The sequence below is a fragment of the Noviherbaspirillum sp. ST9 genome, assembly GCF_048799745.1.
Classification (GTDB): Bacteria; Pseudomonadota; Gammaproteobacteria; order Burkholderiales; family Burkholderiaceae_D; genus Noviherbaspirillum.
The window spans coordinates 55726-113396 of sequence record NZ_JBLWFR010000002.1 but is presented as its reverse complement, the minus strand read 5'-3'; the positions used below and the strand labels follow the sequence as shown (position 1 = coordinate 113396).

Sequence of the window (57671 nt, the reverse complement as noted above, 5' to 3'; positions counted from 1 at the left end):
AACCGGCGCGTCGACATCGGTCAGGGGAACAGGCTGACGTTCCAGGGCAACCTCAAGCACTTTTTCGATCCAGCGGACCGGAACGATTTCGAGCTTGTTCTTGACGTTGTCCGGGATCTCGGCCAAGTCCTTCACGTTCTGCTCCGGAATCAAGACGGTCTTGATGCCACCGCGATGCGCCGCCAACAGCTTTTCCTTCAGCCCGCCGATCGGAAGCACCTCACCACGCAGCGTGATTTCGCCCGTCATCGCGACGTCTGCGCGGACCGGGATACCGGTCAGTACGGATACCAGGGCAGTCGTCATTGCGATACCTGCAGACGGACCATCCTTCGGCGTCGCACCTTCCGGCACGTGGATGTGAATATCACTCTTGCCGAACAACTCGTTCTTGATACCCAATCGCTTGGCGCGGCTGCGCACGACGGTACGCGCCGCCTCGATCGATTCCTTCATCACGTCGCCCAGCGTACCGGTACGAATGATGTCGCCCTTGCCCGGCATCGTCATCGCTTCGATCGTCAGCAGGTCGCCGCCCACTTCCGTCCATGCGAGGCCGACCACCTGGCCGATCTGATTCTCTTTCTCGGCAATACCGAAGTCGTAGCGGCGTACGCCGAGGAACTTGTCGAGATTCTTGGACGAGACGACCACCTTGCGATCCTGCTTCTTCAGCAGCAGCATCTTCACAACCTTGCGGCAGATCTTCGACACCTCGCGCTCGAGCGAACGCACACCTGCTTCGCGGGTGTAGTAGCGAATGATGTCGCGAATGGCCGACTCCGATACCGTGATCTCGTCTTCCTTCAGGCCGTTGTTCGTAATTTGCTTCGGCAGCAAGTAACGCAGGGCGATGTTTGTCTTTTCATCTTCGGTGTACCCCGAGAGGCGAATGACTTCCATGCGATCCAGCAGTGCAGGCGGAATGTTGAACGAGTTCGACGTCGCAACGAACATTACGTCTGACAGGTCGAAGTCCACTTCAACATAGTGATCCGAGAACGTGTGGTTCTGCTCCGGGTCCAGCACTTCGAGAAGCGCGGACGACGGGTCGCCGCGGAAGTCCTGACCAAGCTTGTCCACCTCATCGAGCAGGAACAACGGATTGCGCACACCGACCTTCGAGAGGCTCTGAAGGATCTTGCCCGGCATGGAGCCGATATACGTACGACGGTGGCCGCGGATTTCAGCTTCGTCACGCACGCCGCCGAGCGCCATGCGCACAAACTTGCGGTTGGTAGCACGTGCGATCGACTGGCCGAGCGAGGTCTTGCCGACGCCCGGAGGGCCAACCAGGCACAGGATCGGTGCCTTCAGCTTGTCGACGCGCTGTTGCACCGCGAGGTATTCAAGGATACGTTCCTTGACCTTCTCGAGGCCGTAGTGCTCGCTTTCCAGCACCTTCTCGGCATTGGACAGCTCGTTGTTGACCTTGGACTTCTTCCGCCACGGCAGGCCGATCAGCGTGTCGATGTAGTTGCGCACAACGGTCGCTTCAGCGGACATCGGCGACATCAGCTTGAGCTTCTTCAGTTCTGACTGCGCCTTCTCGCGTGCCTCTTTCGGCATGCGGGCGGCGATAATCTTCTTCTCGAGTTCTTCGAGATCCGCTCCCTCCTCGCCTTCGCCGAGCTCCTTCTGGATCGCCTTGACCTGCTCGTTCAGGTAGTACTCGCGCTGCGACTTTTCCATCTGGCGCTTTACGCGGCCGCGAATGCGCTTCTCGACTTGCAGGATGTCGAGCTCTGCCTCGAGTTGGCCGAGCAGATGCTCGTGGCGCTTCGCGACGTTGAAGATCTCGAGAATGATCTGTTTTTGCTCAAGCTTAAGCGGCAGGTGCGCTGCTATGGTGTCAGCTAGGCGGCCTGCATCGTCTATTCCAGCTAAAGAAGTAAGAATCTCAGGCGGAATCTTCTTGTTCAGTTTGACGTACTGGTCGAACTGCTGGACGATCGCGCGGCGCATCGCTTCCACTTCAGACTCATCGCCAGGCTCGGATTCGACCGGGGTGAGTTCAGCAACGAAGTGGGTATCAAGCTCGCTGATGTGATGAATGCGTGCGCGCTGTGCGCCTTCGACAAGCACCTTTACGGTGCCGTCAGGCAACTTCAGCATCTGGAGGATATTGGCAACGCAGCCGATTTCATAAATATCGGACGCAGAAGGTTCGTCCTTGGCAGCAGCTTTCTGTGCGGCAAGCATGATGCTCTTGCCTTGTTCCATCGCAGCTTCAAGAGCCTTGATCGACTTGGGCCGGCCAACGAAGAGCGGGATCACCATATGCGGGAAGACAACAACGTCCCGCAGCGGCAAAAGCGGCAGTTGGGTGTGTTCAGTTAGTGTTGTAGAAGTCGTCATGGCGAACCTTATTTAATAGCTTGTTAATGATGTAGGCACTAGCAGCCAAAACTCAAGTCCAAGCGGCAATAAAAAACACTCTGTTTCAACCCTTTCTTTCAATGCTTGCAATAAAAAAAGCCACACACGAAGTCGCCCTCGGGTGGCTTTGCGATGGAAGCCTGTAGTGATTCCTGTATCTCAAATTTTACTGCTTCTGGAAAAAAACGGGCTTGAGTCCATAGTGTTTTAACGGGTCTGGTCTACTACTACTTTGCCCCGGAAACCTTGGGCTGCTCGTGGTAAATCAACAAGGGTTTCGCTCCGTTGATGATGCAATTTTCATCGATCACCACCTTGGCGACATTCTGCTGGCTCGGCAATTCAAACATCACCTCCAGCAACGCATGCTCCAGGATAGAGCGCAACCCGCGTGCACCAGTCTTGCGTTCAAGCGCTTTTCTAGCAATTGCGTGCAATGCTGCTGGCCGAACTTCCAGTTCCGCGCCTTCCATCTGCAGCAGCTTCGCATACTGCTTGATCAGGGCATTCTTGGGTTCAAGCAATATTTGGATTAGAGCTTCCTCGTTTAGTTCACTCAGCGTCGCAACAACCGGAAGACGGCCGACGAGCTCCGGAATCAAGCCAAATTTGATCAGATCTTCAGGTTCCACACCAAGCAGCACATCGCTCGCATTGCGCTCCTGCTGGCTCTTCACGGATGCCGAGAAACCAATGCCGCTCTTTTCAGAACGGTTGGAGATGATCTTGGCCAGGCCATCAAATGCCCCACCACAGATGAACATGATGTTCGTCGTGTCGATCTGCACGAAGTCTTGGTTCGGATGCTTGCGGCCACCTTGTGGCGGGACCGAAGCCATCGTCCCTTCGATCAGTTTCAGCAGTGCCTGTTGCACGCCTTCGCCCGACACGTCGCGGGTGATCGAGGGGTTGTCGGACTTGCGGGAGATCTTGTCGATCTCATCGATGTACACGATGCCCTTTTGTGCCTTGTCGACTTCGTAATTGCAATTTTGCAACAACTTCTGGATGATGTTTTCGACATCCTCGCCGACATAACCGGCCTCGGTCAGTGTCGTCGCATCCGCAATGACAAAAGGCACATTCAGCATGCGCGCGAGCGTCTGCGCCAGCAAGGTCTTGCCGGAACCGGTTGGGCCGATGAGCAGGATATTGCTCTTCGCCAACTCGACGTCATCCTTCTTGCCGAGGTGCTTCAGGCGTTTGTAGTGGTTATATACAGCCACTGACAGAATGCGTTTTGCCGTCTCCTGGCCGATCACGTATTGGCCCAGCAACTCGTAGATTTCCTGCGGCGTCGGCAGATCGGACTTGGGTCCAGCGACAGATTCGATGCTGGAGGCCTCGTCACGGATGATGTCATTGCACAGGTCAATGCATTCGTCGCAGATAAATACCGACGGGCCGGCAATGAGCTTCTTTACCTCGTGTTGGCTCTTACCGCAGAAGGAGCAGTAAAGCAATTTTTCGCCGCTGGAGGATTTTTTGTCAGACATAAAGCAAATTTTGGGTGGAGATTGAACTGATATTACCTGCGAAATCCAAATTCGTCACGACGGTGCGCAATAAATTGAACAAATCGGCGCGATACGTCGCCGCAAAACAAAAACGCCCGGACGGTGCTCCCGCCCGGGCGTTTTTCGCTTGAACAGACGCGTCAGACGCGGGACGTCAGCACCTTATCAATCATGCCATACTCGGCAGCCTCTGCAGCAGACATGAAATTATCTCTGTCTGTATCTTTGCTGATTTGTTCCACGCTCCGGCCGGTTTTTTCGGCCAGGATATGGTTCAGACGGTCACGGAGGTACAGGATCTCGCGAGCCTGGATCTCGATGTCCGCTGCCTGTCCTTGCGCACCGCCCAAGGGCTGGTGAATCATGATGCGCGAGTTCGGCAGAGAAAAACGCTTGCCCTTGGCACCGGCAGCCAGCAGGAAGGCGCCCATGGACGCCGCCAAGCCGGTGCACAGCGTGGACACGTCCGGCTTGATGAACTGCATGGTGTCATAGATCGCCATGCCGGCCGATACCGAGCCACCGGGCGAGTTGATGTACAGCGAAATGTCCTTGTCCGGATTTTCGCTTTCCAGGAACAGCAGCTGCGCGACAATCAGGTTGGCGCTGTGGTCGTTGACCGGGCCAACCAGGAAGATCACGCGTTCCTTAAGCAGGCGCGAATAAATATCGTATGCGCGCTCGCCTCGGCCGCTCTGTTCAATCACCATCGGCACCATACCGAGCATTTCGGTATCGAGTGCGGAATTTCTCATCATGCCTGACATGTGCTTTCCTTATGGAGTTCGCACCGGCCGGATCAGCCTTGTGCGGTGTTGCCCATCAATTCGTCGAATGCGACCGGCTTCTCGGTCACCTTGGCCTTGCCAAGCACATAGTTAACGACATTATCCTCCAATACAAGGGCTTCCACTTCGGCGAGACGGCGACGGTCGCTGAAATAGAACTTGATCACTTGCTGCGGATCTTCGTAGCTCTGTGCGAATTCCTCGACTTGGGTCTTGACCTGCTCCGGGGTTGCTTCCAGCTTGTTGGCCTTGACGACTTCGGCGAGGATCAAACCGAGGCGGACGCGGCGCTCAGCCTGTGCGGTGAACAGTTCGGGCGGAAACGGCATATCCTTGACGTTCATGCCGCGCTGGGCCATGTCCTGACGCGCCATTTCGATCAGGCGTTCGACGTCCTGGTCGACCAGTGCCTTCGGCACATCAAGCTCCGCGACCTTGATCAGGGCATTCATCACGCTGTCCTTGGTCTTGGCTTTGACACGACCATTGACTTCACGTTCGAGGTTGACCTTGATGTCTTCGCGCATCTTGGCGAGGTCGCCGTCGGCGATGCCGAGCGACTTGGCGAATTCGGCATCGACTTCCGGCAGATGCGCCCATTCGATCTTCTTCATCGTAATGGTGAATTCCGCCGTCTTGCCCGCGACGTCCTTGCCGTGGTAATCCTCCGGGAAGGTCAGCGGGAAGGTCTTGGCTTCGCCAACCTTCAAGCCGAGGGCTGCGTCTTCGAATTCCTTGAGCATACGGCCTTCGCCGAGGACGAAGACGAAGTCTTCTGCCTTGCCACCCTGGAATTCGACGCCGTCGATCTTGCCAACGAAATCGATGGTGACGCGATCACCGTTCTGCGCGGAAGCATCTGCGCCGCCGTCGCCATGGGCGCTGTGCTCGCCCTTGGTGTGATAGTGCACGCGCTGCTTGCGGAGGATGTCGACGGTCTTGTCGATCTCGGCGTCAGTAACTTCACTCTTGATCTTTTCGACTTCGGCTGCGGCCAGATCGCCCATCTTCACTTCCGGATAGACCTCGAAAGTGGCGTCGAATGCAACGACGTCTTCAGCAGTGCCGGTCTTCGGCTCGAGCTTCGGGTAGCCGGCGACGCGCAGGTTGTTCTCGCTAGCGGCTTCGCTGAACGCACGACCCACTTTGTCGTTCAACACTTCGGTCTCAACCTGGTAACCATACTGCTGAGCGACCATCTTCATCGGGACCTTGCCCGGGCGGAAGCCGGGAGCCTTCGCGGTGCGGGCGCGGATCTTCAGGCGCTTCTCAACTTCCGCCTTGACGTCCGACAGCGGCACGGTGATGGTCATCCGACGCTCGAGTTTTTCCAAAGTTTCGACTGCAGTTGCCATGTGAATCATCCAAAAAATTGTTTGTGCTGTGGTGCGAGGAGGGGGACTCGAACCCCCACACCATTGCTGGCGTCAGGACCTAAACCTGGTGCGTCTACCAATTTCGCCATCCTCGCGGGAATGTGTCTTGATCATGCACAAAAGCAAAGGGCGACCCTGAAGTGAATACCCGGTCGCCCTACCAGACTTCCCAAGCCGTCAATCATTGACCATGCCCAAGCCGCCCGCCTTTGTTATTAGCTCTTCAACTTCAACCCGGCATTTTACTGGATTTTTATATCCGCTGTCCCGATTTTTCATCCAGCGGAAACGAAGGGGCTTTGCCATATAAGCCCCTCCTCCTTGCGCCGTTATGGAATAACCGCGACGTCAGGCACTGGCTTCCTGACACGGAACCAGGCTGCATACAGCGCGGGCAAGAACAACAGCGTGAGCGCCGTGGCAATGATCAGGCCGCCCATGATTGCCACCGCCATCGGCCCCCAGAAGACGGAACGAGACAGCGGGATCATCGCAAGCACCGCCGCTGCCGCGGTCAGGATGATCGGACGGAAACGCCGGACGGCTGCTTCCACGATCGCGTTCCAGGGAGCGACGCCCTCAGCAATGTCGTGTTCGATCTGATCGACCAGGATCACGGAGTTCCGGATGATCATGCCGAACAGCGCAATCACGCCGAGTTGGGCGACGAAGCCAAAAGGCCTTTGCAGGATCAGCAAGGCCATGGCAGCACCAGCCACGCCGAGCGGTCCCGTCAGAAACACCATCACCGACCGCGAGAAGCTGTGCAATTGCAGCATCAGCAAGGTGAAAATAATGAAGATCACCAGCGGGACATTCGCCGCGATAGAGTCCTGTGCCTTTCCGCTATCGGCAGCCGCACCGGCCAGTTCAATGCGGTAGCCGGCAGGCAGCGACGCGCGCAGTTGCTGAAGCTGCGGATCGATCTGTTTGGATACCGTCGGCCCCTGAATGCCGTCGACGACATCGGATTGCACCGTAATCGCCCATTCGCGACCCTCGCGCCATACGACGCCGGGCTCCCAGACGAACTGGGCGCGAGCGACCTGCGCCATGGGCACGGTGCGCCCGCTGGCGGTCTGGATATTGGCTTCGTTCAAGGCTGCAATTGTCGAACGCTCTTCGACGGGCTGGCGCATCACGATATCGATCAGCCTGTTGCCTTCGCGGAACTGGCCGACGGTACTGCCGGACAGGATCGTGTTGGCTGCCCGCATGACCGTCTGAGAACTGACGCCAAGCGCACGCAATCTGTCCTGGTCGAGATCAAGACGCAGGACCTTGACCGACTCGTTCCAGTTGTCGTTGACGCCCATCGTGTTGGGATTGGCACGCATGACCTCCTTCACCTGATCGGCAATCTCCCGCACTTTCGGCACCTCGAAGCCCGAGACGCGGAACTGAACAGGGTAAGGCACCGGCGGCCCGTTCGGCAGCAGCTTGACGCGGCCGCGCACTTCCGGGAAATCATTCTTGAAAGCGTCAATGATCTTGAGACGCAGGATTTCTCGCGACTTCAGGTCCTTGGGCAATACGACCACCTGCGAGACATTGGTCTGCGGGAAAATCTGGTCGAGGGGGAGATAGAAGCGCGGGCTGCCAGTGCCGACGTAGGTCGTCACGCTTTCCACGCCCTCCTGCTTGCTGATGAAGGCTTCGAATTTCTTGGCCTGCGCCTCGGTCGCAGTAAAGGAACTGCCTTCCGGCATCCACAGTTCGACCATCAATTCCGGCCTGCTGGAATCGGGGAAGAATTGCTGCTCGATGAACCGGAAGCCGAACACGCCCAGCGCAAACGAGGCCAGCGTCAGCAGGATGGTGGTCTTGCGCCACTCCACGCACCAGTTCACGACAGCGCGGAAGCGCTTGTAGAACGGGCCGTCAAACAGTTCGTGATGGCCGTCCGCATTCGCCGCTGGCTTCACCTTGAGCAGTACGTAGCCGATATATGGCGTGAAAAGCACGGCGACGAACCAGGAGATCACGAGGGCGAGTGCGTTGACCGAAAACATCGAAAACGTATATTCGCCGGCAGCGGACTTGGCCAGGCCGATGGGCAGGAAACCCGCCGCGGTAATCAGTGTGCCGGTCAGCATCGGCATCGCGGTCGATGTATAGGCGAACGTCGCCGCATCGAAACGCGAGAAGCCCTCCTCCATCTTTCGCACCATCATCTCGACGGCGATGATCGCGTCGTCGACGAGCAGGCCGAGCGCGATGATGAGAGCGCCCAACGAAATCTTGTGCAGATCGATACTGAACACGCGCATGAACAGAAAGGTCACCGCGAGCACCAACGGAATGGTGAATGCGACAACAAGTCCAGGCCGAACGTCGAGCCGGAAGGGTTTGGTGTGCAGGCCAAGCGACAGGAAGCTGACCGCAAGGACGATCAATACGGCTTCCGCCAGCGTGCGAAGGAATTCATTGACCGACGACGCCACTGCCTTGGGCTGGTCGGCCACGCGTTCGAGCTCGATGCCGACCGGGAGCTTGTCCTTGATTCCCGTTACCGTGGCGTCCAGGTCTCGTCCCATCTGGATGATGTCGCCGCCCTTCTCCATCGAGATGCCAAGGCCGATCACCTCCTTGCCGTTGAAGCGCATCTTGTCCTGCGGAGGATCCTTGTACTCGCGCTTGATCGTGGCGAAGTCGCCGAGGCGGAACATGGCATTGCCCGCCCGCAGCTCAAGGTCTTCCAGGTCCTTGACGGTATACATTGCCCCGCTCACGCGAACCTGCAAGTTATCCGTTGGCGTGACCAGAACACCCGTTGCCTCCAGTGCGTTCTGCGTGTTCAGCTGCTGCACCACGGATTCGAACGGGATACCAAGCTGGGCGAACTTTTTGTGCGAGAACTCGATGTTGATCTTCTCGTCCTGCACGCCGAAGAGTTCGACCTTGGAGACCGAGGGCACCTTCAGCAATTGCTGGCGCACGAAATCCGCATAGTCCTTTACGTCGGCATAGCTGAAACCGTCTCCCGACAGCGCAATGATCGAGCCATAGGTATCGCCAAACTCGTCGTTGAAGAACGGACCGACGACACCGGCCGGCAGGGTGCCGCGCATGTCGCCGATCTTCTTTCGGACCTGGTACCAGGCGCCCGGCGTTTCCTTTGGTGGTGTCGACTCGCGCAGTTGCAGGATGATGAGCGTCTCGCCCGGCTTCGAGTAGCTGCGGATCTTGTCGATGTAGGGGGTTTCCTGCAGCTTCTTTTCCAGCTTGTCGGTGACCTGCTCCGCCATCTGCAATGAGGTCGCGCCGGGCCAGAACGCGCGGACCACCATGCCGCGAAAAGTGAACGGCGGGTCCTCGTCCTGGCCAAGGCGGCCATAACTGAGGACGCCACCAATGAGCAGCGCAACAATCAGGTAACGCGTGAGGGGAATGTGTTCGAGCGCCCAGCGGGATAGGTTGAATCCCGACCTCATTTGGCATCTCCGGCGGAGGCAGCGACCGCGCTCGCCTTCGTTGTGTCGGCGGCAACCCGGTTATCCATCCTGGCCGACGGCTCCGACGCGAGTATCTTTACCTTTTGCCCAGGCTTGAGCTGGTTGACGCCGGCGGTAACGACGGTTTGGCCCGGGGTCACGCCACCGGCAACCAGGATTTCGTTACCCGAGGAGCCCGCAACCTGTACCGGCACCAGTTTTACGCCGCCGTTTTCCACGACCCACACCGAGGTTGCGCCCTTATCGTTGAATAGCGCGGCGAGGGGCAGCTTGAGCATGGCATTTTGCGATTTGGCCGAGAAGGTCACGTATCCGGTCATGCCGAGCTTGATGCGCTCTGCGGAAGCATCGGGAATGGAGACCTTCGCTGCATAGGTCCGGGTCGCGGGATCGGCAACAGGTGAGAGCTCGCGCAGGATGCCGGGAATGACGTCGGTCGGGTTCGCCCAGGTACGTACTTTCACGTCGGTTACCTTCCGCAGGACGTCGACCTTGTCTTCCGGTATGGCGATCACAATTTCTTTTTCGCCGGCTTGCGCAACCCGCAATACCGGCGTTCCAGCCCCCACTACCTGGCCGACCTCGGCATCGACCCCAGTGACGACCCCGTCAACATCCGATACCAGGCTGGCGTAACCGGCCTGGTTGGACTGGTTCCTGTAGCCCGCCAGCGCCTGGTCATAACTCGCCTGCGCTGCCTTGAAAGTCGTTTCCTTGCTATCGAGGATGGCCTGGCTGACGAAGTTCTTTTCGCGCAGGTCCTGGTAGCGCTTCAGCTCCGCCTTCGCGAGGTCGCGATTGCTTTCAGCGGCCTTCAGGCCGGCACTGGCCTGCGCCTGCGCCAGCTTCAGGTCCTGGGGATCGAGCTGCATCAAGAGCTGGCCGCGCTTGACCTCCGTGCCCGCATCGACCTTGCGACCGACGATCTTTCCCGCAATTCTGAAGCCAAGCCGCGACTCCACACGGGCCCGTACTTCCCCGGGAAACTCTGCCACAACGTCGATGTTGTCGGCAGCCAGGACAACGGCACGGACCGGACGTATGTCCGCCTGCTTTTCAACCGGTTTCGAACATCCAGCCAACGCGAGAACAGCAGCGGCCGACACGACGGCGGTGACACGAAGGCGGGACAAGGGTTTGCGGGGACGGCGGATGATCGGAGCCACGTTTTTTCCTTTACTATTCGGGCTGAAAAAAGCACACCATGGGGCATTTCTGAAATGCCAACCATTTAATGACTGACCGGTTAGTAATTATAATCACGCCGTACGTCGTTTGCCTACGGCTTTCTTTTCATTAACAACATAACCATGCCGGTCGAACATTACGAGAACTTTCCGGTTGCATCGCTCCTGATGCCCGCGCGATTGCGCCCTGCCGTAGAAGCAATCTATGCCTTCGCCCGCAGCGCCGACGACCTTGCCGACGAAGGCAATGCGGAGCCGGAAGCACGGCTGGCGTCACTTTCCCGCTATGAGGACGCGCTCGACCGGATCGAAGCGGGCTCCCCTGTCGACGGCGACATATTCACCAACATCGCATCGGTCACGAAACAGTACGGCTTGCCATTGCGTCCGCTGCGCGACCTGATTTCCGCCTTCAAGCAGGACGTCGTAACGACGCGGTACGCGAAATTAGAGGACTTGCTCGATTACTGCCGCAGGTCGGCGAATCCTGTAGGACACTTAATGCTCTTTTTATACGGTACGGCCTCCCCCCGCAACCTCGAAGATTCGGATGCGGTCTGTTCCGCCCTTCAACTCATCAATTTCTGGCAGGACGTCGCGATCGACTGGAAGAAGGAGCGCATCTACCTTCCGCTCTCCGACATGGCGCAATTTGGTGTGACGGAAGCGCACATCGCGGAAGGCCGTGTCGACGATGCCTGGCGCGGCCTGATGCGATTTGAAGTGAACCGGGCGCGCGCAATGATGCTGTCCGGAGCACCGCTGGCCACGCGCCTCCCAGGGCGCATTGGCTGGGAACTGCGACTCGTTGTCCAGGGCGGCTTGCGCATTCTCGATCGCATCGAGGCCGCCGGTTATGATGTTTTCCGACACAGGCCGACACTCGGGCCAATCGACTGGCTTTGCATGGCATGGCGCGCTGCGATCATGAAAATCCGTTTGTCGCGCATGGCGCATGTCGGCTAGCATTACGGCTTCCCATCGATCCCACGCCCAAGATTTCATGTCTCCGGACGAATACTGCCAACAAAAAGCCGTCCAGAGCGGCTCCAGCTTCTACTACAGCTTCCTGTTCCTTCCCGCGGAAAGGCGGCGAGCGATCACCGCCCTGTATGCCTTTTGCCGGGAAGTCGACGACACAGTGGATGAATGCACCGATCCGACAATCGCCCGCAACAAGCTGATGTGGTGGCGCAAGGAGATCAAGGCGATGCTCGACGGCTCTCCCTCGCATCCGGTGACCCAAGCCTTGCTTCCGCATGTGCCGGCCTATTCCCTGGAGGGCAAGCACCTGCAGGCCATCATCGACGGCATGGAAATGGACCTCGACCAGACGCGTTATCTGGACTTCAAGGGTTTGCAGCGCTACTGCTGGCATGTGGCGAGCGTGGTCGGCATCCTATCCGCGAGCATCTTCGGGGCCACGCGGCCGGAAACGCTGCAGTACGCCGAAAAGCTAGGCCTTGCGTTCCAACTCACCAATATCATCCGCGACGTCGGTGAAGATGCACGCAAGGGCCGGATCTACCTTCCGGTCAACGAGCTGCAGCAGTTCAATGTGACGGCGGCCGATATCCTGAAAGCCCAGCACAGCGAAAATTTCGAAAAGCTCATGCGCTTCCAGGCGGAACGTGCCCGAACAGCTTATGCAGAAGCTTTCGCGCTGCTGCCGAAGGAAGATCGTCGTGCACAACGCCCCGGCCTGATCATGGCGTCGATCTATAGCGCGCTGCTGGAAGAGATCGAACGCGAGCGATTCCAGGTACTCAACCAGAAAATCTCCCTGACGCCAATCCGCAAGCTCTGGTTGGCGTGGAAGACCTACATCCGCGGATGATGCAAAGGGTCGCGGTCATCGGCGGGGGATGGGCCGGATGCGCGGCCGGCGTCGAACTCGCACGGTCGGGCACCCAAGTCACGCTATTTGAGGCGTCACGCACGCTCGGCGGCCGCGCACGCGCCGTGGATATGGATGGCCGCCTGCTCGATAACGGACAGCATATCCTGCTCGGCGCCTATTCCGAATCCATGCGCCTCATGCGGTCGACGGGCATTGCGCTTGACGACGTGCTGATGCGGCTGCCGCTGCAGATGCGCTACCCTGCCGGAAGCGGTATGCAATTCGTCGCGCCGCGCTTGCCGGCGCCGCTGCACGTGCTGGCCGGACTGCTGAGGACAACTGGACTTGATCGCGCGGACAAGCTGGCGCTCGCCCGATTCTCGACGACCGCGCGATGGATGGACTGGAAACTGAATGACGATTGCAGCGTCGCCGAACTTCTCGATCGCTTCGACCAGACCGACCGGCTGACGCAGTTGATGTGGCGGCCGCTCTGCATCGCGGCATTGAATACGCCGCCCGAACGCGCCTCCGCGCAAGTATTCCTCAACGTGCTGCGGGACAGTCTGGGGGCGCGGCGTTCCGCCTCCGACATGCTCATTCCCAAGGTCGACCTCACCGCTCTCTTCCCGCGACGCGCCGGCGCCTTTGTCGAGGAGCACGGCGGTGTTGTGCAATGCGGCGCGATGGTGAAGCGGATAGTACGTGCCGGGGAAGGCTGGCGTGTAGAACGACAGGGAACTGCCGATCCGGCTGACCTCTTCGATGCCATCGTCGTGGCGACAGCACCTGCGGCAGCCGCCACCTTGCTGGAGGGACTGGCGGACATCCCTGCCCTGTCTGCGTTCGAGTATGAGCCGATCACGACGTGCTATCTGCAATACGGCCGGGAGCTTCGGCTGGACAGCCCTCTCTTCGCGCTGGAAGAGCAGCCGGACCTGGGTGGATGGGGCCAGTTCGTCTTTGACCGCGGCCTGCTCGATCCGGAACGCGCCGGATTGCTGGCGGTCGTCGTGAGCGCGTCGCGAGAGGCGATCGCACCGGGTCATGATGTCCTTGCCGCAGCAGTTGCAACACAGCTGGCGAATGTCTTCCGAAGGCCGGAAATGAAGAATCCGCTGTGGAGCAAGGTGATCACTGAAAAACGTGCGACCTTTTCCTGCCGGCCCGCACTTGTGCGTCCCTCGAACGACATCGGGGTGGCAGGGCTGGCGCTGGCCGGCGATTACACGGCCTGCGATTATCCCGCCACGCTGGAATCGGCGACAAGAAGCGGCGTGCTGGCCGCACGCCTTATTTCAGACACCCTCAGTCGAGCTCGCGCAGCCGGTTAAGCGCTTCGTCGATGCGCTCGACGCCGATCACGTTCAAGCCTTCGACCTTTTGCTTCGGCGCATTCGATTTCGGAATCAATGCAATCGAGAAACCAAGCTTTGCCGCTTCGCGCAGGCGTTCCTGTCCGCGCGGCGCAGGACGGATTTCGCCCGCCAGGCCCACCTCACCGAATACCACGAGTCCGCGTGGCAAAGGCTTGTTGCGCATTGATGAATGAATGGCCAGCAGCACGGCGAGGTCAGCGGCGGGCTCGGTGATCTTCACCCCGCCGACCGCGTTGATGAACACGTCCTGGTCGAACACGGCGATGGAGGCATGACGGTGCAGGACGGCAAGCAGCATGGCCAGGCGGTTCTGCTCCAGGCCAACCGAGAGTCGCCGGGCATTGGGGACATGCGAGGTATCGACCAGGGCCTGGATTTCGACCAGCAAGGGACGCGTGCCTTCCTGGGTCACCATCACGCAGGAACCCGGCACCTGGCTGTCATGTTGCGACAGGAACAGCGCCGACGGATTGGACACGCCCTTGAGCCCCTTCTCCGTCATTGCAAACACGCCTAGCTCGTTGACTGCGCCAAAGCGGTTCTTGAAGGCGCGCACGAGGCGGAAACTGGAGTGCGTGTCGCCCTCGAAATACAGCACGGTGTCGACAATGTGTTCCAGCACCCGCGGCCCGGCCAGCGCACCTTCTTTTGTGACGTGACCTACCATGATGATGGTGATGCCCGACTGCTTTGCGACGCGCGTCAGTTGCGCCGCGCATTCCCTCACTTGAGCGACAGAGCCGGGTGCGGACGTGAGCGCGTCGGAATAGATCGTCTGAATGGAGTCGATGACGGCGACCTGCGGCTTGTGTTCGGCCAGGGTGTTGAGGATCTTTTCGAGCTGGATCTCTGCCTGCAACTGCAGCTCCCCGGCGTCAATCGCCAGCCGCTTCGCGCGCAGGGCAATTTGTGCGCCTGACTCTTCGCCGCTGACGTACAAGACTTTTTTCAGCTTCGACATATTGGCAAGCGCCTGCAGCAGCAGGGTCGACTTTCCGATGCCCGGGTCGCCGCCAATCAATACGACGCCGCCTGCCACGAGGCCGCCGCCGAGTACCCGGTCGAATTCGTCGATGCCAGTGCCGAAGCGTGGAACGTCGATGGCTTCGATATCGGCAAGGCTGAGGACCGGTGCCGTCTGCGCCAGTCCCTGATATTGACCGGAGAAGCGATTACCGCCGGACTCGACGACGGTTTCGACAAGGGTATTCCACTGTCCGCAGGACGGACATTGGCCGGCCCATTTATTGACCACGCCGCCGCACTCGGTGCACGTGTAATTGGTTTTCTCTTTTTTTGCCATGGAAAGAATGAAATGGTGCGTGCCGGTTACTCTTCAATTACCCGTACGCGCGGCGCCACGGCGCACATGAGCTCGTATCCAATGGTGCCTGCGGCGTTGGCGACTTCATCAATGGGAAGTGCGTTGCCCCACAGCTCCACCCTGCTGCCGACGTGCGCATCCGGGATGCCGGTCAGGTCGACAGTGATCATGTCCATGGAGACGCGACCGGCTAGAACTGTCCTGTGTCCGTCCACGAGGATCGGCGTACCGCCAGGCGCGTGGCGCGGATAGCCGTCTGCGTACCCGCAGGCCACGACACCGATCGTCATTGGCTGCTGGGCAATAAAGCGGCTGCCGTAGCCGACCGACTCGCCTTGATCAATATGCTGGATGCCGATGATCTCGCTTGCGAGCGTCATTGCCGGCTTCAGCCCAAAATCGTGTGCGCTTCGACCACCTGGCGTTCCGCCGTAAAGCATGATGCCCGGACGGACCCAGTCAAAGGCCAGATCCGGATGACTCAGCACGGCTGCCGAATTGGCAAGGCTGCGCGGACCAGACAGGCCATCGGCGGCATGCTCGAAGCGACGCACCTGCTCGGAAAGCGACAACCCGGCATTGGACGGATCATCCGCGTTGGCGAAGTGGGTCATGAGAGTGATGCTGCGCACCGCGCCGACGCGACTTAGTCTCGCATGGGCGTCCTTGTAGGCTTCCGGCGTAAATCCCAGGCGGTTCATGCCGCTGTTGAGTTTCAGATGGACATCGACCGGAGCCTGCAAGTTTGCCTTTTTTAGCATGTCGATTTGTTCACGGCAATGGACAGCGAATTGAATGCCGTGTGCCGCACAAACCGGCAGATCGGCCGGTTCGAAAAAACCTTCGAGCAATAGAATGGGCTTCGTCCATCCGGCCTCGCGCAGGCGCACGGCGGCATCGACTTCGATCAGCGCAAGTCCGTCGGCATCGGCAAAGGCCCGCATTGCCCGGGACAGTCCATGACCATACGCGTTGGCCTTGACAACAGCCCATGTTTTCGCGCGCGGCGCACGTGATTTTGCGACGGAAAGGTTGTGCCGCAAGGCAGCGAGGTGAATGGTGGCGACGAGTGGTCTTGGCATGAAACGAATCGAAAAGACGAAGAAGCATGGAGATCCCGCATTTTACCGGAGGCTTATATTCCGATGCGGAACAAATCCCCAGTGGCCCTATATTTTCATGGTATAAAGCAAGCCGGAGACACTAGAGAGTTACTGGTATACCCCAATATGCGGATGAATCGCGGTTTCTACACCATCATGGCGGCGCAGTTTTTTTCGTCGCTTGCGGATAACGCACTTCTGATCGCGGCCATCGCGCTGTTAACCACCATGCAAGCCCCGGCGTGGATGACGCCGCTGCTCAAGCTGTTCTTTGTCCTCTCCTACGTCCTGCTCGCCGCCTTCGTCGGCGCCTTCGCGGACTCCATGCCCAAGGGTCGCGTCATGTTCGTGACGAACATGATCAAGATCGTCGGCTGCGCAATGATGTTTTTCGATGTCCATCCGTTGCTGGCCTATGCGGTCGTCGGTTTCGGCGCCGCGGCCTACTCGCCAGCGAAGTACGGCATCCTCACCGAACTGCTGCCACCGGAAAAACTTGTCGCCGCCAATGGCTGGATCGAAGGACTCACCGTGATTTCGATCATCCTCGGGACCGTGATGGGCGGTGCACTGGTCAATTCGAAGATCTCCGCCATGCTGCTGAACATTGACTTCCCGGGCATTGATGTCGGCATTGATACCTCGGCCGAAGCTGCCTTGTCGGTCATCATGGTGACCTATGTGCTCGCTGCGATATTCAATCTGAAGATTCCCGATACCGGCGCCCGTTATCCGCATCAGGAACGAAATCCCATCCGCCTCGTGGCGGATTTCGCTGGCTGTTTCACGACCTTGTGGAAGGACAAGCTCGGCCAGATTTCGCTGGCGGTCACGACGCTCTTCTGGGGCGCCGGCGCGACGCTGCAATTCATTGTGCTGAAATGGGCGGAGAAGTCGCTCAACATGCCGCTCGACAAGGCGGCAATCCTGCAAGGCGTCTTTGCCGTGGGCGTCGCGGTTGGCGCAACGACGGCGGCGCGTTTCGTCCCATTGAAGAAGGCGTTGACCGTCATGCCGCTCGGCGTCGGCATGGGCCTGATTGTGACCACCATGACAATGGTTCACACGGTCTGGATTGCGTATGTGCTCCTCGTGCTGATCGGTGCGCTGGCCGGCTATTTCGTCGTGCCGATGAATGCCCTGCTCCAGCATCGCGGTCACGTCCTGCTCAGTGCGGGTCACTCGATTGCCGTGCAGAATTTCAACGAGAACCTCTCCGTGCTTACCATGTTGATGCTCTACGCCCTCATGGTGAAGCTGAACCTGGATATCAATTTCGTGATCGTCCTGTTCGGCCTGTTCGTGGCGGGCACCATGCTGCTGGCGATGAAGAAGCACGCAGCCAACCAGCGTGAACACGACAACCTCGCGCTGATCGGCGAGCACAAGCATTAAGCCGGGTCAGGCCGAGCGCTTGATCCGGATTTCTGCGCGATTGCGCCAATCGTCGGGGACGACGAATCCGCGGTCGGCTTCCAGCAGCGCATCGCCTTTCCGCTCCAACAGCGCAACCAGTACCGGCGTCGAGCTTTCCTCAAAATGCCTTGCGAGCTGTTCGCGCAATGCCTCCCGGTCCATGCCTTCCTCCACCCGCAAGCGCGCAGGTGCAAGCCAGGACAGGCGCGGCAGTACCGCGTAGCCTTCAGCCTCGAGCACGCCCGACTCTTCCAGAGTGCACCAGAAACCTCTGCAATGCACGGTTGAAATCCCTTGCGGCCGCTCGCTTGCGGGCGTCTTGCCGTGATAAAAAAGCCAGCCCTTTACCAGAGCCTGTGCCGCAATGACCGGCAGGGGCAGCTGTTGCATGGCGGCGGGATGACGGGACAGCGTGAGTTGCTGGTCCATGATCTTGCGTACTTTCGCGCCCAGCGTGTCAGCGAGATTCGGTCCGACGAAGTAATCGGCATGCCGACCGTGGCCGCTGGATTCGAGCAGGTAAAGCTTGGTGGCGAACTCCCAGTGCACCAGTCCGTCGCCGCGTTTCAGGAGGAAGTCGAATTCGCCGATCGTTTCGCTTTTGTCTGATCGAATCTGTACGCCGTGCGCGTACAGGCACCCGCTCTGCTGCAGGTACCAGGCCATCAGCTTTTCCGCGTACCTCCCAAGCCGGGTGAACGGCTGGATGTCCAGCCAGGCATGCAGTGTCTCGGGAGCCGCGTCGAGGTCGCCAAGCCACGCGCGCACCGCCTCGTCCGGCGGCTCGATGCTCGCAATCCTGCCCTGCCATTCCTCCGCTTGCGCATCGAGCAAGTCTGGCGCATCGAGCAGCCACGCAAGCGTGCGTACATGCGGGTCGTTCAGGTAATTCCAGCGTTCGTGGAAATAGGTTTGGTAACTCTCGGAGTCGCTTCGTCTATGCGTTTGCATAGGTCGTCATGGCCAGGCACAGGTCGGTCCACGCCTTCCGCTTTTCCGGCAGACTGCGCAGCAGGTAAGCGGGATGGTAGGTGACGACCAGCGGCAGGCCGGCGTAACGGTGAACCGTGCCACGGAGTTTCGAAACCGGGGTTTCCGGATCGAGTCCGAGCAGCGACAGTGCAGCAGTCTTGCCGAGGGCGACCAGTACGGTCGGCTGGATGAGGGCAATCTGGCGCTCGAGGTAAGGCATGCAGGCAGCTGTCTCTTCCTGCGTCGGAGGACGATCACGTCCATTGCCATCGGTCGGACGGCATTTGACGATGTTCGCGATATAGGCGTTCTCGCCACGCTTGACGCCGATGGCACGCAGCATGTTGTCGAGCAGCTTGCCGGCCGGACCGACGAACGGTTCGCCGGTCTGATCCTCGTTGCGTCCAGGACCTTCGCCGATGAACAGCCATTTCGCCTTCTCGTCGCCGACGCCGAATACCGTCTTCGTCCGGCCATTGCACAGGCCGCACTTCACGCAACCAGCCACGCTCTCCTTGAGCTGCATCCAATTCATGCCAGCGACCGCGCTGCTTGGCGGCGCTTCCGGCGCTCGCGGAACCGCCGCGATTACCGAAGCTTGCTCTGCAACGGTGCGTTCTTCGGCAAGCGCGACCGCCGGCATCGGCTCAAGAGCGGCCGGCGTTTCAGTGGCGACGGGCATGTCGCGCCGCTGCCAGAGCGGGCCAATACCCATTTCATCGAGGAAGACTGCGCGGCGTTCCAGTGTCATACGTGAAACCTCATTACGATCGCGTCCTCGCGCCCATTGTCGCCAGCCGGGTAATAGCCCTTGCGTACGCCGATCTGTTCGAATCCATACTGCTTGTATACTGCAAGTGCGCGCAGGTTTGACGGGCGGACTTCGAGCAGGATGGATGTCATGCCCTTTTCCTTCACCACTTCGACCACCTTGTCGAGCTGCATGCGTCCGATGCCCTTGCCGTGCAGGTCGCGGCGCACGCTGATGTTGAGCAGGTGCGCCTCGTCGACGGCGAGCATGACAAGGAAATACCCTGCGAGCATCCGTGCGGGATCGCGCAACGTCCATGCTTCATATCCGCTATAGAGCGAGTCGAGGAAATTGCCGCGGCTCCAGGGATGGGGGTAAACATCATTTTCTATCGCGAGCACTTCGGGGAGGTCGCCCACCTGCATGCGTGCGAACAGCAAGGACGACGATGCCGGCGATTCGGCAACGACCTTGTGGATGGCGCTCATGCGGCCACCTTCGCCATGCGCTCCGCGGTTGTCAATGCGACCTTGTTGCGAAGGTAGATCGGCTGTGCCTCATGTGCCTTCACGGTGCGGCCGGCCAAGAATTCGGATTCTGCGAGTCGGGCAATCTGCGCAGCATGCGGTGCAATTTCCGGCATTGCGCCAGTCCATCCCGCAAACGCGGAAGCATAAGCGGACAGGCCGTTGCCACACACTACGGGTGCGCCCGTCATCTTCACGTCTGCGGCTGCGGACAAAGCGGGCGCCGTAACGACCTGCCATCCCTCCGCGTAGCGATACTGCGCCCAGTACACCTCTTCCATGCGCGCATCCAGCACGACCAGTACGTCGTCGGCATTGCTTGCGTCGCGGCAGGCGGCTGCCATGGAGAGCAGGGTCACGACAGGGACGACCGGCAAGTCGGCACCGAACGCCAGACCTTGCGCAACACCGCAGGCGGTGCGCACCCCGGTAAACGAACCGGGACCGGCCCCATAGGCGATGGCGTCGCAATCCGAGAGCGGCATGCCGGCTTGGGCGAGCAAGGCTTGCACCATCGGCAACACGGTCTGCGAATGGGTTTGCACACCCGCGGCTTCCTGGGAAATCAGTTGTCCGTGATGCAACAGAGCGACCGAGGCGAGCTCGGACGACGTTTCGATGGCAAGAATGTTAGGCATGGCGGTATTTTACCGTGACCACCACCCTAAATTGCGGCCCGTTGCTGCCGTTAACAACAGAACAGCAGCGGAGGAATTCATGGAAGTCAATCAAATTGCCCAACTGGCTACGTCACTTGCGACGACGACAACGAACCAGGCCATCGGCATCGCCGTCATGAAGAAGGCAATGGATGTGCAAGCCAGCACCGCCACGGCTATGCTGGAAGCATTGCCGCCCGCGACCGGCGCCAACCTCCCGCCCCACCTTGGCCAGAACGTCAACACGACCGCCTGAGCTGTCCTCCCACGTCTTTGCTGCAAGCGTTGCGGCGTGCCTTCCCTTACAATAGGCACCCATTCCCACCCGCGACCGATCCATGTCCGCCAACTGCATCACCCTCGACAACGACAACCGTCACCAGCTCGCCGCATGGCTAGACCAGGACGAATGGCTGGTCGCGTGCCTTTGCGCTGCGTGGTGCGATACCTGCCGCGGTTATCGTAGCGGTTTCGAGCAACTGGCCACGCAGCATCCGGACAAGCGTTTCGTCTGGATCGACATCGAGGACCAGGCGGATTTCATCGGCGACATTGATGTGGAGAATTTCCCGACGCTGCTTATCCAGCGTCGGGACGCGGTTGCCTTCTTCGGCACCGTCCTTCCCGATCTCAAAATCGCTGACCGGCTGATCCAGGCACAGGCCGAGAAAAGCCGGGACGACCTGCGCGCCGAAGCGAGCGGATCGTCCGAACGCGCCGAATGGCAGCGCATCTGCAACCTGCATACAAGGCTGCAGGAAGCCGCCGGCTGAATTACGACAGCCGCAGCGGCAGGCTGCGCAGGCGCTTGCCCGTCAATGCAAATACCGCGTTGGCGACGGCCGGCGCGATCGGCGGCGTTCCCGGCTCGCCCACGCCTTCCGGCGGCTCAGCATTCCTGATCACAATCGTCTCCACGTGCGGCGCCTGATTCATTCGCAGGACCGGATAGTCGTGGAAATTCTGCTGCTCGACCTTGCCGTCCTTGATCGTAACCTCGCCGAACAGCGCGGCGCTCAGGCCAAAGACCACTGCGGATTCCGTCTGCTGCGCGATGATGTTCGGATTGACTGCGATGCCGCAATCAATGGCGCAAGTCACCTTGTGTACCGTGATCTCCGCGCCTTGGACCGACACCTCGGCCACTTCGGCCACGATGGAGCCGAAGGACTGGTGCAAAGCGATGCCGTGCGCGCGTCCGTCGGCGGGTTTGCCTGCCTTGGCAACAGCAGCGTCGAGGACCGCGAGATGGCGCGGATGCTGTTTCAACAGACTGCGCCGGAATTCGACCGGATTCTTGCCGGCTTCGTGCGCAAGCTCGTCGATGAAGCTTTCCTTGAAAAACGCATTGTGCGAATGCCCGACCGAGCGCCAGTAGCCGATCGGCACCGGCGTCGGCACGGTGACGTGCGCAATCTTCTGGTGGGTGAATTCGTAGGGCATGTCGAAGGCGCCTTCCGCCGTGGTCTTGTCGGGACCCGCACCAAGGAGGCCGAAAGTGCGTTCCATCACCTGGTGGGTGATGGCGCCGGAAGCCAGCTTGTTCTCGTAGGAGACGACATTGCCGCTGCCGTCGAGCGACGCCGAGAAGCGTGCCAGCGCGGCCGGGCGGTAGAAGTCGTGGGTCGTGTCCTCTTCCCGGCTCCAGATCACCTGCACCGGCAGACCGTCGGCTTGGGCGGCAATGGCGACGCCCTGCGCGATCATGTCGACTTCGAGACGTCGTCCGAGACCGCAGCCAATATAGGTGACGTTGACCGTCACATCCTCGGGTTTGACCTTCGCCACGCGGACCGCCGTATCCGCCGCGATGCTCGGCACCTGGGTCGATGCCCATAGCGTGACCTTGCCGTCCTTGACCTGCGCAGTGCAATTGATTGGCTCCATGGTGGCGTGGGCAAGGAATGGCGCACGATACTCGGCCTTCAGGTGCTTGACCGCCGCCTTTCCTGGATCAGGCTCTCCTGCGCTGTGATAGGTAAAGCCCGAGTCGCTGTTCAGCCGGGCAGCCAGCTCCTGGAAGACGGAAGCCGACGACAGGGCTGCATTCGGCCCGGGATTCCATGTTACGGGCAAGGCCGCGACCGCCTGCTTCGCCTGCCAGTACGATCTGGCGATGACGGCAACGCCGACCATGCCGGGGGCGGCCCCGGTGAAGTCGACTACGCGGATCACGCCGGGCATGTGTTTCACCGCATCGGCGTCGATCTTCTGGATGCTTCCGCCGATGGTCGGACTCATCTTTACTGCTGCGTACACCAGCCCTTTCGGTCGCGGGTCCAGTCCATACACCGCCGTGCCGTTGACTTTTGATGCCGAGTCACGGCGAGGTTGCGGCGTGCCGATGAGCTTGAATTCCCCTGGCTCCTTGAGGCGAATCGCGCCGGGCGTGCTATGGACGGCCTTGGCAGCGAGTTCGCCATAAGTCGCCTTTTTCCCGCTTGCGTGGAGAACAGTACCGTCCTCAGTGCGGCACTGTTCAGGCGCGACGCCCCACTCCTTCGCAGCCGCTGCCACCAGCATCGCGCGCGCAGTCGCGCCAGCCTCACGCATGGGCCGCCACGCATCCTTGATGGAGGACGAACCTCCGGTAATCATCAGTCCGAACTCGCGGGCGGCCTTGCCAGTGAACCAGACGACGGCTTCCTTGAAGGTGCCGGCGCCGTCCGGATGGAACGGCAGACCGTCCTGGAGCACGGCGACATTGCCGAAGATCTTGTCGATCGGCGCGCGCTCCAGCCTGACCGATGACAGTGAAACATCAAGCTCCTCCGCCAGCAGCATCGGCAAGGCCGTATAAACGCCCTGGCCCATCTCGCACTGGGGCATGGCGACCGTGACGGTGCCATCGGGCGCGAGCTTGACCCAGCCGTTCAGGCGTACTTCACCTTCCGATGCAGGCAAGGGATTGGCGGGATGCAGGCGCTGGCGCGGGGGCATCATTCCCCAACCGACAATCAAGGCGCCGGTGACGCCGAGGCCGCCGAGCAAAAATCGGCGGCGGGAAGTGTTTTTGGGCTTGTTCTTCGATTCGGCAGGCTGCATCGAGTCTCCGTATTTTGTTTTGTGCGTCCTGTGGCATCCTAGCCGACCCGCGTTTTACTTGTCTCGGCGCAGTGTCGAGCGTTTACTCTATAAATTCCAGAAGAAAACATGACCGAGAATTTTTTCCAGTCCTTCATCATCCTCCTGCTCGTTACCGATCCGTTCGGCAACGTGCCACTATTCGCCGCCGCCCTCGCCGGCGTGCCGGCGGAACGCCGCGGCCGTGTCATCGTGCGCGAATGCTCGATTGCATTCGTGCTGCTGTTGCTGTTCATGTTTTTCGGGCGCCATTTTCTGGCCGCGCTTCAACTGAGCGATATCGCGCTACGTATCGGTGGCGGCGTCATTCTTTTCCTGATTGCCCTGCGCATGGTGTTTCCGCAACCCGGCGGCGTGTTTGGCGACGGTGAAGCGGACAGCGAACCATTCATCGTGCCGCTGGCCATCCCCGCACTCGCGGGCCCATCGGCCTTGGTGACAGTGCTCCTGTTCTCGTCCAACTCGGCAAAGGAAACGGCACTGCACGTCGGCGTGCTGTCGCTGGTGGCGGTCATCTGGCTGGTGGTGCTGCTCAGCGCGGAGCGGATGCAACGCGTCCTGGGGCCGCGTGTCATGACCGCGTTCGAACGGCTGATGGGATTGATCCTGACGGCGATGGCGGTGGAGATGCTGCTGGCCGGCATCCGCGCGTATGTCAAATCACTTTCCTGATACTTCTTTTATTTTCAGATAGTTAGAAGCATCATTAAATGTAATTGATGAGCTTTTCACAAATAGCCGCGCACCCAGTTTGCCAAGCCCGGCTCGTCGAGAACGGCCGCGCTGGCTTGCCAGATCACGTCGGCCGCCTCTTGCGGCGGCGCATCCAACCGCCAGTCGTTCAGGTACAGGAACAGGCCCATGGCAAGCAAAGCCACCCGTTCGTTGCCGACCGCGAACGGCCGGTAGCGGAGAATGCCGCAAGCATATGCCGCCGCAATGTCGGCAATGTCTACCGGGCGCGTGACCGCCTGGCTGAGCGGGTGCGACAAGGCGGCTTCCAGCAGTGCATCGTCACACAACCCTGCCTTGGCGCCTTGGTCACCAAGGCTTTCCTCGTGCAGCAGCAGCAAGGCGTCGGGTTCGATACAGAACAGGTTCATCCGGACAGCGCGCGCAGCGCCTCCTTGTAATCTTCGATGAATGCCCTCCCCGCATCCACCTGCTCCTGGATAACGGGGTGATTGGAGGACAGGATCAGTCCGTCGGCGGTTTCTGTCAGGTAGATCGTGCCGCCCGGACCGGCCTGAAGTTTGGCCAGCACCTCGCGCGGCAGGACCACCCCGCAGGCGTCGCCCAGGGGGATCAGTTTGAGTGCATGCATGACGTCCCTGGTCAAAAGGGTCTTCAGTACATGTTAGTCAACGCCCCCCGGATAGCAACTAGAGGGTCTTGTAGAAATAGAAGATCGTCAGCGTGAACCCGACCACGATGATGAAGCGACGCAACCAGGCCGCAGGGATCTTGCGGGCGATGCGGGCGCCCCAGTATCCGCCAAGCGTCGCCGTTGCAAGCATGATGAGCGTGTACGGCCAGTCGACGGCGCCGGCAACCACGAAGGTCAGCACCGTGACACTGTAGATGATGGCCGACAGCAGGTTCTTGATGGCGTTGATCTCATGCACATCATCGTGTCCTGCCATGGCAAGGCTGGCGAGCATGAGGATACCCATGCCGGCGCCAAAGAAGCCGCCGTAGATGGACACCACGGCCTGTCCCGCCAGGGCTGTCGGCGAGTTGCTTGGCTTGCCGGCATCCGCGCCGCGCAGCATCGCGGAGAGCCTGCCGGAAAACGCAAACAGCACCGTGGCGAACAAGAGCAGCCAGGGGATGAGCTTGGAGAACGTGGCGTCCTTTGTCGAGAGCAGCAGCAGGCCGCCGCCGATGCCCCCAATGAAGGAGATAATGCCCATCGGTATCAGGTAACGCTTGTAGCGCGCGAGTTCGGTGCGATAGGCCCAGGCGCCCGACAGGCTGGCCGGCCACAGGGCGACCGAATTGCTCGCATTGGCGGCGACAGGCGGCACGCCTGCGGCCAGCAAGGCCGGAAAAGAGAAGAAGGTGCCACCGCCCGCCACCGAATTCATGGCCCCGGCGCAGAAGGCCGCCATGCCGACCAGTGCAATCTGCCATGGCGTCATTTCGCGCTCCTCAGTTGCTGCACATAGGCCAGGAGCGCATTCATGTCCCTGCCGGTGGCGTCCAGCGTGACGCCGAGTTCTTCCAGCGGCGCGTTCGCACGGTTGACCCAGAAGGTGGTGTAGCCGAACCAGGTCGCGCCACAGGCATCCCAGCAGTTGCTGGACACGAACAGGATATTCCGTGCCGAGAGGCCGAACACGTCGGGCGCCAGCTGGTAGGCTTCGGGCGCCGTCTTGAATTTCTTCACCGTATCGACTGACAAGATGTGGTGGAAGATACCGCGCATGCCATTGGCCTCCACCACGGCTTCCAGCATCTGCGGATTGCCGTTGGAAAGGATGGCCAGCTTCAGCCCCATCTCCTGCAGCTCTTGCAACACGCCGAGGTTTTCCGGAAAGGCCTGCAGTTTCGCGTACTGCCCCATCAGGCTGTTCTGCGCATCCAGGGTCAGGTTGAGGCCAAGCTTCTTGCAGCTGAAGACCAGCGCGTCCTGCGTCACTTCCCAGAACGGCTTGTAGGTGGCGCAGAGCGTGCGCAGACGGGTGTACTCAATCTGCTTGTCGCGCCAGAGTTCCGCCAGGGCGGTCCCGCGTTTCGGAAACAGCTTTTCGGCGAGCTCGCCAATCGAATACACGTCGAAAAGCGTGCCGTAGGCGTCGAAAGCAATGGCTTGGATGGTCATGGATGCGGTTCGTGATTCTGTGGATTCCGAGTATATGCAATCTAAATAGACATAAACAAAACTAAAAATCACTTTATTATTGCGTTTAAGTATCAGATCAAATATTGTCGGGACATGGACCAGTTCAAGCAGATTTCCACTTTTGTTGAAGTGGCCGCCAAGGGCAGCCTGACGGCGGCCGCACGGGCGGAAGGCATCGCGCCGGCCATGATCGGACGGCGGCTGGATGCGCTTGAAGAGCGTCTGGGGGTCAAGCTGCTGCAGCGGACGACGCGCAAGATCGCGCTGACCAATGAGGGCGTTGCCTTCCTCGAAGATTGCCAGCGCATCCTGGCCGAACTGGAAGAAGCAGAGACTGCGGTCTCCGAGCGCAGCGCACGCGCCAGCGGCCACCTGTTGATTTCCGCGCCGGCCGGATTCGGCCGCCAGCACGTGGCGCCGCTCATCCCCTCCTTCCTTGCCCATCACGGCAACGTCAGCGTGACGCTGAACCTGAACGATCGGGTCGTCGACCTGATCGGCGAAGGCATCGACGTTGCAATCCGCATCGCAGCGCTCTCCGATTCCAGCCTGATCGGCGTGAAGCTGGCCGATAACAAGCGCGTCGTCGTGGCGTCACCCGCCTATATCAAGAAGCATGGTGCGCCGGGATCACTCGATGAACTGGCAAAGCACAACTGCCTCGCCATGAGCAGCGAAGGCAGCCAGCGTGGCTGGACGTTCAGGCAGAACGGCAAGAACGTGACGCTGAAAGTGACCGGCAACATGGTGTGCAACGATGGCGCGGTGCTGCATGACTGGGCGCTCTCCGGCAAGGGGCTCGCATGGCGTTCCATGTGGGAAGTCGGGAATGCGATCGAATCGGGCCAGCTGATCACCGTCCTGGATGAGTTCGCCGCGCCGGGAAATGATATCTACGCTGTCTTTGCGCAGCGCCGCCACCTGCCCTTGCGCATTCGCGCCTTTGTCGATTTCCTCCGGCATGCCTACGCCCAGCCGGGCTACTGGCGCAAGTCCTGAGCAGGCGCATGCAAGTCTTTCACGCTTCGCTTGCATGCTTTTCACCCACCCCCGCCGGCACGCGTGCCAGAATTCCCCACGCTATTTCCACCAAGAAAACTGTCTTGGGTCAATAAGAACGAAAAAAGAAATATCCGCGCAACAGACGCCGAATATTTCCAAATGGGAATAGTTAGAATCGACGGAACCGTCAGTATTGACGGCGTTCACGTCGAGCCACATCGACATTCAGCAAAATCGAAGGAGAGACCTATGAAAGCCTTGTTCAAGGGAGTTGCATTAGTGGCATTTGCCGGTTTTATGGCTTCATCCGCCGTTGCCGCGGATCGTGGCACGGCAGAGGAAGCGTCTGCCCTGGTCAAGAAGGCCGTTGCCTACATCAAGGCCAACGGCAAGGAAAAGGCAGTCGCGGCAATCAACGACCCGAAAGGTCCGTTCGTCGATCGCGACCTGTATATCTTCGTGTATGACATGAAGGGCAACAACGTGGCCATCGGCAATGGCAACGCATCGAAGATGAACGGCAAGAACATGCTCGAGATGCGCGATGCCGACGGCAAGTACATCATCAAGGGATTCATCGACATCCTCGGCACCAAGAACAGCGGCTGGTTCGACTACAAGTGGCCGAACCCGGTCACCAAGGCGGTCGAGGCGAAGTCGAGCTATGTGGAGAAGGTGGACGACCTGATCGTCGGATCCGGCATCTACAAGCAGTAAGCAGGGACAATAAAAAACGGCCACTTCGGTGGCCGTTTTTTTTGCGCTCAGAACTGGTAGCCGATGCGCAATGCGCCCCAGTGTTTGCCGTTGACGAAGAGCGGCACGGACAGGTCCTTCATCACGGCAAAATTCCCGCCGCCCATGTCCCGGCGATAGGTTTGCAGCAGGAAGGATTTTCGATTGTTGATCGCTGCCCATTCCGTGCGGCCGACGAAGAAACGCCGGTTGCGTGAATTGGCCTGGTTCCAGAGGGGATCACCGCCCTGGGGTTTCGAGAACTTCCGGTTGTGCGTGGGAATGTAGCCCTTGCGATCGGTCGCGACACTGAAGACCACCTTGGGCGAGAGCGTCAGAAGGTTCTCCAGCACATCGGGCAGGACCTTGTCGCAGTACGGTGTGCACTTCGCCATGAACTGCTCGGGGTTCGTTCCCGGGATCCGCTGGTAATGTTCATCGAACATATCCGCCATCGACAGCACTCCCTTGCGGACGCCATCTTCAAGCAGTCCTGCAATGCGCTTGCCGGCATCCAGCGCCGCTTCGATGAACGGCGTGTCTTCCGTCCTCACGCCGCTTTCCGCCGCCATTTCAATGAGGGATTCCGACAGGGACAGGAAACTCTCCGTGCGCTTGCGTGCGTTCTGCAGGGCCGTCGCCGTACTGGCAACCTGTTCCGAGAGTCCGCGAACGGAATCCAGCACGCCGGCGCAACTGTCCAGGTTGTGTTGCGCCGTGGTCGCGATGGCCGCGACGCCGCGCTCCACTTCGGAGACTGCGGCGTCGAAGGTGCCGCCTTTTCCATCGCCTGTGCCCTGCCGGTTTTCCTTCGACTGGATATCGTCGGCAAGCGCCTTGATGCGCGCATCGAGCTGGGTGACGGTGCTCATGATGAGCTTGGAGGATTGCTCGACCTTGGCAGCGAGATCGCGCACCGCGTCGGCCACGACGGCGAAACCGCGACCGGCCTCCCCCGCGCGCTTGGCCTCGACTGAAGCATTGAACGCGACCAGCCGGGTCTGCAGGGCAATCTGGGTAATTTCGTTGGCGGCGTCCGCAACCTCGGAGAGGTTATCCGTCACTGCGATCACGCCTTGCCCGATCTGCTCGACAGTCTTGCGCGCGCGCCGGACAGACTCGGTGCTGGCCTTGGTCACTGCCTCGATCTCGTGGTTGGCCTTGACCATGGCGCCGATTTCGTCGGCAAGCGCCTTGAAAGTATCGGCCTGCTTGCCGCTCATGGCGGCAAGGTCATCGATCAGGCCGTTGAGGTCGGCCGATTCCTTGCCGATGCCGGCCGCGCGATGCGCGATGCCACCGACAACACGCTCCAGGTCCACGGCCGGCGCTTCCTGGCGGATTTCCGGCTCGTGCATTGCTTTTCCGAACTTGAACATCATGCCCCCGATAGTTTTCTTGTATGTTTCTCAGGTGCATCGTACACCTTCGGCTGCAGTTGTCGAGGGGGAAGATGGCGTGAAAGCCTTAGCCGAGGTGGAGTGAGGCTCGTGTTTGCAACAGGAGTATGGGGGGTGCTCCGTGGCTGTCCGGCCCTAGGGTTGGCGAGTCGACTCGACGCGCGCAGCATATTCGCGGCTCTTGTTGGTGCGCCACCATTCGAGGAAACGGTCGAACTCGCTATCGAATTTCTCGGCCTTGAGGCGTTCGAACACGCTGCTGCAGACATGCGCATCGTCGAAGTCCAGCATGTGCCGGCTCCCCTTGAAATCGCAGTCCCAGAATACCTGCTCGACCTCCTTGAGCGGCAAGTCACCGAGGACGGTGGATGCCACAAAGGTCATCGCCGCTAGTGTGCTTGCCATCGCGCCTCCCGTTTGCAATGCACTCCATTCAGTGTAGACGCTACGCGGCAAGATTCGAATGCGGCAGCACAAACAAAAATGCCGTCCAGTGTTTCCACTGGACGGCATTCGATCAAACCTGGTTCAGCTTACAGCGGCTGGATTGCCGATGCTTGCTTGCCCTTCGGGCCGGTCGTGACTTCGAAGGAAACACGCTGGTTTTCCTTCAGCGACTTGAAGCCGCTGGACTGGATCGCGGAGAAGTGCGCGAACAGATCTTCGCCGCCTTCGTCCGGAGTAATGAAGCCAAAACCTTTAGCGTCGTTGAACCACTTGACAGTACCTGTTGCCATTACATTTCCTTTAAAACAGTTAAATGGGCTTTCGCCCGGTTGATTCCTTGAAGCTAGAAAGAAATGACAGACAAATACTGCACTACTAGTTCAAACTTCAATTGGAGGATCATTGTACTGCATATTCACGAAAGCGGTGAATTATCTTATTCACATGAATTCTCACTAATTCTCACTCTCATTTGCTGGCATGCTTGGTGCATGAAGGACAACAAAACCTGTTTCCCTTCATCGCACTCTCATCATGCACGCAACCTCACCTTACGCTGAATCTCCAGACGAAGATCACTCTCCGCCCACGCCCCGCCACCGCCCTTCCGAGCTGAAGGTGGTGCCTGGGGACAAGACGCTGCGAAAGACACTGCACGAAACCTTCGGCATCAGCCATTTGCGGCCGGGCCAGCATGAGGTGATCGAGAGTGTCCTCCAGGGAAACAATACGTTGGCAATCATGCCAACCGGTGCAGGCAAATCCTTGTGTTACCAGTTGCCGGCGCTGAAGTTGCCGGGCATGACGCTGGTGGTATCGCCCCTCATTTCGCTGATGAAGGACCAGGCGGGCAAGCTGGAAACCGCGGGCGTGCCTGCGGCAGAGGTGAATAGCACGCTCAGCACGCGCGAAGAAGAATCGGTGCTGGAAAGTATCAGGCAGGCCGATGCCGAATTCATCTTCGCCACACCGGAGCGCCTGTCCGATCCGGACTTCCTTGCCACCATCCGCGAAAACCGCGTGAGCCTGTTCGTGATCGACGAGGCGCACTGCATTTCTCATTGGGGACACGACTTCCGCCCCGCCTACCTGCACCTCGGCGCGGTCATCGAGGCGCTCGGCAATCCCACCGTGCTGGCGTTGACCGCGACGGCCACGGACAAGGTCATCGAAGACATCGGCAGGCAGCTCGCCCTGCCCGACATGCATGTCATAAATACCGGTATCTACCGGTCAAATCTGCATTACCGCGTCGTGACCGCAACCAGCGAACAGGAAAAACTTTCCCTCGCGCTGGCCCTTGCGCGCGAGTCGCAGGGTTCGGGCATCCTCTATACCGCGACCGTGAAGGCGGTCGAGGAAGTGCATGCCGCGCTGAAGGAAGCGGGTGAAAGCGTTACCTTCTATCACGGTCAGTTGTCGGCGAAGGTACGCAGCCAGAACCAGGACGCGTTCATGAGCGGCGCCAGCCGGATCATGGTTGCGACCAATGCATTCGGCATGGGTATCGACAAGCCTGACATCCGGTTCGTGATCCATTACCAGATCCCGGCGAACCTCGAGGCCTACTATCAGGAATCCGGCCGTGCGGGCCGCGATGGCGAGGACGCGGACTGCATCCTGCTCTTCCATGCGAAGGACAAGCAGGTGCAGCAGTTCTTCCTCGCGCGACGCTATCCCGGCGCCGAGGATCTTGGCGCCGTGTATTCGGCATTGCAATCGCTGTCCGCCGACCGGGAGGCTGTTTCCATTGCGCAGTTGCAGGAACAGCTTGAGCAGGTATCGGACACGCGGCTGCAGGTCGCGTTGAAGCTGATGAAGGATGGCGGCCTGGTGGAGCAGGATACGAACCTCGCGTACCACCTCGCGCGGCTGCGCGTGAAGCCGAAGGAGTTGAAGGAGCTGGTCCATACCTACCGCGACAAGAGTGCGCGCGACCATGAAGCGCTGGAGCGCCTGGTGTTCTACGCGCAGACCGGTTTTTGCCGATGGAAGGTCCTGCTGGAATATTTCAATGAGCACGTGGACTGGTCGCATTGCGGCGTCTGCGACAACTGCCGGCAACCACCGGCCGAGGCGCTCAGCCCTGAGCATCCGCGTCGGCAGGCTGCACAGCCCGCGCGAAAACCGCAGGGCGTGTCGCTGCAGGCGGGGACGACGGTCACGGTTCCCCGCTACGGCGAAGGCCAGGTGCTTTCCGCCGAAGGCGACAAGGTCACCATTCGCTTCCCGGACAGCAGCAAGCGCACCTTTCTCCGCAGTTACGTCAGCCCGGCGTGATTACGAGCGGAGTGCAGAAAATGCCTGCGCGTCCTCATGCAGGAGGCGCTCGAACAACTCCGCGGGCACCGGCTTGCTGAAGTAAAAGCCCTGCATTTCGTTGCAGCCGTGACTCTGCAGATAAGTAAGCTGCTCGAGCGTCTCCACGCCCTCGGCGATGACGTGCCGGCGGAGATTGCGGGCAAGGGAAATGATGGAAGCCACGATTGCCGCGTCATCCGGCGTCTGATTGATGTCGCGCACGAAGGACTGGTCGATCTTGAGCGCATCGATGGGCAGACGCTTGAGATAGGACAGGCTGGAATGGCCGGTGCCGAAATCGTCGAGAGAGAGCTGCACGCCGAGTGACTTGAGTTCGCCGAGCACGCCGATGGCGCGGTCGACATCAGTCATCACGAGGCTCTCTGTCAGTTCCAGTTCGAGCAAGTGCGGAGGAAGGCCCGTCTCCTGCAACGTGCCGGCAACCAGATGCACGAGATCGTGCTGCGCAAACTGGCGTGCCGACAGGTTGACGGCGACGCGAAGTGCGCCGAGTCCCGCGCGCTGCCATGCAACCGCTTGTGCGCAAGCGGTACGCAGCACCCACTCGCCGATTGAAACGATCAGGCCTGTTTCCTCGGCCAGACCGATGAAGCGCAACGGCGGGATCATGCCCAGCGAAGGATGCGCCCAGCGGATCAATGCTTCCATCCCGACCGTGCGCCCGGTGTCCAGGTCGATCTGCGGCTGGTAGTGCAGCACGAACTCGCCGCGCTCCAGGGCATTGCGCAGGTCCCCTTCAATGCGCAGGCGTTCGAGCAGGCGTTCGTTCATCGCCGCGGTATAGAACTGGAAGTTGTTGCGCCCGCTTTCCTTGGCGCGGTACATGGCGATGTCGGCATTCTTGACCAGAGTTTCAGGGTCATCCCCATCGGACGGATAAACCGCCACGCCAATGCTGCAGCCAAGGAAAAACTCGTGACCTTCGACCACCAGGGGAGCGGCAACGGCATCCATGATGCGCTGGACGACACTGGTGTTGAGGGTTTCGTCGGCGCGTTCCGGGAGCACGAGCACGAATTCGTCGCCACCGAGGCGCGCGACGGTATCCGTCTCGCGCACCGACGCCTCCAGGCGCGCCGCGATTGTCTTGAGCACGGCGTCGCCCGCCTTGTGTCCGAGACTGTCATTGACGAACTTGAAGCGGTCGAGGTCGAGGAACAGGACCCACACCGAATAGCAGTAACGCGACGCATATGCGATCGCCTGGTTCAGCCGGTCCTGCAGCAACGCCCGGTTGGGCAACCCGGTGAGAATGTCATGTCCGGCATGGTATTCGAGCTGCTGCGCGTAGCGGCGGCGCGCCGCCTCGGCACGCAACGCGCTGATGCCGTAGGCCAGGTTATCAGCCAGTTCCTCCGCGACCCTGACCTCATTCGGGCCGAAGGCGTTCGCCTCGTGCGAATACAGCGTCAGCGCGCCGATGATCGTATTGCTGGTCTTCAGGGGTAACGACATCGCGGAGACGATCTTGTAGCGGACCATGAACTCCCGCCAGGGCGCATGCACGGCGCCGGTCTGCATGTCGTGCACGACCGCCACCCTGCCCTCGCGGATGGCGGTGCCGGTGACACCTTTGGCGGTCGCCTCGTCCCCCCAGGTGACATGATTGATCGTCGACACCAGCGCACCGTCTTCCATCTCGGCAAGCGCGGCGGGGCGCACGAGCCGTCTTGCGCCTTGTTCCGCATACCCGACCCAGGCGAAGGGAAAACCGCTGATGTCGCGGAAAATGCGGCAGACCTCGGTCAGCAGCGCGGTTTCGTCGGTGGCGCGCACCAGTGCCTGATTGCAGGCACTCAGCACGCGGAGCGCGAGGTCCAGCCGCTTGCGCTCGGAAATATCGAGCATGATGCCGATGGTCGCGTTCTCTCCGTCGATGGGCATGGTCGAGCCGAACACCTCGACGTCGAACAGCGAGCCATCCTTGCGGCGGGCCTGCCTCTCGTAGTGCACTTCACTGATTTCGCCGCGCAGACGCTTGCGCACGTTTTCTTCGACGATATCGCGGTCACTTTCGACGACGAGGTCGTAGACCTGCACCGACGACTCCATTTCCTCCGGCGTGTACCCGAACATCTGCGCCATTTTCGGATTCACAAAACGGAAGCCCCCGTGCTGCGCGATGTAGACGCCCACCACCGAGTTTTCGGCGAATCCGCGGAACATCGACTCGGCCTGCTGCAGGCTGACGCGCTCCTGCTCGATATTGCGGATCAATTCTCCGATGTGACGCGCAGAATCGTTGAAGCGTCCCGCAAGCAGGCCGATCTCGTCATTGGAACGGCATTCGACGCTCACCCGGTAATTGCCGGCGGCGAGCTCGCCGCTGCTTTTCGCGAGCTGACGCAACGGCTGGACAATGCGTGTGCGGACCAGTGCGAAGACGGCTAGCAGGACGAGGGCATCCATCAGGAGCAGCGCATACATCTTTTGCAGCGCGCGTTCCTGGGCCTGCTGTGCCTCCTGCGTCAGCGAACCGACCAGCGCCTCGGCGTCCGACAGGAGGCGGGATGCGCCATCCGTGATCTGCTCCGCGGCGCCCTGTACCGCACGTCCGCGCGCCGCCAGCGCGGATTCCACCTGGGCGCGATAGCGTGTCCAGTCCGCGCGGGTGGCGTCGAGAAGCGGAAGATGCGCCAGCGAAAGCTTGCCGATCTGATAACCGAAGACATCCCCGCCGTTTGCGAGGACGTTCAAGGCATTATCGAAATCGGCGAGTGCGGCATGGACGTCCGCGGTGCCTGACTGGGGCAGCTGGATGGCTTTGCTTGTCTCGAAAGCGATCTTCTGGCTCAGCATGCGCAGCTTGCCGGCCACGTTGATCGTCTCGGCGACGCCGTTGACGTCGTTGAGCATGGCGCGCACGACCACCAGGTTGGCGATGGCGAATACCAGGATGATCGAGAATACCGCCGCGATTTTTCTGCTGATTGAGGTTCCCCGCAATGCAATCTCCCTTGTGATGCGAGACGGATGCGAAGCCTGGTCGCCGGCCACATGTCCCTGATCTTTTTATGGTTTTACCGCCAGTATGACTGGTTTCCGGAAGAAAATAAATTGCCAACAGGAACTAGTTGATTGTGCTTGAGCGCCGGATGGCACTAGGCAATAGTGATTACCTCGCCGCCTTGCGAATACGCTTGGTGTCAAACATGCGCTTGTCCGCGATCTTGAGCAAGGCGTCCACGTCCTCGCCATCCTCGGGAAACAGTGCCCAGCCGATGGACACGCCGACGCTGGCCTTGCCATGGTCCAGTTGCACCGGCTGCTCGACAATGCGGCGAATCTTTTCCTCCATCGCGATGACGTCGTCCACATTCGTCACACCCTTGAGCAGCACGACGAATTCATCGCCCCCGTAGCGCGCGACCACATCCGTGACGCGGACGGAATCCTTGAGCCGGCTCGCGACCGCCACCAGCATCCTGTCGCCGGCGCCATGACCGAACTGGTCGTTGATTTTTTTGAAATGGTCGAGGTCAATGAAGAGCAAGGCGAAATTCGGCCGGTCGCCGGATTTCTGCTCCAGCTGACGGCGCAGCGAAGCGATCTGCGCGATCAGGGAGGCTCGGTTGAAGACAGCGGTCAGCTTGTCGATGCGCAGGTTGTATTCCATTTCCGAGAAGCTCTGCGCCAGCTGGCCGATTTCATCGCGGCGGCGGATGTCGAGCGATGGCAAGGGCTCGCCGTCGCCGATCTTTTTCGCCGCATCGGTCAGGACCCGTATGTCGCGCAGAACGCGGTTAAGGACGGACAGACCGAGGATCAAGGCAACCATCACGCATAGCGCTGCAATGGCCATCCCCTGAACGAAGCTGCCCGTCACGCCGCGCATGAAGGCCGACTTCGGCATCACGACGACGGTCGTCCAGTCGAGGCCGAGCGCGCGTCCTGTGCTGCTCGCCGCAATGTCGAGCGCTCCGGCATCGGTGGCGAACTCGAGCGACAGCGGTTCAGGCGCATCGGGTGACGACTTCTTCCATTCCTGGACCCTGGCGTAGGCATCCCGGATCAGGGGTGATTCCATCTCATCCACGCGCAGGCGCACCGGTGTTGCGTCGACCATCCTGAACGGCTGCTCATCGCCTGAGGTGGCAATCACGTAGCCCTCCCCGTCCATGATGAACGCTACGCCATTGCCGCTGATGTTTGCCGAACGCAGCGCATGCGTCAGCACCATGAGCGTGACGTCGGTCGCGAGCACACCGGCGAGGCTGCGGTCCGGTTTGAACGCGGCGCGCGCCAGGGTGATCGTCGGCTCCCTTGACGTGAAGTCGTTGTAGACCGGCGACCACACCGGTCCCGCCTTGTGTGCGGCAACGCCGTACCACGCACGCTGCCGGGGATCGAAATCATCGGAGCGCAAGAGACGGTCGCGATCGCCCGGTGCGTTGACGGAATAGACGTTGCGCGCGGGCGCTCCGGGTTCGCGCAGGTAGAGCTCGACACTATTCCTGTTGACGCGATTGAGTCCGATGAAACTGCCGTCCGCGCCCCCGAAGTAGACGTAATTGCTGACGTCCATGTTCAGGCCGCTGGCGATCCAGAGCCGCTCTTCCAATGTTGTCGTTTGCGTGTTGAACGGCTGGGCGCCAGGCAAGGCGGCAGGATCGGGGGCCACTGCGTTGAGCGCGACCACCGCACCGGCAAGATGCTGCTCCGTGACCGCGCCAATCCGGTCCGCCATATCCGCCAGGACGCGTCGCGAAAGCGTGCCGACGGCCTCTTCGCCCGCCCGATAGGACACCCAGGCGATCGCGGCGGAGACGAATAGCACAAGAAGCACATACGGCAGCACAAGCTGCCGGCGCAAGGAAGAGTTGTTCATGGGTCCTCGAATAACCGAGGCCATGGGGGGCGGCTCCGGTTGCGTTTTTATGTTCTTTTCAGCCCATTATATATCTTTATGGCAATTAATTTCCCTACGTCAATTATGGTTAAAACAAGCGGACGGTCGCGATACCCGTATTGAAATAAACATATCGTCATTGAGATTTATCAAACTCTCCGCAGGCACTTAACACTCTCTGGTTTCTCCAATTAGCCGAGAACGCAACATTGGAGCCCGTTCAACCATGTGAGATGAGTGGAAATGGGTTCTACAACTATATTTTCTTGAGAGGAACCAACATGAAATACTCAGTATTGCTCGCGGCGCTTGTCGCCACTCTGACACTCGGCGCATGCAACAAGGATTCGGGCAGTGCTGGCGCTGGAGCAGGCGGGACGGGCGCAACAGGATCCGCAGGCAGCACCTCCAGCGGGACGGCAGCCACGACACCCGGCTCCACGGGCAGCACCACCGGAAGCTCGACGGCAGGAACGACTGGCGGAACGACGGACAGCACCGGCGGCGCTGGTGGATCAAGCTCGAGCGCAGGGGCTGGCGGTACAACGGGATCGACTCCCTCGACCACGGGTAGTGCAGGCAGCACAACCGGCAGCACCGACAGCACGGCTTCCGGCGCAGGCAGCGCCGGCGGCACGACTGGATCGACGGGCAGCACGGCAAGCACCCCAAGCTCCGGCACGGGTGGCGCCAGCGGCGGCACGAGCGGTGGAACGACTGGTGGAACGGGCAGCAGCGCGGGCGGCTCCAGTGGCTCTACTGGCAGCACCAGCGGCTCGACTGAGTCGAGCAGCGGCTCCACCGGCAGCTCCAGCAGCACGATGCCGGGCAGCAGCAGTAGCAGCAGCTCGACGACGCCGGGTTCGACCTCGAAGTAAGTTCAGGCAGGTAACGTGGTGCAGGCAGCACAACCGGTGTCATACCGGTTGGGCTGCTTTTTTTGTTGGCAGGCGCGCGCTAGACGGGCTCAACACCGGCAAGAAACAAGTTGGGGCTCGCGCGGCTGTATCCCTCCTGTCCGACCAGTACATCCAGCATCAGCGACGCAAGGTCGTCGGCGATCGGGTCGACATCCGGATCCTTGTCCTGGAAGTAGGTCTTGACGTATCCATGGCAATGGTCGCAGCACTCCGCCTGCACCGCGGCGTTGCCGCCTTCAAGGCCCAGATAGTTGACGACGCTGCCCTCGTCGCACAGCGTGCAATGCGCGCGCACGGCATGCCAGCGCGTGGCACACAGGCAGCACTCCAGATAGCGCAAGCCTGCCTTCCCCTCGCCTGCCAGGACGACACCACCGACCGGTTCGGCATTGCAATGCGGGCACTGCTTGTGCGTCCCGCCATGCACGTGTTCGATCGCTGCAGCCGAACTCGCCGCGGCGCTCCATGCCACCTGCATGGCCGCCGCAATCAGATAGTCCTGATCTCCCCGGGTGCCGGCGACGATCTCGCCGCGGGCGAGTTGCAGGCAGACCTCGCCTGCTGCATCCAGCGCATTGCCTTCCAATGGTTGCGCGCCTTGCGGGGCAAGCGGCGAACCTGCCATGGTCGAAAACAGGTTGCGATAAATGCCTTGCCAGACCGCCTTCAATTCCGATTCCGCGGGCGGTTCCGACAGGGCGCTGAACGCCGTTTGCTGATGACGGGAAAGCATCGCAAGGCTTGCCAGCCAGACGTTGTCCGGCTGCCTGGCTGCAAGTTGTTCGAGACGCGTTGCGCGACGGGCAAAGTGATCGTCGCGCGGAGCCAGAAGCGTTGAGGTGCCGGAAAGAATCTGAGAAGAAGATTGCATCGGATCTATTCGTCGGATGAGGCCAGCGCCATGACGCCGCGCAGGTTCATGTTGGCCAGCGTGTCGCCACGCAAGCGCTCTTGTTGAGTATAGGCGACAAAGCGCTCGCCGTTGGCGAATCCGGCGAGGAGCAGTCCGGCCTTCTCGGCGAGACGCACGGCCATGCCAGTGGGTGCCGAGAGGGCGACGATGGCATGGATGCCGGTGTTGACGGCCTTCTGCACCATTTCGTACGAAGCGCGGCTGGTGATGAGAACGAAACCGCGCGCCGTGTCGATGCGCCGGGTGGCAAGGCAACCGATGAGCTTGTCGAGCGCATTGTGGCGTCCGACGTCCTCGCGCACGTGCAGGATGCGGCCGTCCATGTCGACCCAGGCGGCGCCGTGCGCTGCGCCCGTGGATTCGCGCAAGGGCTGGCGTCCCGGCAGGTCGCGCAAGGCGGCATGAATGGAAGCAATACTGAGCGGCGTTGCGGCAAGGGATTTTTCCTGCGCCATGCCGGCCAGCGCATCGAGGCTGTCGATCCCGCACAGTCCGCAGCCGGTGCGGCCGGCGAGATTGCGGCGGCGCTGCTTCAACTCAAGGAAGCGTTCCGTCGCAATTCTCAGCTCCACCGACACGCCCGCACAATGCGCCGTCACGTCCAGGTCGTAGATTTCTCCAGGCCGCGCAACGATGCCCTCGCTCAGGCTGAAACCGACCGCGAAGTCTTCAAGATCGGTCGGCGAGGCAAGCATGACGGCGTGGGAAATACCGTTGTAGACGAGCGCAACCGGCGTTTCCTCGATCACGACGTCGGGAATGGACATCGGTATCCCGTGTCGATAGCGCGTCACATTCCGCGTTGACGCGCTGGCCGGCAAAGGCAGCTCAGTGGCGTCGAGTGCACATCCTGGATTTGATTCTTGGGGAGTCACAAAACACTCCTGCATGGAAAAACGAAGGCCGGGCAAACCTGCCGCCCGGCACGAGGTCTTACTTGCCGGTCATCTGGCGATACCAGTCGCGGTGATGCTGCTTGGCCCACGCACGCGTGACCGTGCCGTACCACATCGCCCGGACGGTACCCTTGACCCAGATGGCGGCGTACACGTGGACCATGATGAAGCCGATCATCGCGGCGCCGATGGCGGCATGCACCACGGCGCCGAGGCGGACGACGTTCACGTCGAAGCCGAACCACGCGCGCCAGATCAGGAGGCCGGATGCCGTCATCAGCAGCATGCACGCGGCGAGCGCCCAGAACATCACTTTTTGCCCGCCGTTGTACTTGCCCTGCTCCGGCATGTCGTGGTCGTTGCCGTCCACCATGTTCTTCGCCTTGGCCAGCCATTCCTTGTCCGCCTGCGTGATCTTGTTCAGGTGCTTGAAGCGCAGGAAGATGGACAGGAAGGACACTGCCATCAGCACGCCGACGTAGGGATGCAGGATGCGCGTCCAGGTCGGGCTGCCGAACAGCTGCGTCAGCGGGAAGAAAGCAGGATGGAAAAAGGCCAGGCCGGACAGCGCGAGCAGGATGAAGCACATGCCGACCACCCAGTGGTTGGCCCGCTCGGATGCCTTGTAGCGCGGCAGGTCTTTCGGATCGCGGATCATTTTGCTTCCTCCTTGTCTTCACGTTCGATCTCGTCCTCGATCTCCTTCGAGATCTCGTTCGGGCCCTTGGTCACGTAGTGGAACAGGCTGCCGATGGCGAGGCCGGCCAGCGCCAGCGTCGCGAACGGCTTAGTCACGCCCTTCCACAGGGAGACCATCGGGCTGATGGTGGGATCGGCAGGCAGGCCGGAATACAGTTCCGGCTGGTCCGCATGGTGCAGCACGTACATGACGTGCGTGCCGCCGACACCCTGCGGGTCGTAGAGCCCCGCCTTGTCGTAGCCGCGCGACTTGAGGTCGGCGATGCGCTGGGCGGCGACTTCCTTCATGTCTTCCTTGGAACCGAACTGGATCGCGCCGGTTGGGCAGGTCTTCACGCAGGCCGGCTCCTGGCCCACGGCGACGCGGTCGGAACACATCGTGCACTTGTACGCCTTGCCGTCATCCTTGGAGATGCGCGGCACGTCGAACGGGCAGGCAGTGACGCAGTAGCCGCAGCCGACGCAGTTTTCCTGGTGGAAGTCGACGATGCCGTTCTTGTACTGGATGATCGCGCCCGGCGACGGGCAGGCTTTCAGGCAGGCCGGATCGGCGCAGTGCATGCAGCCATCCTTGCGGATGAGCCACTCCAGCTTGCCCTTCTGTTCCACTTCGGCGAAGCGGATGACGGTCCAGGCCTTGTCGGAACGGTCGGTCGGATTGTCATAGACGCCGACGCAGGTGCCGACGTCGGCGCGGATGTCGTTCCACTCCGAGCACGCGACTTGGCAGCCCTTGCAGCCGATGCAGGTCGAGACGTCGATGAGCTTGGCGATTTCCGTGGTCTGGCGCACGCCCGGCTGCGGCGTGGTGGTCGCCGAGCGTTGCTTGATATCGAGAGATTGCAATGCCATGTTTCAACTACCTCAGATTTTTTGGATATTGACCAGGAAGGCCTTGTACTCCGGCGTCTGCGTATTGCAGTCGCCCACCGCCGGCGGCAGCACGTTGGTCAGGAAGCCCTTCTTGGCGACGGTCTCCCAGCCCCAGTGCAGCGGAATGCCGATCTGGTGGACGGTCTTGCCGTTGACCGCCAGCGCCTTGATGCGCTTGGTCACCACCGCCTTCGCCTTGATGTAGCCGCGCTTGGAGCTGACCTTCACCATGTCGCCCTGGGCGATGTTCTTTTCCTTGGCCAGCGTCTCGCTGATTTCGACGAACTGCTCCGGCTGCGCGATGGCATTCAGCTTCACGGACTTGGTCCAGAACTGGAAGTGCTCGGTCAGCCGGTAAGTCGTGCCCACGAACGGGAACTCGTCAGGCGTACCGAGGCGAGCCTTGTCTCCCTTGAAGATGCGCACGGCCGGGCTGTTGACCACCTTCGGATGCAGCGGGTTGGTGCCCAGCGGCGTTTCCATCGGCTCGTAGTGCTCCGGGAACGGGCCGTCGACCAGCTTGTCCACGCAGAACAGGCGACCGATGCCTTCCGGATTCATGATGAACGGGCCCATGCCGTCAGCCGGTGCAGAGTCGGCCTTGAAGTCGGGCACGTCGATGCCGGCCCAGCGTTCGCCATTCCATGCAATCAGCTTGCGCTTCGGATCCCACGGCTTGCCTTCCGGCGTGCAGGAGGCGCGGTTGTACAGGATGCGGCGGTTGGCCGGCCAGGACCACGCCCAGCCTGGCGTATTGCCGAGGCCGACGTCGGTGTTGTCGCGACGTGCCATCTGGTTGCCGGCCTGCGTCCACGAACCGGAGAAGATCCAGCACGCGCAGCTGGTCGAGCCGTCGTCCTGCAGCACGGCGAAACCGGGCAGCTGCTCGCCCTTCTTAGCCAGGAACTTGGTCGGGTCCTTCGGATCGGGAATGTCGGCCAGCGCGCGGCCGTTCATTTCCTTCGCCAGTTCTTCCGCCGATGGCGAGGCCGGGTCACGGTAGTTCCATGCCACGTTGAGGATAGGCTCGGCGGCCTTGCCGCCATCCTTGCGATACAGCTCGCGCAGCGCGACGAACAGCTCGCCCAGGATTTCCTGGTCGGCCTTGGCTTCGCCCGGCGGCTCGGCGCCCTTCCAGTGCCATTGCAGCCAGCGCGCGGAGTTGACGATCGCGCCGTCTTCTTCGGCGAAGCAGGTCGACGGCAGGCGGAACACCTCGGTTGCGATCTTCGACGGATCGACGTTGTTGGATTCGCCCTGGTTTTGCCAGAAGGTCGAGGTCTCGGTCGCCATCGGATCGATGATGACCATGTACTTCAGCTTGGAGAACGACTCGACGACCTTGTTCGCATCCGGGAAGGACGCCAGCGGGTTGAAGCCCTGCACGATGAAGCCGTTGACCTGCCCGTGGTTCATCATTTCGACGACCTGCAGGATGTCATACAGCTTGTCCCACTTTGGCAGCCAGTCATAGCCCCAGTTGTTGTCCTTGGTCGCCTTGTCGCCCCAGAACCACTTCATCAGGCTGACGAAGAACTTCGGCGTGTTCGACCAGTAGTTGAACTGGTTGTCGCGCAGTGCCTTGGGCGTGGTCTTCGCGATGTACTCGGCGAAGGTCGGATGCTGCTTTTCGTTCGGCAGCGTCAGGTAACCCGGCAGCGCAGTCGACAGCAGGCCGACGTCCGACAGGCCCTGGATATTGGAGTGGCCGCGCAGCGCGTTCACGCCGCCGCCCGGCATGCCGATGTTGCCGAGCATGAGCTGGATCATCGCCATGGTGCGGATGTTCTGCGCGCCGACGGTGTGCTGGGTCCAGCCGAGTGCGTAGAGGATGGTGCCGACCTTGCCGGGCACGGCGGTTTCGCCCAGCAGTTCGCACACTTTCAGGAAGTCTTCCTTCGGCGTGCCGGTCAGGTTGGTGACGACGTCCGGCGTGTAGCGCGCGTAGTGCGCCTTCATCAGGTTCCAGACGCAACGCGGGTTTTCCAGCGTCGGGTCGGTCTTGACCTGGCCGTTAGCGTCGAGCTCGTAGCTCCAGCTGGCGCGGTCGTACTTGCCCTTCTCCGCGTCGTAGCCGGAGAACAGGCCTTCGTCGAAGCTGTAGCCCTCGCCGACGATTGCCGCCGCGTTGGTATAGGCCTTGACGTAATCCCACTGGATCTTGTCGTTGGCCAGCAGCCAGTTGATGACGCCGCCGAGGAAGACGATGTCGGAACCGGCGCGGATCGGCATGTAGTGGTCGGCGACGGCTGCCGTGCGGTTGAAGCGCGGATCGACCACGACCAGCTTGGCGCCGCGCTGCTTCTTCGCTTCGATCGCCCAGCGGAATCCGACCGGATGCGCTTCGGCGGCATTGCCGCCCATGACGAGGATGAAGTCGGCGTTCTTGATGTCGACCCAGCTGTTGGTCATCGCGCCGCGGCCGAAGGTCGCCGCGAGTGCGGACACGGTCGGACCGTGGCAGACGCGCGCCTGTGCATCGGTCGCGATGATGCCCAGAGAACGGAGGAATTTCTGGGTGAGGATGCCGGTTTCGTTGGACGCGGCGGATGCGGTCAGCATGGCAGTTGACAGCCAGCGGTTGACTGGCACGCCGTCGGCATTCTTCTCGACGACATTCGCGTCGCGGTCGGCCTTCATGTGTTTGGCAATGCGATCGACCGCTTCATGCCAGCTGATGCGCTTCCACTCGTTGCTGCCGGCTTCGCGCACTTCCGGATACTTCAGGCGCTTGGGGCTGTGGATGAAGTCGAGCACGCCCGCGCCCTTCGGGCACAATGCGCCGCGATTGACCGGATGGTCCGGGTCGCCTTCGATATGGATGATTTCGGCTTTCGCGTTCTTCGCGCCGCTGCCCATGCTGTACATGAGCATGCCGCAGCCTACCGAGCAGTAGGTACAGGTGTTGCGGATTTCCTTGGCGCGCGTGAGCTTGTACTCCCGCACTTCGGCGTGGGCGGCGGTCGGTGCCATGCCTGCGAGGGCGAGACCGGAAGCGCCGAGACCGGCGGTCGACACCTTGAAGAACTGCCGCCTCGAGATTTTCACGGGGGCGGAGCCTTTCTTACTTTCCATACATATCTCCAGATGATCCTTGGGGGCGGAACGATTTGGAGCAGGAAGGCAGAAAGCAGGACGGGACGCAGGGTGAACTGCGTCGCGCTGGCCATCGAACTCCGCGAAAGGGGTGTTCCGGCTTGGATGGCCATTACTAAACACGACGTTTGAAACACGCGGAGCTTGATACAACGGACCAAAAAGCGCGCGGAGTGTAGCACCCGGTTTCTCTAGGCAAATTTGTCCGCGATCAAGGATTTACGACAAGCAACAGTTTCGTACGAGAAACTACTGATGCTTTCGAACCGCTTCTACGGACTTTTTCCTACGCTGCGGTCTCATTGACGTTTATCAGGGTCTACACAAATTGTCACAAAACAAGTACGACCGTTCGGAACCGGGCTTTATCCGGCGCAATCAAAGAAGTACATCGGCAAACCCCGGGATACACCGGGTGCATAAAAAAGCGGAGACAAGAATGCGTCCAGACGGAACTTCAAACGGCATCGCCACCCCTCCCCGATTCTCCGCGCATCATCGTCTGCGACCTCGCTGACACCGTCTTTCCATCCCCTCGCAGTTCCCGTCGTGCCTGAATCGCCGGCGCCATAAGCGCGCGATGCCCGGCACGCGTGCGTCACGCCGCCACGATCCGTGCCGGCGGCGTCGGCGCCACTCGTCCAACAACAAGGAGCATCCATGCGACTACGAATGAACCCGCCCGCACTACCCTTGATCTGCAGTGCCGTGGCCGTGCTGCTTTCCGCCTGCGGCGGCACCGAGCCTGCCGGGATGAGCCCGTCCACAGTCAAACCCGAGACGGTCCTCGGCCTGCTGGACCCATTGGCCCCGGATACCGACCTTGGCGGCGCGGATACCCCGCAAGTGGATTACCGCAGCCGCTCCCTCTACAGCGGCCCCGGTCCGCGGCCCGGGCCTGACATCCTGTACGCCGCGCCCCCGCGTGCGCCGCAGCTCGAAAATACCGGCATCTGGCGCGCCGCGCCCATCCTGATTTCGGGAGCCAGCGCGTACCGCCGGGGCGAGTTCCTGTACCAGGATTTCCTGTACGACGATCGCGGCGCCAACGGCAATGCCTTCGATCCGACCGACGCCCGCCGGAGCAACGAGACTTTCTCCCGCGCCAACGGCACCTACACCTATCCCACGGATGCGGCGTATGCCGGCAATGCCGCCGATATCGTCGAGCTGCGCATCAAGCCGCAATCCACCTACACTGCATTCCGCGTCACGCTCAACGCCCTGATCGACCCCGAGCGCGTGGGCTTCACGATCGCACTCGGCGAGTCGGCAACACCGCGCGCCTTCCCCTTCGGCGCAAACGTCTCGGCCCCTGCGCAGTTCTTCCTGACCGTGCACGGCAGCCAGGCCGTGCTGACAGATGCGGCGACCGGCGCCCCCCTCTCTCCCGCACCCGCCGTGACCATCGACCTGACGCGTCGCCAGTTCGAAGTGCGTGTCCCGGCAGCCGCATGGAACCCAGGGCGGAACGTGATACGAGTCGCCGCCGGCGCCGGCCTGTGGGACCGCACGAACAACCGCTATCTCGTTCCGCAGCTCACCGCCAGTGCAAATACGCCCGGCGGCTCGGGCACGCTCACGGCGCCGGCAGCTTTCTTCAACGTCGCATTCCGCTTCACCGAGCCCATGTTTGGTCCGGGGCAGACCACATCCGGTACCTCGTACTGGCGCGAGAACGCGCAGGCCAAGGCCCTTGCATCGGGCGATATCAGCGCGTTCTTTGCGCGCGTCGACTTTGCCAAGCTCGCCGCCGGCACCAACGACGACATGCCGGGTCAACCGCAAGGCGTGCCGCAGTCGGGGCCGATGAACCGGATCTTCGCGAGCGCGGTCGAGACGAAGCAAGGCGTGGACTATTCGGTGGAATGCGGCAGCGCGCCCGTCTGCAAGGGGGAATACCGCGGCCAGCTCCAGCCCTACGCGCTCTATGTGCCGGTCAAGCCGATACCGTCGTCGGGATACGGCCTGACGCTGCTGCTGCATTCACTGGGCGGCAACCATAACCAGTACCTGAACTCGCGCAACCAGTCGCAGCTCGGCGAGCGCGGCGCAGGACATCTCGTTGCCACCGCGCTCGGCCGTGGTCCGGACGGCTGGTATGTGGATGATGCCGCAGCGGATACCTTCGAGATGTGGGCCGATATCGCGCGGCACTATCCGCTCGATCCCGCACTGACGTCGATCAGCGGCTACTCGATGGGCGGCCACGCGACCTACAAGTTCGCCACGCGCTATCCGGACCTGTTCGCCAAGGCCCATGCCGTGGTCGGCCCACCGGCACTCGGGATCTGGGCACCGCCGGCGGAACCGACGGGAGGCGATGGAACGAATACCTACCACCTGTTGCCGGGATTGCGAAACATCCCGATCATGATGTGGGTGCAGGCCGCCGATGAACTCGTCCCCTACACCGGCACGTCGACGCAGGCCCTGCGACTGGATGAGCTCGGCTACCGGTATCGTTTCGATACCTTCACCACCGGCGAGCACCTGACCCTGGCGCTACACGACCAGTACGAGGAAAGCGCCCGCTTCCTCGGCGATGCCCGGGTGGACCGCAATCCCGCCCATGTCACCTACGTCGCCAATCCCGCCATGGATGTTCCCGCGCGCGGACTCGTCGGAAACCATGCCTACTGGCTCTCGGGCATCACCGTGCGTGACACGGGCGCCGCCGCGCCGCGCGGCACCATCGATGTCCTGTCGCGCGGCTTCGGCGAAGGAGATCCGGCTGTTTCGCCGACGCAAAGCGGAGCCGGCGTGGTCACCGGGAATCTCGGCATCCAGGCCTATGTGAGCCGCTTCCGTACGTGGGGACTCCCGACCTTGACCCCGGCGGCAAACAGGCTCGACATCGTGGCGCGCAATGTCGACGCGGTGACCGTGCACCCGCAACGCGCCAAGGTGAATTGCGATGCGCAGCTGGTCGTTGATACGGATGGACCGCTGACCGTGACGCTTGAAGGATGCAACCGGCAGGTGCGATATCCGTAAGCCGGCTTATGCCTGATAAAAAGCCACCGGCGATGCGAGCCGGTTGGTTAACGTATTGAAAAACGACCGGCTCGCTGATGAAGTCCCGCTGCAAAGGCGTCCGCAGCGGGGCATCCTGGATGAAAAATCTTATCCGGCATCTTTTTGCCCTTTGCATTACACACGGTTGACTGCTTTCGGCCAAGAGCAGCCGGTGACGGGAAGAAGGAGCAAAGGCGGACGCGTTTCTGTACGTCGCGGGCGAATAGCAATCTCATTGCCTAAAAGACGTCGCGGTTCGCCGATGGAGCCGCACGGAGCGGCGGTTAAGCACTGGGAGACCTCAAACTGATGCAAGCAAAGTCAACAGGCGTGAGAGGTCGACTGGCTTCGTCATGTAGTGATCAAAGCCGGCCGCCAGCGCTTTTTCACGGTCGTCCAATTGCCCGTAGCCTGTCACCGCGATTAGTATGGCGCTCGACGTTTCTGGACGTGCGCGCAGTAGCCGCGCGACCTCGTTTCCATCCATTTGGGGCAAACCAATATCCAGCAGGTAGACATCGGGAATGTCTTTCAGCGCTGTCTCGAGCGCTCGTCGTGGACAATGCTCCACACTGACCTCGTGCCCGGCTGCCGTCAGGACGATGAATAACGCCTGTGCCGCATCGACGTTGTCATCGACAATCAAGACTTTCACCCGCTTGGCTGACGGAGCAGGCACACGAGAACGTGCGTCTGGTTCAGGCTTCTCGTCCCAATTTGGTAATCGCGGCAGGTATATGCTGAATTCGCTACCTTTGCCTGGGCCTGCGCTGGTGCAGGTCACCTTGCCGTTATGGAGGTCGACAAGACTCTTGACGAGAGTGAGTCCCAGTCCCAAGCCGCCTGAGGACCTGTCTGAAGTTCTTTTGGCTTGTACGAAGGGCTCGAACAAATGCTCGATCAGATCAGGCGTCATACCGACACCATTATCTCGCACGGTGACGATCACTTGCTCTTGGCTAACATCCGTCCTCAGGACGATGCGTCCTCCGGCGGGCGTGTATTTGGCCGCGTTGGTTAGCAAATTGGACACGATTTGCACCAGGCGCTTCCGGTCGCCGCGCACAACTGCAATGTCAGGCGATTCTTCGGTCGTTAGCTGGTGACCACGCGCCTGTATGAGCGGGAGTGCTTGCTCAGTAGCATCGAGAATGATGCCACGCAGGTTCAGTACCTCTACCTGTAGTTCGATTAAGCCTCCCGTCAGCCGTGAGACATCCAGCAAGTCGTCGATCAGCCCGGCCATATGCTCGACTTGCCTCTCAATGATGGCAGTGGCTCGGCGGGTGACGGTCTCGTCGGTCTTACCCCATTTCAATAGTGCGGTGGCCGAGGTAATTGGGGCGAGCGGGTTCCGTAGTTCGTGTGCCAGCATCGCCAAGAACTCATCCCTGCATGTCTGTTCAAAATGAAGTGCTGAGCGTGATTCCTGAGCAAAACTGCGGACCGATGCAGCCAGCAACTGGTCAATCGCCTCGTTAAACCGGCTAATGTCTTTCAAGTCACATTGGGAGCTTGCTTCGGCTCCCTTACTCCAAAGACGCAGAACGCTGGCCCGGAGTGCCCGGTATTCCGCTAAGAGTTGCTCAATGGTGAAGTTTGACCTTAGTCGAGCGGATCCGTGCTTGCCTCCTGCAGCACCTGTACACCCTGGATTCGCATGTCCTTTTGACTTATCGGCTTGCTCCTGGGCTGTTTGCGGACGGCAAAGTTCTGCAGCGATAGCGTTGAGCATCGTTGAAGCATGATCCCTCAACTCTTCGCTGGTCATGTGCGAATCCGACGGCGCAGCTTCAGCAGCAAAACTCTCCCACTCTTGGAGAATCTTCTCTAAATTGTCAATAATGAAGTCGGCTAGACGCACAGCGGAACACGGGCCGGGGTGTTACCCCGCTCCCCCTTATGGCGGAGACTGAGGGAGATGCATAACTTGTACCGGCCTTGTTGCTGTTGGAGTTCAACACATACGTCGTCTTGCCCAAGGCTTTTGCAGCAGTAAAAACAGGTTGCCCCATGGTTCGCTTTCTATCGCCGGTAGCACTCAGTCATCTCGAAGCATTCCGCTATTGGCTGCGCGGCGCAGTTGAAGATTGGGACATTGCATTGCCAAAGGACGAAGTAGTCGAAGTCGGCAAGGAATATCCATTCTTTCAGCTCTATCAGCGTGGAGTGCCCGTCGGTCTTGTTGATTCCCCCATTGCGGCGCTGGAAAGGATTGGCGACAGTAAGTTACTGGAAGAGTATCTGCGGATTGTCACCGAAGATCCCGACGATCCAGTGGCGTGATGTCTTTAGGGGACATCCGTTCTCTGGCCTGAACACTGGTGCCGATCAACTACAGTTGTTAGATCGAACAACTATCGCATCATTGCCTCATGTGGGATTCTTTCGCTTCTGTGGCGTTATCCGTCCCGAGAAAATGCCTGAATTCTTCAGCCGGTATCGCCGCACCGAATAAATACCCCTGTCCTTCATCGCAGTGATGCTCATTGAGAAAGTCAAGTTGCTCCTGGGTTTCGACACCCTCCGCGATGACCCTTTGATTGAGACTCGTCCCCATGCCGATGACCGCGCTGACGATAATGCCGTTACCCTTATTGCCGGTGATTGTCTGTACAAATGACTGGTCGATCTTCAGCACGTCGATAGGAAATTGACTCAGGTAACTCAAACTTGAATAGCCGGTCCCGAAATCGTCGATGGCGAGCTGCACGCCCATTTCCTTCAATTCATGGAGGACAGAAATGCTTGTATCGATGTTCCGCATAAGAACGGATTCGGTCAGCTCAAGCTGGAGAAGGTTCGGAGGCACGCCCGTTTCTGCAAGCGTCTGGCGAACTTTGCTTACGAAACGTCTGTCCCGGAATTCCAGTGCCGACACATTAACAGAGACGGCGAACTCTTCGAATCCGGCAGCAAGCCATTCCTTAAGTTGTTCACATGCTTTTCGAAGGACAACACCGCCTATTGGGACGATAAGTCCTGAGTCCTCGGCAACCGCAATGAACGAGTCCGGTAAAACCATGCCACGTTGGGCGTGCTGCCATCGAATCAATGCCTCTGCTCCCGTCACTTTGCCGGACGCAAGGTCGACCTTGGGCTGGTAGTGCAACACGAACTCATTTCCGTCAATCGCGCGGCGCAGTTCAACTTCCGTTAGCTGCCGTTCGACGGCACGCGCATTCATGTCACCGTTGAAGAACTGAAAGTTGTTTTTTCCCTTTTTCTTCGCGTAATACATTGCTGTGTCGGCATTCTTTATCAGCGTTTCAGCGTCTGCGCCATCTGCGGGAAACAGGCTGATCCCGATGCTTGTCGTGATGTGCAGTTCATTTCCGGAAAGGTGATGCGGTTCCGATAATGCACCGATAATTTTCTCCGCAGTGATGGTGGAATGCTCCGCATTCGTGTCTTCCAATACCAGTACAACGAACTCATCACCACCCAGACGGCTTACCGTATCCGAATGACGGACTTGCGCGACCAGGCGTTTCGAGACGGATTCCAGCAACGCGTCGCCAATACTGTGGCCAAGAGAGTCGTTGATATGCTTGAAGTTGTCGAGGTCCAGAAAGAGGACCGCTATTGCGGTGTGATGCCGCTCCGCGTAGGCAATTGCCTGGGTCAGGCGGTCGTAAAGCAGGAGACGGTTCGGCAAACCTGTAAGGTAATCATGTTCTGCGAGGTGTGCCATTTTGCGCGCCATTGCGTGCGCTTCCGACACATCACGAAAAGTGACGACCGCGCCGGTGACTTGCCCATGCCTGTCAAAAATCGGCGCGATCGAGTCTTCGATTGGTGCTTCGTAGCCATCCCTTCGAACCAGAAGTGACCTGGCGTACATCGCCATGTTCTTTTTGTTTGCAATAACGGTTTCAACGGGATTCCGCGCTGGCTGCCGGGTCTCGCTGTCAATGAGATGAAGTACCTCAGCAATCGGTCGGCCGAGTGCCTCTTGCCGCGTCCACCCGGTGAGGCGCTCTGCTTCGGCATTAAGATAGGTGACATTGCATGCAACGTCAGTGCTTAGCACCCCGTCGCCAATCGACTCAAGGGTGACACGGGCACGTTCCTTCTCGACGAATAGTGCTTCTTCAACCTTCTTGCGTTCAATAATGCTGCGCAGGGCTTGCGGAGTCAGGGCGTTGCTGAAAAACCCCTTGGAAAGATAGCCCTGTGCGCCGCGTTGCACCGCCTCAATTGCGGCTGGCTCGTTTTCGTCATCAGCTAGTACCATGATCGGGACAGGCGGCACCAGCTGAAAAAGTGCGTCAAAGGTGTTCACCCCCACGCTATCCTGAAGATATAAATCAACCAGAACAATGTCGATGCCGCCTTTTCGCAGTCGTTGCAGCCCGGCTGACAATTCCTGTACCCATTCGGTAATAAACGGGCCGTCTCTCGCCTTCGAAAGTGTTTCTTCGATCATCGCGGCATCCCCAGGATCGCCCGTGATTACAAGCACAATATAGGCTGACATCGGCGCTCTTTCTCGAATTGATCTTGCATGTCGTTAATGGCGAGCGTTGCTTCCTGCCGTTAAGTAGGACAAGTGCCGGTAATCTCAGTTCTTTGGACTGGTTACCGGCGTCATCAGCGCCTCCCTGCAGTACACTGAAACCTGGAAAATGGAGGCGCAATGAGTCCAGACGATGTCATTGAGATGTTCAGAAAGCATGCCGGAGAGATCTCGCTCGAAGCACAGGGACCGATGCTTGCCAATGTGATTCAAGAGCTGGCCGAGTTGCTCGCCGATTCACGTGGAAGACTGCCGAAAGAAACTTTCGAGGCCTTGACTAGAATTGGCGGCGTGCTTTTTCGCGAGGGTGAAAGTCAATTTTTCGCCAGGACCGATGTGGACGCAATCATGAAAACGTCGCACAGGGAATAAGTCGATGCCGTTGCTCGGGACACATTTATCCGGGTAAGCCAGCTCGCTCCCGCAAGGAGGCGTATGACAGTTCTGGTATCGGTCAAGATCAACGATGGCGTCGTCATGGCTGCGGACAGCGCCAGTTCATACGCCAGTGGAATGATCTATAACAACTCCCGGAAGATCGTGAATATCCGCGAAGGCCTTCCTGTTGGCGTGATGGTAACGGGGGCTGGAGGAATCGGGAACGAGTCGTTCGAAACGCTGCTGAAGGACCTGCGACAAAGTTTCAGCGACAAGAGCGGGGGTCATGCGGGTGCGTGGCTCGATCCGGACAGCTATACCATTGAAAGCATTGCACGGACAATGCGCCATTTTCTCTTCGAAGAAAAGTCTGTCGCACACGGAGCAAGCACCTGGACCAAGCTTCGTGTATGCGGGTACTCCGCGGGGCGGCCGTTAGCGGAAGTATGGGAAATCAATTTGATGGGAAATACATGCCCGCCTCCGGCATGCGTGCAGTCCGAGCAGCAGTTCGGACTGCGCTGGGATGGAGAGTACGAGGCTCTCGATAGGCTGATATTCGGTTTGGGCACCCGATTCAACGAATTTGCTGTCAAGCACGGCCTCTCAATGGAACAGGCTGCCGAATTGCGGGAAAAGCTCGTACCGGAGCTGTACGAACTGATGTTTGTCGAAGCCATGCCCATTCAGGATGCAGTCGACCTGGCGCGTTATCTGGCCGAAACGACCATTGGTTTTATCCGGTTTTCAGTGTCTCGCCCAAAGACAGTAGGCGGGCCGGTAGAAATTGCGACGATCACAAAGCATGAGGGATTCCAGTGGGTGCAGTGCCGACCTGCCCAACCGGCCTCTCCCTGAACATTTCCGTTTGACCGGCAAATTCTCCGTCAGGAGGTTAGAAGCTGATGCCAATACTCGTCGTGATGAGAAGTTAATGTGCCCGACGCAATACGCCTCGGCAAAACTTCGCAAGACTTTCCAATGAGCCCAGAACTTGGTATCGGTACGGGTGGGTAACTTGAGCGCCGACCGTCAGCTTTGTAGAGGTCAAATGGTCTGGTTTGGGGCGTTCTCGTTGATATGCGGCACGACGGCGACCAGCAGTAACCTCGCGCAAAGCTGTCAGCCCTGGCAAAGAACCTCGCCGCAGAGTTCGGCCAGAACCGGCCTTCTGCGCCCCGTTTGTACCGCACCTTGGCGTTCGGAACCTTTTCCCTCTTCGAACTCTCGGATATATCAGGGATGGGAAAAATAACGATCTATCCCCTACGAGGTCCGCGATGAGAAAAGCGACGCTGATGGCTTCCATCATGCTGACGCTGGCCAGCTTTCATGCAGCAGGGACGGCGGAGGCGGGAGGCGCGATCCACCACCGAAAAGACGCTGGAGAAGAAAAAGAACGGTTGCCAATCCGCGTCGCCCCCGGCGACTGGGGCAATGCCAGAGCGGACGAGATTGAGTTGCTGCTCAATTCTGTCGGCGACGAAATGCTGAAGCACTTTCCCGGACGGAACCTCCCTCCCATCGTCGTGGCTTCGTCACGACATGGCCCCCTAGTCATGTACCAGAAGGGGCCAAGCAACGAGTACCAGGTTTTATTGGCGGCAAAGGATGACCACTGGGCGGAGTATGTCTACGAGTTCAGCCATGAACTCCTTCATATCCTTGCCGGTTACGATTTGCGGGCACCGACGCGCCTGGCAAGGAATCAATGGTTCGAAGAGATGCTCTGCGAGACGGCTTCCCTGTACATGCTGAAGCACTACGCATCATTGTGGAACGAGCTGTCGCCCCGCCCGGAATGGCAGGGGTACGCACCGGAAATTCAGCGGTTCACGAATCGCGCCTTGTCCGAGAAGCACCGGCGCTTGCCTGCCAATTTGACGTTTGATGACTGGTTCCGGGAGAATGGCCGTGACTTGGTCGCCAAGCCCTACATGCGCGAAAAGAACGAACTGGTCGCCATGATGTTCCTGCCGCTGCTGCAACAAACGACGGACTGGCGGGCAATTGAATATCTCAATCGGGATAATCGCGAGGGCGCACCGGCATTTTACGACTACCTTTCGCGGTGGTATCGGGAAACGCCCGCGCCGCAGCGTTGGCTCGTTAGCAGCACGTTTCGTCTTTTTCATTTTGGCCTGCCGTCGGAGCAGGCAGGCCCGATGGCCTCCGGCACGCATGCTGCAGTCCAGTCTCAGGTCCTCGGGCAAGATCAGGGGCCGGCAGGGAAACCCGGACGGTGACGATTTCGCGGCTGCCAGTCCGAACGAAGGCATTGCTGTAACTGACGTTGAATCCCGACGGCACGCGACATATACTGATCTACCCGTTGCCCCTCCCGGGCCATTGCGCCCACGGTTACCTCAGCTCTCGAAATCGGGCCACTCATACTTTATCTGCGCAGACAGGGCTGCGACAAAGTTAGTAGGCCAAGCCCAGCGTCCTTACTCCCGCACTCCCCGAGCAAGGGTGGTTTCCCTTCCTGACGTAGCACACGACGTCCATTCGCCGGCAATGGGTGATCTGGCGATCAGGGATTTCGATTGAACATTTTGCGACTGCCGCGCGAGCGATTCGGCTTGACAGCAACGTCGCCCTCCACAAAGCCGGCGGCCGCAATCCTACAGGAGTTAGACATGAAAGTCTCAAATTGGAAGGCAGGGCTTGCCGCTGGCGTAGTGCTCGCAGCGAGTGGAACTTGTTTTGCAGCAGTAGGATTGATTGATGGGGCGGATCCGTTTCCCAATTTCCAATCCACAAAGTCGCGCGCGGAGGTGAATCAGGAATATTTGGATGCGAAAGCCCAGGGCCTGCTGTCGCATGGCGACGCCAATCTTTCGCCTTCGAACGGAGCCAGCACGGATATCGGCGCCCGTGGCCCGGCAGGCTCTCGTTACCAGGCGCGAACTCGGGAAGAAGTGATGGAAGAATTGCGAGAATATCAGCAGACCAAAAAGCCAAACGGAACAAACGATTTTTATTTTGGCGGGTAGTCTCGACAATTAACTACCCCCCTGAATGACGCAAAGCCTGTTTCATATCTAGAACTTTAGGCCATTTCGAGCCGGGGAGGTCGCCAGATGTTCCCGGTTCGGCTCATCTGCACTCAGGCCCCGCCATTGCTGGCCTTATATCAGCATTCAGACAAATCTGACCAGCACAATGCCTTCAGCGGATCGTCCGCAGGATAACTACAAGTGTCACCGACCGAGAGTGGCCGGGACCTTATGCGCAATTGCCAGTCGATTCGCCCCAAGCCGGGATGAACCAGGGAGACCGTAAACGGCAGCTTTTAGGCAGCGCCAATTTCCGCTTCGGGTCGTTCTCTTTGATTCGCGGCACTGTCGTGGACGGCAGGAACTCGGTTTTCAAAACAGCCGGCCAACATGGAGTCCAATTCCTCTAAGATTGGCCGGCCAAGAGCGGTCATTGAAGCAAAAACTCGATACTCGTCATTCACACCTATGACTAGACATCGTTCGAATCCAGTACAGTAGACGAAAACAGGTCCCAGGCAGCAATGAACAGTGCGGCGATCACAGGGCCGATGACAAAGCCGTTGAGGCCGAAAAGTGCCAGCCCTCCGAGCGTCGAGATCAGCACGACGTAGTCGGGCATTTGCGTGTCCTTTCCAACCAATATCGGCCGCAATACATTATCGACGAGACCGATTACAAGGACGCCGAAAACGATCAAGACCAACCCCTGCCAGATTGCTCCCGTGAGAAGAAAATAGATTGCCACCGGCGCCCAGATCAACGCAGCGCCGATTGCGGGAAGCAATGAAAGAAACGCCATCACGACGCCCCAAACCAGCGGACTGTGAATTCCGAGAATCCAGAATATGAGGCCGCCCAAGGCACCTTGCACTGCAGCGACAGCGATATTGCCCTTGACGGTCGCCCGGATGACGGTCGTGAACTTGCCGAACAGGTTGTGCTTGTGCTCGCCGCTAAGCGGTATCGCCCGTTTGATTTTGAGCGTCAAGGCCCGGCCGTCACGGAGAAAAAAGAATAGGAGGTACAGCATGATGCCGAAGCTGATGACGAACTCGAAGGTGTTCTGACCGATGGTGAACGCCCGCGTGGCGATCATTTGGCTGCCTTGGGCAGCCGCGGCGGAGAGCTTTTCCTGTAGCGCCATGAGATTGCCCACGTCAAAACGGTTAAGCAACCTGACGATCCATGGTGGCAGCGCACTGACGATTTGCTGGAAATACGCACCGAAATCCAGCGTCCCCGACCGTATTTCCTGATAGACCGCAGTTCCTTCCTGTACCAGTGCGGCGGCAATCAACGCGAGCGGGAAAATCACGATAACCAGTGACAGCAACAGCGTCGTGAGCGCAGCCAGGTTTGGCCTCCCAGGCATTGCGCGAACTAGTTTACGGTGGAACGGTGCAAACAAGATGGCGAGAACAGTCCCCCAAAACAGCGCGCCGTAGAACGGCCAAAGAATCCATCCGAATGCGAGGGAGACCGCCAGCAAGAGCCATAGAAAGGCCTTTTGATGAAGTTCGGGGTGATCCATCGGTTCCTCCTTTTGGAGGCACCTTGCCCCAAATGCGATGGGGCCAAATTGCGGGCCGTCATCCCGTCACGAAAAAAGAACACCGGTACGAGGCTGATCGTCGTATAGAAAGGCAGCGCACGAGGGCAATGGGCGCAGCATTCCACATGATGCCCCAAGAGCGGCGCATTAAATGAAATCGCATGTCCCTTGGCAAACCTGGACGCCCCGTCGGCCAATGCCCATCGCGGTTTCGAAACTCAGTTTGTTCGGTCACGACCGGCTCTGCGTCCATGCCCGCTTGAAGAAATCGATCGTTATCCGAAGTTGCTCGCGTTTCGGGACCAGAAATGCGGTAACCCCGCAGTTGACCGCGACCGGATCGCTTGCCGGAAAGGTGAAGCCCAACGCTTCGTCCAGGGCGGTGTCGCGGCGTTCCTGTTCGCGCATGTTCTCGCGGTGCTGCAGGACGCTTGCATCCTCGTTGGAT

At 59.9% G+C, this 57671-nt stretch carries 49 protein-coding genes and 1 tRNA gene (2 of these 50 only partly in view); 16 read left to right on the top strand and 34 right to left on the bottom strand.

All coding sequences use genetic code 11. The features are described from left to right. The 8 genes from lon to ACNOHI_RS03915 all read right to left on the bottom strand — a co-directional run. On the bottom strand, positions 1-2358 hold the 5' portion of the coding sequence (gene lon / locus ACNOHI_RS03950; RefSeq protein ID WP_420473345.1) for an endopeptidase La. 57 nt of this gene lie to the left of the window's left edge; 2358 of the gene's 2415 nt are visible here — the first part of the coding sequence; the start codon lies at positions 2356-2358; its stop codon lies off the left edge, out of view. Positions 2359-2606: 248 nt separating this feature from the next. Next, positions 2607-3875 (bottom strand): ATP-dependent Clp protease ATP-binding subunit ClpX, encoded by a 1269-nt coding sequence (gene clpX, locus ACNOHI_RS03945; protein WP_420473344.1) that lies wholly within the window; start codon positions 3873-3875, stop codon positions 2607-2609. Positions 3876-4036: 161 nt separating this feature from the next. Continuing rightward, a complete protein-coding gene (gene clpP, locus ACNOHI_RS03940; protein ID WP_420473343.1) occupies positions 4037-4663 on the bottom strand; it encodes an ATP-dependent Clp endopeptidase proteolytic subunit ClpP in 627 nt (208 codons plus the stop codon). Between the two features lie 32 nt (positions 4664-4695). Then, complete coding sequence (tig, locus tag ACNOHI_RS03935) at positions 4696-6039, bottom strand: trigger factor (protein WP_420473342.1); 1344 nt, start codon at positions 6037-6039, stop codon at positions 4696-4698. 29 nt (positions 6040-6068) lie between these two features. After that, a tRNA-Leu gene (locus tag ACNOHI_RS03930) sits at positions 6069-6155 on the bottom strand. A gap of 82 nt (positions 6156-6237) precedes the next feature. Further along, a complete protein-coding gene (locus tag ACNOHI_RS03925) occupies positions 6238-6366 on the bottom strand; it encodes a hypothetical protein (RefSeq protein WP_420473341.1) in 129 nt (42 codons plus the stop codon). Positions 6367-6389: 23 nt separating this feature from the next. Then, positions 6390-9494: an efflux RND transporter permease subunit gene (locus tag ACNOHI_RS03920; RefSeq protein WP_420473340.1), complete on the bottom strand. Its 3105-nt coding sequence runs from the start codon at positions 9492-9494 to the stop codon at positions 6390-6392. After that, positions 9491-10681, bottom strand: coding sequence for an efflux RND transporter periplasmic adaptor subunit (locus tag ACNOHI_RS03915; RefSeq protein ID WP_420473339.1), 1191 nt, complete (start codon positions 10679-10681; stop codon positions 9491-9493). Before ACNOHI_RS03915 ends, ACNOHI_RS03920 begins: the two co-directional genes overlap by 4 nt. Positions 10682-10825: 144 nt before the next feature. Between ACNOHI_RS03915 and hpnC the strand changes: the two genes are divergently transcribed. Genes hpnC through hpnE form a run of 3 tightly spaced genes read left to right on the top strand, consistent with a single transcriptional unit; the run spans position 10826 to position 13876 of the window. Beyond that, positions 10826-11668 (top strand): squalene synthase HpnC, encoded by an 843-nt coding sequence (gene hpnC / locus ACNOHI_RS03910; protein WP_420473338.1) that lies wholly within the window; start codon positions 10826-10828, stop codon positions 11666-11668. 37 nt (positions 11669-11705) lie between these two features. Beyond that, positions 11706-12539 carry a presqualene diphosphate synthase HpnD gene (gene hpnD, locus ACNOHI_RS03905; RefSeq protein WP_420473337.1) on the top strand — a complete coding sequence of 278 codons (834 nt, stop codon included), beginning with the start codon at positions 11706-11708 and terminating at the stop codon, positions 12537-12539. Beyond that, on the top strand, positions 12536-13876 hold the full coding sequence (hpnE, locus tag ACNOHI_RS03900; protein WP_420473336.1) for a hydroxysqualene dehydroxylase HpnE: 1341 nt from the start codon (positions 12536-12538) through the stop codon (positions 13874-13876). Before hpnD ends, hpnE begins: the two co-directional genes overlap by 4 nt. On the opposite strand, the gene radA is transcribed toward hpnE, so the two are convergent. Together radA and alr are read right to left on the bottom strand one after the other, a co-directional pair. Next, complete coding sequence (radA, locus tag ACNOHI_RS03895) at positions 13851-15224, bottom strand: DNA repair protein RadA (protein ID WP_420473335.1); 1374 nt, start codon at positions 15222-15224, stop codon at positions 13851-13853. The two genes, hpnE and radA, sit on opposite strands and share 26 nt — an antisense overlap. A gap of 26 nt (positions 15225-15250) precedes the next feature. Continuing rightward, positions 15251-16327 carry an alanine racemase gene (gene alr, locus ACNOHI_RS03890; RefSeq protein ID WP_420473334.1) on the bottom strand — a complete coding sequence of 359 codons (1077 nt, stop codon included), beginning with the start codon at positions 16325-16327 and terminating at the stop codon, positions 15251-15253. Positions 16328-16480: 153 nt separating this feature from the next. On the opposite strand from alr, the gene lplT reads away from it, so the two are divergent. Next, entirely contained in the window at positions 16481-17743 is a 1263-nt protein-coding gene (gene lplT / locus ACNOHI_RS03885; protein WP_420473812.1) for a lysophospholipid transporter LplT, read from the top strand. A 6-nt stretch (positions 17744-17749) separates the two neighbouring features. Here the strand turns inward: lplT and ACNOHI_RS03880 are convergent, their stop codons facing one another. From ACNOHI_RS03880 to tsaB, 4 genes are read right to left on the bottom strand one after another with little or no spacing between them, the layout of a single operon-like run. Further along, positions 17750-18715, bottom strand: coding sequence for a DUF1853 family protein (locus ACNOHI_RS03880; protein WP_420473333.1), 966 nt, complete (start codon positions 18713-18715; stop codon positions 17750-17752). Beyond that, positions 18702-19487 carry a uracil-DNA glycosylase gene (locus ACNOHI_RS03875; protein WP_420473332.1) on the bottom strand — a complete coding sequence of 262 codons (786 nt, stop codon included), beginning with the start codon at positions 19485-19487 and terminating at the stop codon, positions 18702-18704. Before ACNOHI_RS03875 ends, ACNOHI_RS03880 begins: the two co-directional genes overlap by 14 nt. Beyond that, positions 19484-19975, bottom strand: a complete 492-nt coding sequence (gene rimI / locus ACNOHI_RS03870; protein ID WP_420473331.1) for a ribosomal protein S18-alanine N-acetyltransferase — start codon at positions 19973-19975, stop codon at positions 19484-19486. The genes ACNOHI_RS03875 and rimI overlap by 4 nt, the downstream gene beginning before the upstream one ends. Continuing rightward, positions 19972-20652 carry a tRNA (adenosine(37)-N6)-threonylcarbamoyltransferase complex dimerization subunit type 1 TsaB gene (tsaB, locus tag ACNOHI_RS03865; RefSeq protein ID WP_420473330.1) on the bottom strand — a complete coding sequence of 227 codons (681 nt, stop codon included), beginning with the start codon at positions 20650-20652 and terminating at the stop codon, positions 19972-19974. Before tsaB ends, rimI begins: the two co-directional genes overlap by 4 nt. A gap of 79 nt (positions 20653-20731) precedes the next feature. Between tsaB and ACNOHI_RS03860 the strand changes: the two genes are divergently transcribed. Both ACNOHI_RS03860 and ACNOHI_RS03855 read left to right on the top strand, forming a co-directional pair. Beyond that, positions 20732-20929 carry a YjfB family protein gene (locus ACNOHI_RS03860; RefSeq protein ID WP_420473329.1) on the top strand — a complete coding sequence of 66 codons (198 nt, stop codon included), beginning with the start codon at positions 20732-20734 and terminating at the stop codon, positions 20927-20929. 82 nt (positions 20930-21011) lie between these two features. After that, positions 21012-21446, top strand: a complete 435-nt coding sequence (locus ACNOHI_RS03855; protein WP_420473328.1) for a thioredoxin family protein — start codon at positions 21012-21014, stop codon at positions 21444-21446. 1 nt (position 21447) lies between these two features. Here the strand turns inward: ACNOHI_RS03855 and ACNOHI_RS03850 are convergent, their stop codons facing one another. Next, positions 21448-23718 (bottom strand): molybdopterin cofactor-binding domain-containing protein, encoded by a 2271-nt coding sequence (locus tag ACNOHI_RS03850; RefSeq protein WP_420473327.1) that lies wholly within the window; start codon positions 23716-23718, stop codon positions 21448-21450. A gap of 108 nt (positions 23719-23826) precedes the next feature. Here ACNOHI_RS03850 and ACNOHI_RS03845 point away from each other — a divergent pair, with 108 nt between their 5' ends. Continuing rightward, positions 23827-24429, top strand: a complete 603-nt coding sequence (locus tag ACNOHI_RS03845) for a MarC family protein (protein ID WP_420473326.1) — start codon at positions 23827-23829, stop codon at positions 24427-24429. Between the two features lie 56 nt (positions 24430-24485). Here ACNOHI_RS03845 and ACNOHI_RS03840 read toward each other — a convergent pair whose 3' ends face one another. Genes ACNOHI_RS03840 through ACNOHI_RS03825 form a run of 4 tightly spaced genes read right to left on the bottom strand, consistent with a single transcriptional unit; the run spans position 24486 to position 26581 of the window. Then, on the bottom strand, positions 24486-24860 hold the full coding sequence (locus ACNOHI_RS03840) for a Fic family protein (RefSeq protein ID WP_420473325.1): 375 nt from the start codon (positions 24858-24860) through the stop codon (positions 24486-24488). Then, positions 24857-25081 carry an AbrB/MazE/SpoVT family DNA-binding domain-containing protein gene (locus tag ACNOHI_RS03835; RefSeq protein WP_420473324.1) on the bottom strand — a complete coding sequence of 75 codons (225 nt, stop codon included), beginning with the start codon at positions 25079-25081 and terminating at the stop codon, positions 24857-24859. The genes ACNOHI_RS03840 and ACNOHI_RS03835 overlap by 4 nt, the downstream gene beginning before the upstream one ends. A gap of 58 nt (positions 25082-25139) precedes the next feature. Next, on the bottom strand, positions 25140-25898 hold the full coding sequence (locus ACNOHI_RS03830) for a sulfite exporter TauE/SafE family protein (RefSeq protein ID WP_420473323.1): 759 nt from the start codon (positions 25896-25898) through the stop codon (positions 25140-25142). Beyond that, the gene (locus ACNOHI_RS03825) at positions 25895-26581 is read right to left on the bottom strand and encodes a haloacid dehalogenase type II (RefSeq protein ID WP_420473322.1); all 687 of its coding nucleotides are present in this window, start codon (positions 26579-26581) and stop codon (positions 25895-25897) included. The genes ACNOHI_RS03830 and ACNOHI_RS03825 overlap by 4 nt, the downstream gene beginning before the upstream one ends. 114 nt (positions 26582-26695) lie before the next feature. On the opposite strand from ACNOHI_RS03825, the gene ACNOHI_RS03820 reads away from it, so the two are divergent. Together ACNOHI_RS03820 and ACNOHI_RS03815 are read left to right on the top strand one after the other, a co-directional pair. Continuing rightward, positions 26696-27601 (top strand): LysR family transcriptional regulator, encoded by a 906-nt coding sequence (locus ACNOHI_RS03820; protein ID WP_420473321.1) that lies wholly within the window; start codon positions 26696-26698, stop codon positions 27599-27601. Positions 27602-27853: 252 nt separating this feature from the next. Next, the gene (locus ACNOHI_RS03815; protein WP_420473320.1) at positions 27854-28321 is read left to right on the top strand and encodes a cache domain-containing protein; all 468 of its coding nucleotides are present in this window, start codon (positions 27854-27856) and stop codon (positions 28319-28321) included. Between the two features lie 47 nt (positions 28322-28368). Here ACNOHI_RS03815 and ACNOHI_RS03810 read toward each other — a convergent pair whose 3' ends face one another. The 3 genes from ACNOHI_RS03810 to ACNOHI_RS03800 form a co-directional block, all read right to left on the bottom strand. After that, positions 28369-29721 carry a methyl-accepting chemotaxis protein gene (locus ACNOHI_RS03810; protein ID WP_420473319.1) on the bottom strand — a complete coding sequence of 451 codons (1353 nt, stop codon included), beginning with the start codon at positions 29719-29721 and terminating at the stop codon, positions 28369-28371. Between the two features lie 153 nt (positions 29722-29874). Then, on the bottom strand, positions 29875-30144 hold the full coding sequence (locus tag ACNOHI_RS03805) for a hypothetical protein (RefSeq protein WP_420473318.1): 270 nt from the start codon (positions 30142-30144) through the stop codon (positions 29875-29877). A gap of 128 nt (positions 30145-30272) precedes the next feature. Next, entirely contained in the window at positions 30273-30476 is a 204-nt protein-coding gene (locus ACNOHI_RS03800; protein WP_331940585.1) for a cold-shock protein, read from the bottom strand. Between the two features lie 244 nt (positions 30477-30720). On the opposite strand from ACNOHI_RS03800, the gene ACNOHI_RS03795 reads away from it, so the two are divergent. Then, positions 30721-32466, top strand: a complete 1746-nt coding sequence (locus tag ACNOHI_RS03795; RefSeq protein ID WP_420473317.1) for a RecQ family ATP-dependent DNA helicase — start codon at positions 30721-30723, stop codon at positions 32464-32466. On the opposite strand, the gene ACNOHI_RS03790 is transcribed toward ACNOHI_RS03795, so the two are convergent. From ACNOHI_RS03790 to fdnG, 8 genes are all read right to left on the bottom strand, one after another. Beyond that, complete coding sequence (locus tag ACNOHI_RS03790; protein WP_420473316.1) at positions 32467-35454, bottom strand: EAL domain-containing protein; 2988 nt, start codon at positions 35452-35454, stop codon at positions 32467-32469. A 169-nt stretch (positions 35455-35623) separates the two neighbouring features. Next, positions 35624-37336 carry a diguanylate cyclase gene (locus ACNOHI_RS03785; RefSeq protein ID WP_420473315.1) on the bottom strand — a complete coding sequence of 571 codons (1713 nt, stop codon included), beginning with the start codon at positions 37334-37336 and terminating at the stop codon, positions 35624-35626. Positions 37337-37613: 277 nt separating this feature from the next. Further along, positions 37614-38177: a hypothetical protein gene (locus ACNOHI_RS03780; RefSeq protein WP_420473314.1), complete on the bottom strand. Its 564-nt coding sequence runs from the start codon at positions 38175-38177 to the stop codon at positions 37614-37616. Positions 38178-38314: 137 nt separating this feature from the next. Continuing rightward, a complete protein-coding gene (locus ACNOHI_RS03775; protein ID WP_420473313.1) occupies positions 38315-39148 on the bottom strand; it encodes a formate dehydrogenase accessory protein FdhE in 834 nt (277 codons plus the stop codon). Between the two features lie 5 nt (positions 39149-39153). Further along, the gene (fdhD, locus tag ACNOHI_RS03770) at positions 39154-39957 is read right to left on the bottom strand and encodes a formate dehydrogenase accessory sulfurtransferase FdhD (protein ID WP_420473312.1); all 804 of its coding nucleotides are present in this window, start codon (positions 39955-39957) and stop codon (positions 39154-39156) included. Between the two features lie 166 nt (positions 39958-40123). Then, entirely contained in the window at positions 40124-40744 is a 621-nt protein-coding gene (locus tag ACNOHI_RS03765) for a formate dehydrogenase subunit gamma (protein ID WP_420473311.1), read from the bottom strand. Further along, positions 40741-41637 carry a formate dehydrogenase subunit beta gene (gene fdxH / locus ACNOHI_RS03760; protein WP_420473310.1) on the bottom strand — a complete coding sequence of 299 codons (897 nt, stop codon included), beginning with the start codon at positions 41635-41637 and terminating at the stop codon, positions 40741-40743. Before fdxH ends, ACNOHI_RS03765 begins: the two co-directional genes overlap by 4 nt. A 12-nt stretch (positions 41638-41649) precedes the next feature. Then, on the bottom strand, positions 41650-44706 hold the full coding sequence (fdnG, locus tag ACNOHI_RS03755) for a formate dehydrogenase-N subunit alpha (protein WP_420473811.1): 3057 nt from the start codon (positions 44704-44706) through the stop codon (positions 41650-41652). 708 nt (positions 44707-45414) lie between these two features. On the opposite strand from fdnG, the gene ACNOHI_RS03750 reads away from it, so the two are divergent. Next, positions 45415-47751, top strand: coding sequence for an alpha/beta hydrolase-fold protein (locus ACNOHI_RS03750; protein ID WP_420473309.1), 2337 nt, complete (start codon positions 45415-45417; stop codon positions 47749-47751). A 322-nt stretch (positions 47752-48073) separates the two neighbouring features. Here the strand turns inward: ACNOHI_RS03750 and ACNOHI_RS03745 are convergent, their stop codons facing one another. Continuing rightward, entirely contained in the window at positions 48074-49543 is a 1470-nt protein-coding gene (locus ACNOHI_RS03745; protein WP_420473308.1) for a hybrid sensor histidine kinase/response regulator, read from the bottom strand. Between the two features lie 242 nt (positions 49544-49785). Between ACNOHI_RS03745 and ACNOHI_RS03740 the strand changes: the two genes are divergently transcribed. Continuing rightward, entirely contained in the window at positions 49786-50058 is a 273-nt protein-coding gene (locus ACNOHI_RS03740; RefSeq protein WP_420473307.1) for a hypothetical protein, read from the top strand. A 79-nt stretch (positions 50059-50137) separates the two neighbouring features. Here the strand turns inward: ACNOHI_RS03740 and ACNOHI_RS03735 are convergent, their stop codons facing one another. Further along, a complete protein-coding gene (locus ACNOHI_RS03735) occupies positions 50138-52252 on the bottom strand; it encodes a putative bifunctional diguanylate cyclase/phosphodiesterase (protein ID WP_420473306.1) in 2115 nt (704 codons plus the stop codon). Positions 52253-52411: 159 nt separating this feature from the next. Between ACNOHI_RS03735 and ACNOHI_RS03730 the strand changes: the two genes are divergently transcribed. The 4 genes from ACNOHI_RS03730 to ACNOHI_RS03715 all read left to right on the top strand — a co-directional run bounded on the left by ACNOHI_RS03730 (position 52412) and on the right by ACNOHI_RS03715 (position 55665). Further along, positions 52412-52663, top strand: a complete 252-nt coding sequence (locus ACNOHI_RS03730; RefSeq protein WP_420473305.1) for a hypothetical protein — start codon at positions 52412-52414, stop codon at positions 52661-52663. Positions 52664-52726: 63 nt separating this feature from the next. Further along, entirely contained in the window at positions 52727-53527 is an 801-nt protein-coding gene (locus tag ACNOHI_RS03725; RefSeq protein ID WP_420473304.1) for a hypothetical protein, read from the top strand. 422 nt (positions 53528-53949) lie between these two features. After that, on the top strand, positions 53950-54915 hold the full coding sequence (locus ACNOHI_RS03720) for a hypothetical protein (RefSeq protein WP_420473303.1): 966 nt from the start codon (positions 53950-53952) through the stop codon (positions 54913-54915). A gap of 393 nt (positions 54916-55308) precedes the next feature. After that, positions 55309-55665, top strand: a complete 357-nt coding sequence (locus ACNOHI_RS03715; RefSeq protein WP_420473302.1) for a DUF4148 domain-containing protein — start codon at positions 55309-55311, stop codon at positions 55663-55665. 475 nt (positions 55666-56140) lie between these two features. On the opposite strand, the gene ACNOHI_RS03710 is transcribed toward ACNOHI_RS03715, so the two are convergent. Together ACNOHI_RS03710 and ACNOHI_RS03705 are read right to left on the bottom strand one after the other, a co-directional pair. Continuing rightward, positions 56141-57202, bottom strand: a complete 1062-nt coding sequence (locus ACNOHI_RS03710; protein ID WP_420473301.1) for an AI-2E family transporter — start codon at positions 57200-57202, stop codon at positions 56141-56143. Positions 57203-57454: 252 nt separating this feature from the next. Next, a protein-coding gene (locus tag ACNOHI_RS03705; RefSeq protein ID WP_420473300.1) for a hypothetical protein crosses the window boundary here: on the bottom strand, positions 57455-57671 show its 3' portion. It continues 23 nt past the right edge of the window; the window shows 217 of its 240 coding nt (coding positions 24-240); its start codon lies off the right edge, out of view — the gene reads right to left on this strand; its stop codon occupies positions 57455-57457.

Coding starts and splice junctions, on each gene's coding strand:
- clpX (WP_420473344.1), bottom strand. CDS start 3,875: ATGTCTGACAAAAAATCCTCCAGCGGCGAAAAATTGCTTTACTGCTCC.
- clpP (WP_420473343.1), bottom strand. CDS start 4,663: ATGTCAGGCATGATGAGAAATTCCGCACTCGATACCGAAATGCTCGGT.
- tig (WP_420473342.1), bottom strand. CDS start 6,039: ATGGCAACTGCAGTCGAAACTTTGGAAAAACTCGAGCGTCGGATGACC.
- ACNOHI_RS03925 (WP_420473341.1), bottom strand. CDS start 6,366: ATGGCAAAGCCCCTTCGTTTCCGCTGGATGAAAAATCGGGACAGCGGA.
- ACNOHI_RS03920 (WP_420473340.1), bottom strand. CDS start 9,494: ATGAGGTCGGGATTCAACCTATCCCGCTGGGCGCTCGAACACATTCCC.
- hpnC (WP_420473338.1), top strand. CDS start 10,826: ATGCCGGTCGAACATTACGAGAACTTTCCGGTTGCATCGCTCCTGATG.
- hpnD (WP_420473337.1), top strand. CDS start 11,706: ATGTCTCCGGACGAATACTGCCAACAAAAAGCCGTCCAGAGCGGCTCC.
- hpnE (WP_420473336.1), top strand. CDS start 12,536: ATGATGCAAAGGGTCGCGGTCATCGGCGGGGGATGGGCCGGATGCGCG.
- radA (WP_420473335.1), bottom strand. CDS start 15,224: ATGGCAAAAAAAGAGAAAACCAATTACACGTGCACCGAGTGCGGCGGC.
- alr (WP_420473334.1), bottom strand. CDS start 16,327: ATGCCAAGACCACTCGTCGCCACCATTCACCTCGCTGCCTTGCGGCAC.
- lplT (WP_420473812.1), top strand. CDS start 16,481: ATGAATCGCGGTTTCTACACCATCATGGCGGCGCAGTTTTTTTCGTCG.
- ACNOHI_RS03880 (WP_420473333.1), bottom strand. CDS start 18,715: ATGCAAACGCATAGACGAAGCGACTCCGAGAGTTACCAAACCTATTTC.
- ACNOHI_RS03875 (WP_420473332.1), bottom strand. CDS start 19,487: ATGACACTGGAACGCCGCGCAGTCTTCCTCGATGAAATGGGTATTGGC.
- rimI (WP_420473331.1), bottom strand. CDS start 19,975: ATGAGCGCCATCCACAAGGTCGTTGCCGAATCGCCGGCATCGTCGTCC.
- tsaB (WP_420473330.1), bottom strand. CDS start 20,652: ATGCCTAACATTCTTGCCATCGAAACGTCGTCCGAGCTCGCCTCGGTC.
- ACNOHI_RS03860 (WP_420473329.1), top strand. CDS start 20,732: ATGGAAGTCAATCAAATTGCCCAACTGGCTACGTCACTTGCGACGACG.
- ACNOHI_RS03855 (WP_420473328.1), top strand. CDS start 21,012: ATGTCCGCCAACTGCATCACCCTCGACAACGACAACCGTCACCAGCTC.
- ACNOHI_RS03850 (WP_420473327.1), bottom strand. CDS start 23,718: ATGCAGCCTGCCGAATCGAAGAACAAGCCCAAAAACACTTCCCGCCGC.
- ACNOHI_RS03845 (WP_420473326.1), top strand. CDS start 23,827: ATGACCGAGAATTTTTTCCAGTCCTTCATCATCCTCCTGCTCGTTACC.
- ACNOHI_RS03840 (WP_420473325.1), bottom strand. CDS start 24,860: ATGAACCTGTTCTGTATCGAACCCGACGCCTTGCTGCTGCTGCACGAG.
- ACNOHI_RS03835 (WP_420473324.1), bottom strand. CDS start 25,081: ATGCATGCACTCAAACTGATCCCCCTGGGCGACGCCTGCGGGGTGGTC.
- ACNOHI_RS03830 (WP_420473323.1), bottom strand. CDS start 25,898: ATGACGCCATGGCAGATTGCACTGGTCGGCATGGCGGCCTTCTGCGCC.
- ACNOHI_RS03825 (WP_420473322.1), bottom strand. CDS start 26,581: ATGACCATCCAAGCCATTGCTTTCGACGCCTACGGCACGCTTTTCGAC.
- ACNOHI_RS03820 (WP_420473321.1), top strand. CDS start 26,696: ATGGACCAGTTCAAGCAGATTTCCACTTTTGTTGAAGTGGCCGCCAAG.
- ACNOHI_RS03815 (WP_420473320.1), top strand. CDS start 27,854: ATGAAAGCCTTGTTCAAGGGAGTTGCATTAGTGGCATTTGCCGGTTTT.
- ACNOHI_RS03810 (WP_420473319.1), bottom strand. CDS start 29,721: ATGATGTTCAAGTTCGGAAAAGCAATGCACGAGCCGGAAATCCGCCAG.
- ACNOHI_RS03805 (WP_420473318.1), bottom strand. CDS start 30,144: ATGGCAAGCACACTAGCGGCGATGACCTTTGTGGCATCCACCGTCCTC.
- ACNOHI_RS03800 (WP_331940585.1), bottom strand. CDS start 30,476: ATGGCAACAGGTACTGTCAAGTGGTTCAACGACGCTAAAGGTTTTGGC.
- ACNOHI_RS03795 (WP_420473317.1), top strand. CDS start 30,721: ATGCACGCAACCTCACCTTACGCTGAATCTCCAGACGAAGATCACTCT.
- ACNOHI_RS03785 (WP_420473315.1), bottom strand. CDS start 37,336: ATGAACAACTCTTCCTTGCGCCGGCAGCTTGTGCTGCCGTATGTGCTT.
- ACNOHI_RS03775 (WP_420473313.1), bottom strand. CDS start 39,148: ATGCAATCTTCTTCTCAGATTCTTTCCGGCACCTCAACGCTTCTGGCT.
- fdhD (WP_420473312.1), bottom strand. CDS start 39,957: ATGTCCATTCCCGACGTCGTGATCGAGGAAACGCCGGTTGCGCTCGTC.
- ACNOHI_RS03765 (WP_420473311.1), bottom strand. CDS start 40,744: ATGATCCGCGATCCGAAAGACCTGCCGCGCTACAAGGCATCCGAGCGG.
- fdxH (WP_420473310.1), bottom strand. CDS start 41,637: ATGGCATTGCAATCTCTCGATATCAAGCAACGCTCGGCGACCACCACG.
- ACNOHI_RS03750 (WP_420473309.1), top strand. CDS start 45,415: ATGCGACTACGAATGAACCCGCCCGCACTACCCTTGATCTGCAGTGCC.
- ACNOHI_RS03745 (WP_420473308.1), bottom strand. CDS start 49,543: ATGACCAGCGAAGAGTTGAGGGATCATGCTTCAACGATGCTCAACGCT.
- ACNOHI_RS03740 (WP_420473307.1), top strand. CDS start 49,786: ATGGTTCGCTTTCTATCGCCGGTAGCACTCAGTCATCTCGAAGCATTC.
- ACNOHI_RS03735 (WP_420473306.1), bottom strand. CDS start 52,252: ATGTCAGCCTATATTGTGCTTGTAATCACGGGCGATCCTGGGGATGCC.
- ACNOHI_RS03730 (WP_420473305.1), top strand. CDS start 52,412: ATGAGTCCAGACGATGTCATTGAGATGTTCAGAAAGCATGCCGGAGAG.
- ACNOHI_RS03725 (WP_420473304.1), top strand. CDS start 52,727: ATGACAGTTCTGGTATCGGTCAAGATCAACGATGGCGTCGTCATGGCT.
- ACNOHI_RS03720 (WP_420473303.1), top strand. CDS start 53,950: ATGAGAAAAGCGACGCTGATGGCTTCCATCATGCTGACGCTGGCCAGC.
- ACNOHI_RS03715 (WP_420473302.1), top strand. CDS start 55,309: ATGAAAGTCTCAAATTGGAAGGCAGGGCTTGCCGCTGGCGTAGTGCTC.
- ACNOHI_RS03710 (WP_420473301.1), bottom strand. CDS start 57,202: ATGGATCACCCCGAACTTCATCAAAAGGCCTTTCTATGGCTCTTGCTG.